Source organism: Bradyrhizobium lablabi, from assembly GCF_018131005.1.
GTDB classification, from domain to species: Bacteria; Pseudomonadota; Alphaproteobacteria; order Rhizobiales; family Xanthobacteraceae; genus Bradyrhizobium; species Bradyrhizobium lablabi_D.
Map to the genome: position 1 here is coordinate 113,134 of NZ_JAFCJK010000008.1, position 56,099 is coordinate 169,232.

Genomic DNA, 56,099 nt, shown 5'->3' on the forward strand with positions numbered 1-56,099 from the left:
GCAGCGAACGCGGCGCTCAATGCAGCAACTTGCGTCCCTGGCGCAGCCCGAAGATTACCTCGTCCTTTGCAAAGCGAAAGCCCCAATCTCCGAGAACGCCGAAGGCACACAAGTGCCTAAGGCGCGGTGAGATTGGGTCGGATCGTCATCGCGCTTTTAGGTCTTTGTTTGAGCATGATCTTTTCGAAGAAACCGCTGCGCGTTTTTGCGGATCACATTTTAGCGTTTGGTCAGCGACGTGGTCCGGCCGCTCTGGCCGATCGTCCTCACCTCGTCCTTGCCGCACTTGAAGGCGCGGGCGAAATTGTCGGCCGCCTGCCGCGCCAGTTCGTTCGCGTCGGGGTTGGCTGCCACATCGACAAAGGCGACGTGACAGACCTGACCGGGCGGCAGCCGCGTGACAGCGAGCATCGCTTTTGTCGAGGGCCGGCCGTCCTTGTCCTGCTCGCTGTTATCCGCAATCAGCCAGCGCTGGATGATCGCGAACGGCCTGCCATCGGCGATGCGCCATTCGACCGTATGAGCGGTCGAACTGAACGGGCCGAACCAGGCCTGCGCGGCAGGCTCCTTCGCCGCCGCCTGCCGGTTCCGGCCGACTGACACGACTTCGCGCAGGTCATCCTCGCTGACGAGCAGCACAAGTCCCGACTTGCCCGGGCAGATCCGCGTGGTGCCGCCATCGAGTTCGCTCGGCTTGCCGATCATGCGGCAATCCTTCGGCGCCGACGACGTGTAGCTGCTGATAACAGGTTGAGCGGCGACCCGAGCGGGATCTGTGCCGAAGAGGGCCGCAATAGCTGTTGCAAATATGATGTATTTCATCGGAAGTTTGCCAACGGGAACCGATTTGATGTTTGACATGTGCAACCTGGGGAAGGTTCAAGGGATACGCTGACATGTGCGCGGAATCGTCCTAGAAGGGCGGCTTCGCAAATTCATCCACATTGGTGTGGCCGAGCCTTAGATCGTTATGCCTTCGATATCACCGAACAAACCCTACCGCGTCGGCCGTTCCCGCACCGGACTTGGTCTTTTCGCCACCAGGCCGATCAAGAAGGGTTCCAGGATCATCCGCTATTTCGGGCCGCTCCTGGATTCCAAGAAGACGGACGAGGACGCGATCGAGAACAAATATCTATTTGAGCTCACCAACCGCTGGACCATCGACGGCTCGGTCCGCGAAAACATCGCCCGCTACATCAATCACGCCTGCAAGCCGAACGCCGAATCCGACGTCAAGCCCCGCAAGCGCAAGGTCTTCATCCGCGCCATCAAGAACATCGAGCCGGGCGAGGAGATCAACTACGATTACGGCACCGACTACTTCAAGGCCTTTCTGAAGCCGATCGGCTGCAAATGCGAAGCTTGCGAGAAGAAGCGCAAGAAAAAGCGCGCGGAGGCGAGGGCGGAGCGGCTGCGGCTGAAGGAAAAGGCCGAGCGGAAGGAGCGACGGAAGGCCGAGAAGCTTGCCAAGGAGAAGGCGAGGGCCAGGGCGATGGCGAAGGCCGAAAAGGTGAAGCAGAACGGCGCCAAAACGAACCGCGCAACGACGAACCGCGTCAGGGCGAATGGCCAGCACCACCTGAATGGCCATTCCCTCGTCAGGGCTGCCGGCAAGAGAGGCACCGCTGCAAAGCGCGGCGACGCGCGGGCGCTGCAGGCCTAGAAAATTATCCCGGAACTATCCGCCCGGCCGGTGCGCCGACATCGGCAAGGGAGACCTGCCGAAATCCAGCGTCGAGCGCTGGATGATCATGCCGCGCTCGTCAATGACGAGGCGGAAGCGGCGGTGCTCGGAGAAGAACGTGAGGCGATGCCGGCCGCGATCGGCGTCGATTCCGCGTTCCGACAGCGTCGTGATCTTGCCGGACCGCAGTTGCGCCTGGAGCAGCGGCACAGCGATGCCGAGTCCTTCAGCGACGACGCTCGCGTCGACCTCGAACGCGCCGTCCCCGAATGCGATCCGCGTCACGACGCCCTCGCGGGATGCCGGGAAGCACGGGGCAGATAGGCGCATTCGGCGAGCGTGGTTGCGTCGAGCTCGCGCATGAAGGCCTCGCGCGCTGCGGCAAGCCTCGCCTTGAGCCGGCAGCGCGGCAGCAGCACGCAGTCGCCACCGTCATCCCTGAAACATTCGACCAGCGCGCTGCCCCCTTCCAGCGCGCGCACCACCTCGCCAAGCGTGATCGCCTCTGGCGGGCGCGCCAGCGAAAACCCGCCGCCCGCGCCGCGCTGGGTGGTGATGAAGCCGCAATCGGCAAGGTCGCGTACCACCTTGGCGAGGTGATTGCGGGAAATGCCGAATTCGGTCGCGATCTCGTTGGTCGCAAACGACCGGCCCGGCTCGCCGGCCAGCCGCATCAAGGCGCGCAGGGCAAAATCGCTGAAAGACGTCAGGCGCATGGGAGCTCCCCGAAAACAGAGCTTGGCGGATCTGCTATAGCAATCTAAATATGCATTTGAAATACCTATTTAAGGAGATGGCCCATGACGGGGGCAGAGCGCCGTGAACAGATCACGGCCGAAATCGCAGCGAAGACCGGGATCACCGAGGCGATGATCGAGCGCCTGGTGCACAGCTTCTACGCGAAGGTCCGCCGCGACGCGATGCTCGCGCCGGTGTTCGAGGCGAAGATCAGTGATTGGGAGCCGCATCTTGCGCAGATGTGCGCCTTCTGGTCGTCGGTCGCGCTGATGACCGGGCGCTATCACGGCACGCCGGTGGTCAAGCATATGCCGCTGCCGGTCGATGCCGCGCACTTCGACCGCTGGCTCGAGCTGTTCGAGGCGACCGCGCGCGATGTTTGCCCGCCGACGGCGGAAGCGCATTTCGTCGAACGAGCCCGCCGTATCGCCGCGAGCCTTGAAATGGGCATCGCCGGCGGGCAGGGCGTCATGCTCGGCATCGGCGAGAGATTCCGACGGGACGCAGCGGGCGCGGTGCAATGACGAACGTCAGTCACGTGCATCTAAAGTTCGCCGCATAAAGTTTGCCGAGCTTTGTCGCAGAAGCCTTCGGTTCCTTGTGATGCACACTCCATGCCGATGCACGCGGACAATGGAAGTATCGATCATCTGGACAACCGCATCATGGATAGCGGCAAGTGCATGAATGATACGGCTCCAGGCACGGATGGAGACAGACCTCTATTGGCCCGAGACGGACCAACCGGACTGCTCTGGCGATGTCCGTTGATTGGGGGAGACCGGAAGTGGCTGGCAGAGCGGTAAACCGACGCGATTGACCCAGAGCGCTCATCGCCCTGTCAGATCTTACTGCGACGCACAACGCCGATACCGTCTTACGACCCGGCCCCAATCTGGACGGCGCTCGAAGTTGGTTCCTGTTGATCCAGATCAATCAATCACGAGACTCAAAGCGCCATGACACGTTGTGTTTGATGATCGTCCCCAGGGAGAGTCTTCTCGCACAAGAGAAGGAGGCTAGACATGAACGGTCAGTACGGAAGGATTTCGCGCCGCACAGCATTCTCACTTCTTGGACTAGCCGCTGCGTTAGGCACTCTCGCCCCAGCCCTGATGCTATCAGCTTCGGAAGCGGAGGCTCAGACGGCAGGGATGGAGCGCCGTCAAGAACGCCGCGCGGGTCGCCACGAACGGCGTGAGGCGAGGCGTACAGGACGCCAAGAGCGGCGTGAAACTCGGCGTGGTGGAGGCGAACCAACAACCACGGGCGCGGCGAAATAGCAGTCGCGGTGCGCCCTACCTGGTATGTAACTTTCGAAATCCGCAAACGCGGTCTGCTGTCGAAGAAAGAGCGCAGCCCCCGTGAAACCCGAACATTTGCGACCGAAGCCGAAGCCAAGACGTTCGCCCGCGTGAAACTGGAAGAGGGACTGGTCGTATCTGCTGGCACGATCAATCCCTACTCGCCCAAGCGACTGATCCTTGCCCACGACGTTGCTAGTTGGGTCGATGAGCAAATCGAGAGCAATGAAGATCGGCGCGGCTAGAAATCGTTCAGAGATCGAACCAGCGCTCGCTTATCGTCGAGTGTTGCCATTTTTGGCATATGCCCTATCGCGGGTCATGCCTGTTGTTGGTTCGTTGCACTGATTTTGAATTTCTACCTTCCGCTGCGAAGCCTTGCGCCAGATCAAAAGGTGATTTTCTGGACCGTCAGAACTTGCGAGCAGGACCATCCGTTTGCGAGGGACTGAAAATGAAGATTGCATTGTTATCGCTGGCCCTAATGGGCCAACCGGCCACGATACCGATCTCTGATAAGGTTCCGGTGCTGAACGTGGAGGCGGCATGCAAAGCAACAGTGGAAGAAGCCAAAGCGCACGGACTTACTGCCGTTGAGAGTTTCTCGGATTGCATGAAAGACGAAAAGGAGGCGCAGCAACAGGTAAGCACTTTATGGGCGACCAGCCCCAGTGATGTTCGCAATCGTTGCGAGGGCACAGCGTCGATAGGTGTTCATAGTTACGTCGAGCTGCTCACGTGTTTGCAGGCCGCGTTTGTCGCAGCCCACCCCGAGGCTGTCCCTCCAAGGAAGGCAAGCAGGGATCGAAATAAGCACTAGGTGGATGGAGCCTGTTATCCACGAAGGTCGAGTCCGGTTGTGGCCCGCGACGATGTCCGCTCAAATGTCCGGTATTGGGGGGTGAAGACTTCGTTCGGCTCTGCTGTGACCGAGGAGTTTTGGTTCTCCAACTATTTCAGCGTTAGCCTCGAGTCTATCGTCGAAAAGTGCAAGGTCTCGATCGCGTTCGCAGCAAGCCTAGGGTCCGACAAGATTTGCCGGCTGTCTTGGTAGATTGGCAAGCCGCCCTGCGGCAGGCCCTTTGACTTCGACCCTTGTCTTATGAGCGTCACTTGAGAGATGTTCCGCCGTCTCGCGCAACAAGTCGATGGTCTGCAGCGTGACCTCCGCCTGCCGGGACGGGATCTGGATTCCGGCCTCCTGGAAGGCTTCCAGGATGGCGATCCTTAGATCAGCGGCCACGTTGCCACCCGCGCGCAGATCGACAAAAGCGTAGAGTTTGAACGTGAGGCCGTCTAACCCAAAATCTTCAAAATCGAAGGACGGTGCAGGCAGTGTCAGGACACTGGGGTGGTCCTCCGCGACCTTGAGAAGAATCGATTTGACCGCCCGCGGATCGGAGCCATTCGCAACCCTGACCGGGATCGCGATGCGACGCTTGTTGTCGCGCAATGTCCAGTTCTTCACCTTCTCCGTGATGAAGTAGGAGTTCGGAATCACAACGCTCGCGCGCTCAAACGTCTCGACCTCGGTCGAACGAACGCTGATCTTGCGAACATAACCTTCCTCGCCTCCGACGACGACCAGGTCACCGATCTTGATGGGGCGCTCAGCCAGAAGGATCAGCCCTGACACGAAGTTGTTGACGATGCTTTGCAGACCAAAACCGATACCGACGGAGAATGCGCCAGCCAGTATCGCGAGACTGGACAGGTCGAAGCCTGCGTAAGAGAAAGCCGCAAGCGTTGCGATGACGACGCCGCCGTATCCCACGCCAACGCGAATCGAATCGCGGAGGCCACCCGAAATACCCGCCGCCTTGAGGACCCGCTCATCGAGCCAGCCCTGGAAAAGTCGCGCGGCGCCATAGGCGAGCCCGAACACGATCACTGACGCAAGGAGCACCGCAATGGATATTTGGGTGTTGCCAACCCGGAAACCGAAGAAGAGCTGCGTGTACCAGTCGTAGACTTCCGGCCAACTGTAACCCCACTGGAGCAAAATGAGGGGCACGGACAATATGATCACAAGAGCCTTGAGGAACAGGCCGATCGGCAGAACCAACTGCTCGTGCCGCCGGTGTTGCTCACCAAGGCTTTCCTTGAGCCAGCGGCCTGTCGCTGCGCGCTCGTCGCCCAAGCCCTGCATCAGTCCATCGACCCACAGCAGCAGCAGGTAGGCAAACGCCATAATGGAGACGGTCACGACCAATTGTTGCGCGAGAAACCGAGCAAGCGCCAAGTACCCGGCAAACGCCGATGCGACGATCGCGACGACTGCAATCCAGACAGGGACCCGCAGCACGGCGAGCAGCCGCGGTGAGAGGGTTCGGTGCTGGTGCTGCCCCTCCAGCGGCGTAAGAAGGATGGCAACGATGATTCCAGCAACAAGCAGGCTCGACGGAAGTGCGACCGCGATCGTCAGCGCAAAGGGGGCCTGCACGACGCGGGTGACCATGTAGAGCAACGTGGTCACACCGTACACGATTGCGAGTGCCAGAAGGAGCCCGCAAATCTGACGTGCCGTGCGATCAGAGACGGGGATCAACCGCCAATGCGGCATCCTCGGTGCGAACGCACTGATGACAAGCACGCTGACCGCGAGAACGGTGATGATTGATTGCGCCGTCGAGTAAAGCAGCCAATCGACGCTTTTAGGCAATTGTTGCGCGTCGGCGACGAGCTCGTAGAGGAAAGCGATCGGCACGACGGCCGGCAATATCCACAGCAAGGCGATGGCGCCGGCGACCGCGGCCCGCCGCCAGAAGGGCTGATCAACCTCCTCGGACGGCCGGCGGCGCAACCGCCAGGTTCCGAAGGCGGCGGCAACAGCGAGCCCGAGCAGGAGCAGTCCGGCTTCGAAAACGACGAGTAACACCTCGTCCTGATCGCCGAGACCGCCCCACCAGCCGGCCATGATGTCGCGAACGCGGGACGTGGCCAATGGGATATAGTCCGGCACTGCCGACCAGGTCGCGTACGAGTAGATGCCAGGGACCGGCTGCAACAGGCGCGTGGCGAAATTCTTTCGACGGATGTCCTGGATGGTATCGATGAGCTTGTCGATGCGCAGGTTCGCGGAGTCGATCTCTTTCTGACCTCCGGTCAACACTCCGAGGTAGTAGGTCCGGTCAGCCCGACTTCGTGCTACGTCGTCCGGCTCGGGTGGTTGACCGGCGGCCGGCGCCGGCCCGAGCAGGCCCAATTGGTCCTTGGCGGCCGCGAGTGCAGGTTCAAGACGTGTGCGGAAGCTCCCAATCTCGCCGCGAACGCCCTGGAGCTTGTCACGGAAGTCATTCAGTTCCGAATAGCGCAAGCGCGGCTTTTGCAGCTCGCTCTCCAGGCGCGAAAGCTCCTGTTGCCAACCCGTGATCCTCTTCTCGATGTCAACGCCGACACTCTTGTTGGCACGTGCAACGATCTCGGCCGTGTTGATCGGAGCGGCAGGCGGTTTTGCCGGCTGCGCGGTGACCTGCGCACCCGAAGGAGAACCGGCCTGGGGAGCCACATCTGGATTGGGCGATGCCGGCGCCTGTGCAGTTTGAGCCTGAGCGCCGGCGACAACCAGCAGGGAGAAGAGGCTCAACGCCCACGCTACGAACCAGAGTCGGCGGATCATCGGCTGCTTTCTCATATCCGATGGTAACTCCTGAATCCTGACGGCAATTCCCTCAGCCGTCTCCGAAAATTTGATGGCCAGACCATGACTCAAATGTGCGATTTCATGGTCAGCCAGAGCCTGCTTCTAAGCTCTGTCAGTCTGTTCCCATGCGCGGCAGGAGCGCTGTCCGATGATAATGCCGGGAACAAAGTTCCTTTCGGAACGTCCGCCCAGGGTGTAGGTTAACGTCTATCACCGCGCGGATAATCCCGGCAGCTATCGGTGACAGAGAGACCAACCGCGCTCCCGCCCACTCTAGCAGGGAAGGAGAGCGCCATGAGGCGTCGCTCACAGCCCCACACGTTCGAAGAGAATATGGACGCGGAGAAGGCCCGCGTCGAAGAAGCGTTTGAAAATATAGAACCCGGACCAGAGCGCGACTTGCTGGAACGGAAGCTCTGCCAGATCGAGACCGCCTCTCACATCCACGAGTGGCTGACATCGCCGGGACTGCAACCGCCAAAGTAAGCGGCTCCGTCGTGAGCGACCTGCTTTATCGAGCTAGTATCGTGGCGCTCTGTCTGTCTCCTATCGCCATCGCTGTCATTGTGATGATTATGTAGTAAGGCCGCCTCAGTTGGCGGCCTCTTTCACGACAGCCTTGGCCCGCGCGGCGCACGGCCTTCCCCGCCTGCCAAATGATCTTCGATGTTATCGGCGATCTCCTCGCAGACCGACGCCAACGCAAGCAATTCGGCTTTCACGAGAGGATCGTCGGCTTGCTCGACACGTTTCCGACACGTGGCCGCTTGATCCCATAGATAGGTAAGCCAATCATGTATGCCGAACACGGTACCGTTGAGCTTGGAGCGGTGACAATCCATGGTGGAGCTTACACTGGAACGCCCGCTCTAGGCTGTCTTGGCGAAAATCGTGAGCACACCGTCGGCGATGTTGATGGCAACAACGTGCGACGAGCTCAAGCCCTTCGCTTTAAGCGCAGATACTGCCGCCGGTGTCGCGTCAATGGACTTCCGAAGTGATTGCAAATCTTCTTCGCTTGTCTGCGCGACGATTGCATCGACCTTTGAGCGGACCGCAGGTTGCAATTGCTCGATGCCGACTACCTGTATGCTCCGAATGACCGTGTCGGATTGAGCAGGCGGCTCCTGTGCACGGGGCTGCGGGGACGCTCCTTGTGCCTGCACGAAAGCGGTCATCCCAAGGGAGAGTGCTGCAATAATGACGGATGCAGTGACGATGCGCATGGTCATTCCTTTTCTCAGTTTGGGAACCAAACGCACTATCCACGAAGTTTGGTTAGCGTTGGATTCTCTCGTGGCCATTCGGTGAAACCAATGCGGCAGCAACAGTTCCCCGGCTCACAATGATGTGCGGGCGGGCGGAAAAGTTTGGCTGATGGGCGAGCGACTTCCGCTGCGGCTTAAGCAGAAGAAAGTAGCAACCGCTCATGTCGGCTATTGAGGGCGAACCGGGCGGAACATCGCGCCAGGCTGGGTCGACCGCTTCTGGGCCAGGAACGGACATCGCGCCGCTCTTGGCCGACCTCTGCTTTGGCGGCGGTGCAGCCGGCGGATGTCGCTGGGTATAGCCGCCTCTGCCGACGAGGAAGGCACGCTGACCCGGCTCAAAGCAATCAGAAGGGAACTGATTGACCCAACTATTGCCGGATCGTCAAACTACCGGCGATGGTATGCTGGTCAGGTTTGCGAGCACCGTTGACGCGGTTCGTGGTGCCGTAATCGGCTCGTTAATCCTGTGGGCCCTTGCACAAAGCATGAGCCGTTGATCTCGTCCCGCCTGCACGACGGTTAGTCAGTGATAACCGGCAGGCCCTTGACCAAATCAATCATGGGTCGCACGTCTTCCCTCAGGATTCCGGCACGTGGGGAATCCAGATCAATTATTAGATATATGACGACACTGACCAGCGCTGCTGTGATGAGGCTAGGCAAGCGAGACCGAAGCGGGTCAAGCCTGTTCGCGTAGCCTGAAAAGCCGCAGGAAACAGCGCAAATCGCAAAGAGCGCGATTATTATTTCTTCCGGAATTTGGTTTCGCAGTTCTGCAAGACGTTTCGCTTGGTTGTCGATCATCTCGTTGAGCGTCTGGATAAAGAGCCCGGTGGGCACCATTTCCTTGTCTTTAACGGAAAGAGTTTCAACGCGCTGCCACAATGCCTCATGGATTTCGTTCGAACGAGCTAAGAGCACCACCCGCGCTTGCTCGGTCGTGGAAAGGGCCGTCCTCATCTCGGCATATTCCCGAAGCAACTTCAGCGTCTCTTTCCGGGTGGGCTCTGGCAGCAAGCGCGCACGTAACGCCGTGGTGCCGATTGCGTTGGCCAAATTGACTGTCGCTTCGCGTCGCGCGTCGAAACGCGTGAGCGCCATCAGAAAGCTAAAACCAACCATCAAGCCGACCATTCCGAGAAGCACTTGCTCCAGCGCGGCGAGATGGTTGCTTACGCCTTTGCCTTCATTCCGCTTGCCAAGTCGCCATCCGATTTCGTGCGCCAAAAAGACAACGGCGACGCCACCAAGAAAAACGAAGAGAAGGGGGAAGCCGTAAAGTTGCCCCATGACCGCTCAACTCCAAGCCATCAGTCGCCACCATGGACGCGGAAATTGATCACGGGCCGCCGCAGCACCGTTGATCTGAATCAATGATCCGTCCGATTGGCGCTCGCGTAATGGCACTGCACTTGAGCGGCTGCCCCCGGAAATAGCGCATGGGTCCGCACCTGATGCTGTGGACGGCTCCTCCACCGGCGCGAGAGTGCCAAGGTGTGGGCGCCGTTTGAGGCTCCTACGATTCGGAGGAGCAAGCTATGCAGTTTATTTCGACAATCGGTCTGGATATCGCAAAGTCGGTCTTCCAAGTGCATGGCGTTGATGCCGCCGGCCAGGTGGTCGTACGCCGTCAACTGAGGCGCCGGCAGGTCGTGGCATTCTTCCAGAAGCTGCCGCCATGCCTGGTGGGGATCGAGGCTTGCGCGTCATCGCACCATTGGTCCCGCGAGCTGCAGGCGTTTGGGCATACGGTGCGATTGATGCCTCCGGCCTAGGTGAAGCCCTACGTGAAACGGCAGAAGAACGATGCTACCGACGCGGAGGCGATTTGCGAGGCGGTCACGCGGCCCAACATGCGGTTCGTGCCGACCAAGACGGTCGAACAACAGAGCTGTCTGATGCTTCATCGGGCACGCCATCTCTTCATCCGTCAGCAGACAGCCGTCATCAACTCGATCCGCGCCCATCTGGCCGAGTTCGGGATCGTTGCCCCGGTCGGGCGCAGGGGCGTCGAGCAACTGCTGGAAGTCGTTGCCGATCCAGCCGACCGCCGGCTCCCCGAGGTGGCCCGTACGTGTCTTGCGGCTCTCGGCAGTCAATTGCGGGCACTGAAGGCCCAAATCCTGGCGTTCGATCGCCGCATCATCGCCTGGCATCGATCAAGGGCGACGAGCAAGCGGCTGGACGCGATCCCCGGCGTCGGGCCGGCGCTGGCCACAGCGCTGGTCGCCAGCGTTGCCGATCCCAGGGCCTTCCGATCGGGACGGGACTTCTCGGCCTGGGTCGGGCTCGTGCCGAAGCAGAACTCGAGCGGGGGCAAGGACAGGCTTGGCAGGATCAGCAAGCAAGGCGACCGCTATTTGCGCAGCCTGTTCACGGCCGGCGCGCTCGCCGTGATCCGCTATGCCAAGATCCATGGCACCGGTCATCGGCCCTGGCTCACTCGATTGTTGGCCCGGCGTCCCACCAAGGTCGCCGCCATCGCGCTCGCCAACAAACTCGCCAGGATGGCTTGGGCGATGATGGCCAAGAACGAACGCTACAAGGAACCCGCCGCTCTCACGGCGTAAACGAGATCACACTGGACATCCGGTGTGGCGTAACGGTTGGGAGGACGAACAGCACGTAATGCAGCGCCGGTCGATCCGGCGATCAGGACAACCCACACGGGCCATGGCATCTTCGAATGCGTGCTTTTGACCGGGACCTGATCCGCGGAGGGCATTATGGCCAGCGGTCACGTGTACCGCGCTAACAGGCCGAACACATGGCTGCTCCGACCAACGCCGCAAGTGAAGATTCTCCTTGCCAACCCGGAGCCGTCCACACATGGCCCGTTGCCGCCGATTCAACAAGTCCGCTGTGAGGTCAGCTCTCTGAGCAAGACCGGACCACTTGTGCTCAATGCGAGCCTTTCTCATTTTGACCCCAAGGCGGACATGCTTGATCTGGATCAATCCGGACGAGCACCATTTCATTTTCCATTCAGTGTCTGTCAAAGGGCCCAAACGGCCTCATAGTTCATCAGGTCTCATTGGGCCCTCGAAAGCAACAAAGATCGAGGAAGCTAACGATGAGTGTGACGAGGAGCATCCGGCTCGGGCTATTAACATCGGTTGCCGTCGCAACTATCTCAGGTCTGCCGGCGGCCGCACAACAGATCACTGGCACGCCGGGTTCGCCCGGTGCCACGACGACGATTGATGGAAAGTATCTTCCGCCGCCGCCGCCGAAGTTCGGTGGCGACATCAACCTTCAAGCCAGCCAATCGAAACCGTATTGGCCGGCCCGCGTGGTGCCGCCCAAGGGGGCACCCAACGTGCTCCTGATCATGACTGACGACCAGGGCTATGGGGTTTCGGGGACGTTTGGCGGCGTCATCCCGACACCTGCGATGGATCGCATTGCGCAGATGGGGCTGCGCTACACTCAGTTCCACTCCACAGCACTTTGCTCACCGACGCGGGCGGCGCTGATCACCGGCCGTAACCACCACTCAGTGGGGTTCGGCATCATTTCGGAGCAAGCGACCGGTTATCCGGGTTACGACAGCATCATCGGACCAGAGAGTGCCACCATTGGTACGGTCCTGAAACAGAACGGCTACGCCACCTCGTGGTTTGGCAAGAACCACAACACGCCAAGCTATCAGTACGGCGTGACGGGACCATTCGATCAATGGCCCATGGGCATGGGCTTCGACTACTTCTACGGCTTCATGGGCGGCGAGACCGACCAGTGGACGCCGTACGTGTTCCGGAACACCACCCAGGTTTTCCCCTGGGTCGGAAAGCCCGGCTACAATCTGACCACGGACATGGCGGACGATGCTATCGCGCACCTACGACAGCTCAATGCGGCTAGTCCGGATCAGCCGTTCTTCGTCTACTACGTGCCCGGTGGCACCCATTCGCCGCATCAGCCGACCAAGGAATGGATCGACAAGTTCAAGGGCAAATTCGACATGGGCTGGAACGCCCTTCGCGAGCAGATTTTTGCCAATCAGAAACGGCTCGGCGTCATCCCAGCGAACACGCAGCTCACACCGTGGCCGGATGACCTAAAGAAATGGGACACTTTGACGGCCGATGAGAAGAAGCTGTTTGCAAGGCAGGCTGAAGTGTTCGCCGGTTATGCCGCCTACACCGACCACGAAATCGGCCGCGTGATCCAGGAAGTGCAGGACGAAGGCAAGCTCGACGATACGTTGATCATCTATATCAGCGGCGACAACGGAACGAGCGCGGAGGGCACGACGGTCGGCACGCCCAACCAATACACCGCCTACAATGGTATTTTGGACCTGCCGGTCGCCGAGCAATTGAAAGCGTACGATGCCTGGGGTTCGGCCGCGACCTATCCGCACATGGCGGTAGCCTGGTCGTGGGCCTTCGACACGCCATTCAAGTGGATGAAGCAGGTGGCGTCGCACCTCGGTGGCACCCGCCAAGGCATGACGATCTGTTGGCCGAACCGTATCAAGGATGCGGGCGGCATCCGCACCCAGTTCCACCACATGATCGACATCGTACCGACCATCCTTGAGGCAACCGGCATTCCCGCGCCGGTGATGGTCAACGGCATCGCGCAAAAGCCGATTGAAGGTGTCAGCATGACCTACACCTTCGACAAGTCGAGCGCCAACGTGCCGTCCGCGCGAACAACGCAGTATTTCGAGATGTTCGCCAACCGCGCCATCTATCATGACGGTTGGATAGCAGCGACAACGCCACCTGCGCCGCCCTGGCTCCTGGGGACTGCCAAGCTGCCCGAGGACGTGGTCAATGGCTACAAGTGGGAACTCTACAACATTGCCGAGGATTACTCGGAGAGCAACGACCTCGCGGCCAAGATGCCGGACAAGCTCCGCGAGTTGCAGCAGTTGTTCATGGTGGAGGCGGCCAAGTACAACGTGTTTCCACTGGACAACTCGGTCCTTCAACGCATCATCGCACCACGGCCCAGTGCTACCGCAGGTCGGAACACCTTCACTTACTCGGGCGAGATATCCGGTCTGCCAGAGAGCGATGCACCAAGCATCCTCAACAGGTCCTACACAATCACCGCAGAAGTGGACGTTCCGGGCGGTGTGGGCTCGACCATTGGGCGCACAGGTTCGCAAGACAGCAGCGAAGGGATGATCGTCACTGAAGGGGGACGCTTCGGTGGCTATGGCCTGTATCTGCTCAAGGGCAAGCCAATATTCGTCTACAACTTCCTTGATCTCGAACGCTTCCGCTGGGAAGGCCAGGACGCGCTCGCGCCGGGGAAGCACACCATCGTGTTCGATTTCAAGTACGATGGACCCGGCTTCGGAAAGGGCGGAACGGGTGTGCTGAAGGTGGACGACAAGGAGGTAGCCACCAGAAAAATCCCGCACACTATTCCGTTCATCATTGCCCTCGAGGAAACCTTCGACGTGGGTGTCGATACCCGCACCGGCGTTGAAGACAAGGACTATCAGGTTCCCTTCCGCTTCACTGGCAAGCTCGACAAGCTCACCTTCAAGCTCGCGCCGGTGCAGCTAACCCGCGATGAGCATAGTGTCATTAGGCACGCCCGCGCCGACGCGGACAACTGATGCCACGGCAATCCGGCCGGGCGTCCTTTCCTCGGGGCCCGGCCGGACTTTGTAGGCAGCAACTTCCGGTTATGGCCCGAAGCGGCGCTCGACGATGTCCGCTCAAATGTCGGGTATTGTGGGTGAAGCAGAAATCTTGTGCTCGACCTGAGCTTGACCGGTTTTGACCCATGATGGCGGACCTTCCGCACTCCCGGTGCGGAGCGCCAGAATAGCAAGGAACGGATCGCGTCCATGCGAAGAACCGCCGCCGTCATCGGCACCGCCATCTTCTTCGTGTTCGTGCCCTGCGTGGTGGCCGGGGTGATCCCGTGGTGGATTTCGCGCTGGGAGTTCAGGTTGTCGTTTCTCGGCGTCGAGCTTACGCGCTTCGTCGGCGCCGCGTTAATTCTTGCCGGCGTGGCCGGGCTCGTGGATTCATTCGCGCGCTTCGCGCTGCAGGGGCTCGGCACGCCGGCGCCGATCGCCCCAACCCAGCATCTCGTCGTAACGGGCCTCTATCGCTATGTGCGCAATCCAATCTACGTGGCGGTCGTCGCCGTCATTTTCGGCCAGGCGGTCCTGTTCGGTGATTGGCGGCTGTTCGCCTACGGCGCAGTCTTCTGGCTCCTCTGCCACCTGTTTGTCGTGGGCTACGAAGAGCCGACGCTAAAAGAGTCATTCGCGGCGAAATACGAAGCGTTCCGCATCAATGTGCCGCGTTGGATCCCGCGCCTCACCGCGTGGCGAGGCGATCAGTAGCGGCCGAAGCGTATGACCTCGGCGCTGATTTTTGATGAGCTTCTCCAGAAGGCTCTTCAGCAAAGTTTGGCTGCAACTGGCCCTTCGCGACATATTGCGCCGCCGCAGGGTCGCTTTGTGAGCAAAGCGGACATCATCGCGTCACGCCACGATGTCTATGGGTACACGGCCTCACTCATGGCTACGCGGCCTGATACGTCTAAGAGCAAAGTGGCGGGCTCGGCCCCGCGCATCGGCCCGGAATGACGAAGGGATGCAGATCGGCTCTACCCCCGATTTGCCCGACGGCGCAAGCCGCCGCGCGAAAATATTTCTGTTTTTCAGAAATGCAAATCGATGTAATAATCCGCCCGTCTCACCCGATTGAGGGGCGCGTCGCGATCGTCACGAGTGTTGCGGTGGGATGCGGTGGACGGGGAATGCGCAAAAGACGAGTGCGCATGAAGCGGACGGCGAAGTCGTGTGGTTCGGACGCCCCAAGGCTGGCGTTGACTTCGCGGGATGTGTCCCGCGGACGACGGTGACAATCAAAGTCTGGTCTCGCCGGGAAGAGCACGAAGGAAACCGTAAAACCATCGCGCAGGGAAAGCCGGGTTGTTTCCGGTTACACCTGTGGTCCTACCCCGGTGCTTCTTGTTGCACCGGGCCCATGGGTGCAATCGGCACCCGGCTTTCCCTGCGCCCTCTGCGAAAGAAGAGGGTAAAACGAGATGCAAAACTCGGACAAATCATGTCGCGAGAATGCGAACTCGTGTCTTCATCGCTGTTTGATAATCATTGCGAGGAGCTCGCGACAAAATTGCAAAGCAATTGTACACTGAAGCGACGAAGCAATCCATCGCTCCGCTGGTGGTGCGATGGATTGCTTCCGCCTTCGCCAAGGCTACGGCGGACAAGTCGCTTCGCTGGCAATGACGGGCGCGGCTTATGCCGTCACGACGTTGTCACTCCTGCGCAGGCCAATATATTGCAGCTCGGCGAACACGCCGGTGGCGATCGCCTGGGCTACGACCACGATCGTGCCAAGCAAATTCGGCGACACCGCTCCGGAAAACAGCAACGCGATGCTGGCGAGCGTCCAGGCGGCATTGCCCGCGATCACGATCATCACCAGCGCCTTCGGCACCGATGGTCGTGTGCCGAGCCAACCGACCAGCGCGGTGTAGGCAATCAGAAACAGACCCGTCTCGCGCAACAGCGCTTCCGGCAGATTGAGGAAGGACGCCATCGCGCCGGCATCGAGGGTCATCACAATGGCCGATACCCCGCTGAATATGGCATCCGCGAGCAGTGCACGGCGCAGGAACTGGGACGAATTGATCATGGCATTTTCTCCTCTCGTGGGCGTCAGTTGAACCAGGCCCGGAGCTGACGCAGCAGGCGGACCGGGCGGAGCGCCTTGCCGACCCGGCTCTCCACCGCCTGCACCTGCGCGAACATGAACAGGCCAGTGTCGTGCACGAGCGGCTGGGGCATGTTGAGGGAGCGTGCCACCAGCCAGGTGGCCAGATTAAGCAGCCACGGAACCAGCACGGCGAAGGCGCGGATGAGGGACAGCATCAGCATGGTCATCTCCTGTGCGTTGGAAGATGATCCGCCGCGCGAGCGAATTCGATTACCTGGCACGTAATGGAATGGGCGAAATCCGCATGGTAGGTTCTGCATCATGAACGCATATGCATCCACGGCGCGGGCAGAGCCCGCAAAATCGGTCCACATTGGCGAGCACCTGCGCGAATGGCGGCAGCGCCGCCATCTCAGCCAGCTCGACCTTGCCGTCGACGCCGAGATCTCGGCGCGGCACTTGAGCTTCGTCGAGACCGGCCGTTCGGCGCCATCGCGTGACATGGTGCTCAAACTGGCGGAGCGACTGGACGTGCCCCTCCGAGAACGCAACGTGCTTCTGGTCGCTGCGGGCTTCGCGCCTGCCTTCCCGCAGCGCTCGCTCGAAGATCCCGCGCTGAAATCGGCGCGCGAGGCGATCAACCTCGTGCTGAAGGCGCATGAGCCCAATCCGGCGCTCGCCTATGACCGGCACTGGAATCTGGTTTCCGCCAACCGGATGGTCGCGCCGTTGCTCGAGGGCGTGCCGCAGCGGCTGCTCGGCCAGCCCTTCAACATCCTGCGGCTTGCCTTCCATCCGGAGGGGCTGGCGCCGCGCACCGTGAATCTGCCGGAATGGGCCGCGCATCTGTTGGAGCGCTTGCATCGGCAATGCGAGGCGACCGCCGATCCGGAGCTGCTGAAGCTCTATCAGGACCTGAAGTCCTATCCGATCCCGGCGCGGTCGGCGCCGATCTCGCCCGACAACAATGTCGCAATCCCGTTCAAGCTTCGCCACAATGGCGAGGTGCTGAGCTTTATCTCGACCACGATGGTGTTCGGCACGCCGGTTGACATCACGCTGCAGGAGCTGGCCCTGGAAACGTTTTTCCCGGCCGATGATCTCACCGCGGAACGGATGCGGCAGATAGCTGCCAGTATCAAATAGCGGCTTGTCTCGGGGCGCTTTTTGCCTACTTTTGGAGCTCAATTCCAGAGGACGCCCCATGAGCAGCACCCTGAAACCGCTTCGCCTCGACATCGTCTCCGACGTCGTCTGCCCCTGGTGCTATATCGGCAAACGGCGGATCGAGAATGCGCTTGCGCTGGTGCCCGACGTTCCGGTCGAAGTTCGCTGGCGGCCGTTCTTTCTCAATGCCTGGGTGCCGCGCGAGGGCATCAGTCGCGAGGAATATCTCACCACGAAGTTCGGTTCGGTCGAGGCCTACAAGGGCATCGCCGGCCGCGTGGTGACGGCGGCCGGAGAGGAGGGGCTGAGCTATCACCCCGAGCTCGTCAAGCGCCAGCCCAACACCATCGACTGCCATCGGCTCATCCACTGGGCCGAAGCCAAGGGCAAGGCGGCCGAAATGAAGCAGCGGCTGATGGAGCTGTACTTCCGCGACGGCGGAGATCTCACTGATGTCAACGTGCTGGTGCAGGCGGCTGAAGATGTCGGGCTCGACGCCGACGACGTGCGCAAGCGCCTTGCCACCGACGAGGACGTCGCCCTGATCTCTGCGCAGGCGCAGGAGGCCTCCGACAAGGGCATTTCCGGCGTGCCGACGTTCGTGTTTGCGCAGAAGTACGCTGTCTCCGGCGCGCAGCCCGCCGAGCAGCTCGCCCGCGCGATCCGTCAGGTCTCGGCCGAGATCAACACGCAGGCGGCAGAGTAGCGGTGTTTGCGAAAGCCCGGCCTCGCGCCGGGCTCTCTGTTGTCCAGATCGATCACAACAAAATTGAGGAATCGCCATGATCTACGAGTTGCGCACCTACACCGTGAAACCGGGGACTGTCGGCGAGATAGTCAAGGCGGCAAGCACGCTGTCGCGCGACATCCGCGGGGACGATTTCGGCAAGCTTGAAGGCTATTGGATCACCGAGATCGGCCCGCTCAACCAGGTCATGCACATGTGGAGCTACAGCGATCTTGCCGAGCGGACGCGGTTGCGAGCCGAGCTCGCCAAGAACCCGCGCTGGAACGGCGAGTACATTCCGGCGATCCGTCCGCTCCTGGTACGCCAGGAGGTCCGCCTGCTCAATGCCATCATTGCGCCGGTCGCGCCGCGCACAACCGGCAACATCTACGAGTTCCGCAATTATCGCGCCAAGCCCCTCGGCGGCGCCAAGCAGTGGCTCGAGCTGTTCACGGCGGTGCTTCCCGAGCGCGAAAAGTACTCCAAGATCGTCGGCCTTTGGCAGACGGAGACGGGGCAGCCGAACGAGGTCTGCCACATCTGGGCTTACCCGAGTCTCAACGCGCGCACGGAAGCGCGTGGCAATGCGCTGAAGGATCCGGCGTGGCTGGAATTCCTCGGCAAGGGCACGGCGGTGCTGGAGGAAATGCACTCGACCATCATGCTGCCGGCGCCGCACTCGCCGCTGAAATAGCCGAGCTCTACGGGGATCTGCCCCGGCAATCGCGAATGAAGTGAACCATGCGGCGCGCTTGCCCCAGCGCGAATTGCCGGGCTGCAAGCGCTGCATGAATTGCTGCGACAACGGGATCGTTGCCGCGCAGCGGGATCAGCACGTCGCCGATCGCAAATCGGCCGCGCCAGATCGGATCAATCATGGGATGGCCCGGCGCTGCTGTGGAATCGGCCGAGGCGATCGCGGGGTCGGCGCAGAGGTGTCGCGTCAGCTCGATCGTCAATTGCACGCCGGGCGAAAACTTCGCAAAACGCTCGTCGATGCCGATCTTGAAGAAGAAGGCGCGGTCGTGGTGGCGCAGCACGATCCCTGCCGCGACCGGCTTTCCCCCCGCATGCAGCGTCACGATTTCGCACCGGCCTGATTCGGCCAGCGCGACTGTCGCTCGGCGGATGAACGCGGCGTCGCCGGCATGCTGACTGAGCGCAGTGCCGCGCTTGCCCTTCCATCCGCCGGCCTCGAGGGCGAGGAAGGCCTCGAGCGCTGTCGCGACCTCGCGTGGGCCGCGGGCGACGTCGAAGCGCACTGTGCCCTGGTCGGCGAGGCGATGGCGCTGGCGGCGCAGCTCCTTCAGCTTCTTGGCGCCGAGCGCATCGCGCAGCAATTCGTCGGCGTCGCGCGTTGCATCCAGCTCGGCGCGCTGATGGGCGTGCAGCACACGCGGACGCAGGCCGTCCCGCCGCAGCGCCGCTTCGATCGCTGTCATCGCCGGGCCCCGCAGCGACATCGTGCGCAGGACCAGTGCATGCGCGCCAGAGGCTCGCGCCTGCCGCAGCATCATGGCCGCGGCATCCTCCGCCGCATCGCGATCGAGCAGCGGCGTGCACAACGTGCCATAGGGCTCAGCGCCGACGAGGGCGGGCAGGGGAATCTTGCAGGCACGCTGCATCGAGACGACAGGCAGCAGGCCGATCAGTTGCCCGGTATCGTTGGTTGCGCTCAGCGCGCGGGCGTCGGTGCGACCGCGGGCCGACGCATTGACCGCCAGCTCCCAGTCGGGCTGGTAATAGCCGTTGGCCTCGACCGCGCGCTCGGCGAGCCGGCCCCATTGGGTGACGGACATATCGGACAGGGGCGGAAGCGTACGCGCGCACCTCTCCCTGGCATCCTCGATCGATGTACGGCGGATCACTGCCTGGTCAGCAATATCGGCCACGTCCCCAATTCCCCGGCACAACGCGTCTCCCAATCGGCTTGGGCTCGTCATGGGCAATGCTATCGGAAAGAAATGGAAATGCCGTTGGCGCCGCGACGCAATTTGAGCGCTCTTGTTAACGGGCCGTTCAGCATGAGGCCGCGGGACGGCGCGAGACGCGGCTAGAGCGGCTCGTAGGTCTCTGTCAGGCAGTTGTCGTCGGCCTCGATATGCCGGCGGTCGGAGATCACGCCATCGCTGATGAAGATGCGGTAGGTCTGGGTGCCGAGCGGCTTGCCGATCACCGATGTCAGTTCGGCGCGGACGCAAGCGGTCCAGCCGAGGCCGCGCGGATCGTGCAATGGCGCCGAGACCCGCACATGAGTCGGCTGCGAACCGGACGCAAAGACCGAATCGAGCTTTGCGCCGACAAGTTGCTTGATGTCCGGCGGCGCCTCGATCGGCGGCTCGGGTGCCTTGACGCGCAGAAACTCCGGCACGGGTGCGTGGCTGTCAGCCAGCCCGCAGCCACTCAACATCGGCGCGCCGCTCAAGAGCAGCGCCGCAATCCATGCTCGTCCCTGTCCCATGGGCGTCATCTAAGCTGTAGCCACCGAGATTGCGCTCCGAAACGTGATGAAATTCGCGGGCCGTCGCGTTTTGTCGATCAACAAAAGCTGATAGACAAGCTATCCTTAGCGCGAACTGATGTTGCGGATTGTTTCTGTCGCCTAAGGGGAGAGGCGTGACATGAAGAAATTCACCGTTGCGGCCGTGGTTGTGTCGCTCATCGCGACCCCAGCGCTTGCGCAGGGACGACGAGGGCCAGGTGAGGACAAGAAGACCGAGAAGAAACCTCAGGTCGATGAAAAGGCCTACAAGGCCGCGCTCGATCGAATTCCGGAGCCCAAGGAAAAATACGACCCCTGGAGCATCGCCAAGCCCGCAGAGCCCGCCAAGAAGCCGAAATAGCTGCGACGCGGCATGCTTCGCCTGCTTGCAGTGCTGCTGCTTCTCGCGCCACCCGCGCTGGCCTGGGAGTATTGGGGCGGTGATCGCGGCGGATTGCGCTTCTCGCAGTTGAGGCAGATCACATCGGACAATGTCGGCACTCTGGTGCGAGCCTGGGAATTCCGCACCGGCGATCTGGACGTGCGCGCGCCAGCACTGATGCAGCGGACCAAATTCCAGGCGACGCCGCTGTTCGTCGAGGACAGCCTGATCTTCTGTTCACCGTTCAACGAGGTCATTGCGCTCGATCCCGGCACCGGCGCGCAAAAATGGCGCTACGATCCCAAGATCAGCACCGCGCAGCGCCCGGCCAATCGTTACGTCTGCCGCGGCGTTGCCTATTGGATCGACGATCGCGCCCCCGAAGACGCCGCGTGCCGGTCGCGCATCTTCACCGGTACCAACGACGTGCGCGTGATCGCGCTCGATGCGCGGACCGGCAAGCCTTGTGCAGACTTCGGGACCGGCGGCGAGATCAAGATCGATCCAGGGATGACGCTGCGATGGCCCGGCGAATTCCAGATCACGTCGGCGCCGGTGATCGCCCGCGGCGTCGTCGTGGTGGGCTCGTCGATCGCCGACAATCAGCGGGTCGATGCCCCCGCCGGCGCGGTGCGCGCCTTCGACGCGCGCACCGGACGGATGCTTTGGAGCTTCGATCCACTGATGCATGACGGGATCAGTGCCGGCCACACCAATGTCTGGGCACCGATGTCGACCGACGACGAGCGTGGACTGGTGTTCCTGCCCACGACATCACCCAGTCCCGACTTCTGGGGCGGCAAGCGGCCGGGCAACAACGAGCATGCCAACTCCGTTGTGGCGCTGCGGATCGAGACCGGCGAACTGGTGTGGTCGTTCCAGACCGTGCATCACGACGTCTGGGACTACGACCTTCCCGCGCAACCCACGCTCGCCCGGATCGACACCGGCGAGGGCATGCGCGATGTCGTAATCCAGCCGACCAAGCAGGGCTTTGTGTTCGTGCTGGACCGCGATACCGGCAAGCCAGTCTGGCCGGTCGAGGAACGCGCGGTGCCGCAGAACGGAGCCGATGGCGAACAGCTTTCGCCAACGCAGCCGTTTCCGACCCACGTGCCATCGCTGATTCCGCCGCGTCGCATCTCCGCCGACGACGCCTTCGAAGCGGTGCCGAGCTTCGGTCGTTCGGCCTGCGACAAGCTGTTCGGCGACTCCCGCAACGAAGGACTCTACACACCGCCATCGACGCAAGGCACGGCGTTCTATCCGATGACCGGCGGAGGCGTGAACTGGGGTAGCGCCGCTTTCGATCCGGTCAACCAGATCCTCTACGCCAATGTCAGCCACGCCGTTCAGATCATCAAGCTGATCCCGCGCGAGGAAGCCAAAGGGCCCGGCCATGATTTCGGTCAACAGGACGGCGCGCCGTTTGCGATGACGCGGACGGTGGCGAGGTCGCCGCTCGGAATCCTCTGCAACAAGCCGCCATGGGGCGAGATGATGGCGGTCGATCTCAAGGCCGGCAAGATTCTCTGGCATTCGACAGTCGGCACCAGCGAGGATTTGGCGCCGCTGGGCATCGCATTCCATTGGGGCACGCCGCTCGTCAACGGCGTCGTGGTGACTGCCGGAGGGGTCGTCTTCACCGGCGCGATGGATGCCTATTTGCGCGCGTTCGATGCGAAGTCTGGACAGGAATTGTGGTTAGGCCGTCTGCCGGTGCCCGGCATTGCGAATCCCATGACCTATCTCTGGAAGGGCGAGCAGTATGTCGCGATCGGGGCAGGTGGCCATTCCGAGGGCGGCACCTCGATCGGCGACAGCATTGTGGCGTTCCGCCTGCCGCGCCCGGGCGAGACACCATCGCTGTGGTCGCGCGCAATCGACCGCCCCGGCGGACGCTTTGCCGGCAAGGTGATCGCGGCCGGTCTTGTGTTGATCGCGCTCGTCGCGCTGCTGTGGCGCTGGCGTCGCCGGCGTCGACCGAACGCTGTGTAGGCGAAGCTCGCGCCGGAGCAAGTGCTTCCGGCAGGTACTGTTAGCCGGGCAGCATCGCGAACGCACTTGAGACCATCGCCACCGACTTGTTGTCCGCGGCGGACAGCAGCGTGACGCGGCCGAAGCTCATGGTGCGGCCAAGCCGGACCACGCGGGCGTCCGCGAGCACGTCCGCCGCCGTGACCGCGCGCATGAAATGCGTCGTCTGGTCGACTGTCGTCATCGGCCGATAGCCCTTGTTGGCGGCAAGATTGGCAAGCACCATCGCGGTGTCGGCGAACGCCATCAGCGCCTGACCGCAGACGATGCCGCCGTTGCGGCAGAGCCGTTCGGAAAACGGCATGCGCAGCACGGCGCCGGGCTGCCAGCCATCGGCGTTGCCCGAAGGAGGCATGAAGTCGAACTGCTCGATCGACAGGTTGAGATCCTGCACCCACGGCGCAAAGACGTCGCCGAGCACGCGCCTTGCCTCGTCAATCCCGAAATCTCCGGCGTGCTGCTGCATGATGTTCCGATCCTCGCTCCTGATATGTTACTTGCCTTTAGCCTCGCGTCACATGCACGCCTGGAGTCTGGCTGTCGTTCCACTTGCCGCCGATTGCCCGCTCGATCTGCGCGGCCAGTTGCAGGAGCAGTCCGTCGTTGGCCTGCCTCGCGATCGCCTGGATGCCGAGCGGCAGCCCGTGTTCGTTGGTTGCAAGCGGCAGCGAGATCGCGGGAATGCCGCAAAGATTGGCGAGCGGCGTGAAAGCGAAGTTGCGCCAGAGATTGCCGAACCAGTCCAGCACCGACGGATTGTCGCTGATCGTCAGATATTCCGTGGTGCCGATCCTCGGGGTCGGCAGCGCCGTGATCGGCGTCAGGATGATGTCCCAGTCCTCGAAGAACGCACCAAAGCCGCGCGACGTGGTGTTGAACACCGCCTGCATGCGCGCGCGATCGGCAAAGCTGGTGTGCCGGCCGTGCTCCCAGATCCGGATGTTGATCGGCTCGATCAGATCCGCCGGTGGCCGCTCCAGGGAGCGTGCCGTCAGCATGTTGCCGATCACGACGGCGAAATTGCTGATGTAGCAGGTGGTCTGCGCCGCGAAAGCCTGCCCATAATCGAGCGATGGCTGGGCATGCTCGACATGGTGGCCGAGGCCTTCGAGGAAGCGCCCGACCTTTTGGAGTTCGGCTGCGATGTGCGGCGTGGCGCGATAGTCGCCCCATTGATGCGACAGCGCGATTTTCAGCCGAGCAGGATCGCGCGTGATGACGGCGGTGTAAGGCTCCGGCGAACTCCAGAACGGCATGAATTCGCCGGGAGAAGGGCCGCGGCACGCATCGACGAAGGCTGCGGTGTCGCGAACCGAGCGCGACTGGCAGCCCTGGATCGAGACCAACCCGGTGAGATCCGACAGGTGCGGCGACAGCGAGAACACGCCGCGCGACACTTTCAAACCGATGTTGCCGTTGACGCCAGCGGGAATGCGGATCGAGCCGCCGCCGTCGGTCGCATGCGCGATCGGGACGACGCCGGCGGCGACCATGGCTGCGCTGCCGGCCGACGAGCCGCAGGTGGTGTAGTCGGTGTTCCAGGGATTACGGGTAACATAGACGGCGGGGTTCTCGGCCGAGCTGCAGACCCCAAACTCGGGCGTTGTGGTGCGGCCGATCAGGTTGAGCCCGGCCTTGCGCATTTTCGCGGTCAGGAAGGTATCCGCCGGCGCGCGATTGCCGCGCATCATCAGCGAGCCCATTTCCTGCAAACGGCCTCGCATGGTCGGGCCGAGATCCTTCATCAGGAATGGCAGCCCGGCGAAGGGCCCGTCGAGATCGGCACCGTCGCTGGCCGGATCGGCAATCACGTCGTCGAAAAGCTCGACCACACCGGAAAGTGCGGTGTCCACCTTTGCCACGCCGGCGGCGGCCTGGGCCGCCAATTCCCTGGGCGTCACGTCGCCGTTCTTGACGCGCGCGGCGAGCGCTGTTCCGTCGTGCTGGGCCCACTCGTCCCAGCTCATCGGCAAGGTCATGAGTCGTTTCCCGTCTTGCTTGGACGCTCACTGTAATTTGAGCAGGCAGCGGGTCAAACACGCGCTGGGGCGGGCGGTCACGGAGCTATTGCATGGCATGCCCGAATGCGGCTCGCCCGGCCTGAACCGACCTGGTTTTGGGGCCGCCATGGCTTCCGCAAGGGGGATTGCGCCGCTCGTGCTTCGCAGATTGGTCAACATCCGGCGGCGTGATCGCGATCTGCCTTCGCGCTCGATGGCCTACAACATGCGGCCCGATCTGGGACTCGCGGAAACAGGTGCCGAAATCCTGCAGGTCGGTCCATCGCTGGATCGAGCACAGGCACTCTTGGCGCTGCCGTTTTTAGGGTGATATACCGCTGACGAAAGCGCAGGGGAACGATCCCATGAGAATTCTAAGCGCGACTGCTGTCGCGATATTGCTGACGGCGCCGGCCTATGCCCAGATGCCTAACATCAACCTGATTCCGGAACTTCCGTCCAAGACCCAGGATCAGAAGGACGAGGACGCCGTCAAGGATAAGGCCTACAAGGAATCGCTGAGCAAGATTCCCGACGCCAAGGGGTCATCAGATCCCTGGGGAGCGGTGCGAAGCGACACGCCCAAGACGGCGGCGCCCGCCAAGCCGAAGACCAAGACGGGCAGCAATACCCAGCGCGGCCAGTAGCGTCGGTTTATCCGCGCCAACACGCGCGCGGCCCGCCCGGACTCGGATTTCGCCAATGCCCGCCTTATATTGGGATGGTCGTGAAGTAGTCCGGAGTTACCGCGATGGTCTTTCGTCCGCGCGATCTCGCCAGTCGGATGGCCGGACGGCGAAAGCAGAATGATGGCTATCTGCGCGAGACCTTCACCTTGCCGCGCGATCAGGCGCGCTTGCGGGCGCGCGATTTCCTCAACCGCTACCCGAAGGCAGCCTATATGAGCGCCGTCGAGAGCTGGCGCGAACTGCCCGGGGGTGACATCGAGTTCACGATGCGGCGGCTTGCCAGCGCGGATTGAGGTGAAAACGACCGCCGGGACGCGGTGCATCCCTTGCTCGGGGAACTTTGTTCTCGGTCGGAGAACTACGGACCGATGGCAGGGGGACCAGCGCGGGATCGGGAGAGGCGTCCGCCGGCGATCTTAATGAAACGTTAACTTGGGGGCCGCGAGGCCACCCCAATAGCTCGCTCTATTTCATCGGCCAGCGTTCGGTGGTGCGCTGCAAGCTTGGCAAACAATGCCTTCTTGGTCGCATTCGTCGCGAGTTTGCTGATCAACTCGCACTCTTCAGCCTCGTTGCGAAGCTTCTCCAAGTGCTTCTGCATGTCCTGCATTGGCTTTCTCCCCTGCACCCGGACGTTAGGACAGGAGGGAACTCGTCAACAATAACCTAGGTGAACATTCCCCAAGCTGCCCAGTATTTCTGCTGAGTGCATCGGCCAAGCGTTCACTTGAAGCGATCCAGGACGTTGATTCGGACAGCTCCAAGATTCGGCGTCAAACGCTCTGGGCCGATTCACCAGACAGCGCGTTCGAAGAGAAAGAGGCTGCCAACGGAGGCGGCCCTAAGCTTCCGTCGCTTTGCGGCGCGGCGGCAAAAGCGCCAGGACGATATGGGGCAACGGGAAGAGCAGGCTACCCCAGATGAACCAGGCGGTCTGGGAGCGCCCTTTCTGTGCCGCGTACTTCGCGGTGTGGCGCCCGCATAAGCCCAGGAGGATGAGGTATAGGATCGCGGCAATGATCACAGGAAACATGGCGGCTCCTATGGTTCTATCGTTGCCTGGAGCAATCATACGACCGGTCCTGCGGACCCGATAGAATCCGATGTCCCCAACGACCACACGTTCCCTTGATCAGCGACCCGCTACCCGTATGAAACCGTTTGGCCGACGCCCACGTAGCTGGAGTGCCGGCCATCGCTTCCATTGGCGACTTGGGCGGCTGGGGCCGTTCGGCCTTACCCAGTCGCGGACGGCCCCATCTCTTGTTCGGCGATTTTGAGCCAGGTCAAAGAATGAACATCCGCTTGGTCGCCCCGGCGGTTCTACTGAGAAAATCAGCCAAGACCTGGTTTTCGCTGGCTTAATGCAAAACGGGCCACTCCAAAAAATAGACTTGGAGGTGAAACGGGTCAGCACCGAATTTCAAACAAGAACATATTGCGAACATGGAACAAACGTGGTACGGAGTTTTCATCAACAACGCATTCCGCCTGATCTCATCGCCCGTTTGTCCAGCTAGCGAATCCCCGCCATAAGGAGCACATCCCAATGTCTGCCACTGCCCTGCGTATCGTCGAAGGATCCTCCATGGACAAGTCCAAGGCCCTCTCAGCCGCGCTCTCCCAGATCGAGCGCCAGTTCGGCAAGGGCTCGGTGATGAAACTCGGCAAGAACGACCGCTCGATGGATGTCGAGACGGTGTCGTCGGGGTCGCTCGGGCTCGACATCGCGCTCGGTGTCGGCGGCCTGCCGAAGGGGCGCATCGTCGAGATCTACGGACCTGAATCGTCCGGCAAGACCACGCTGGCCCTGCATACGGTGGCGGAAGGCCAGAAGAAGGGCGGCATCTGCGCTTTCATCGACGCCGAACACGCGCTCGATCCGGTCTATGCGCGCAAGCTCGGCGTCAATATCGACGAGCTCCTGATCTCGCAGCCCGACACCGGCGAGCAGGCGCTGGAAATCTGCGACACGCTGGTGCGCTCCGGCGCGGTCGACGTGCTGGTGGTCGATTCGGTTGCCGCGCTGGTGCCGAAGGCCGAGCTCGAGGGCGAGATGGGCGATGCGCTGCCGGGCCTGCAGGCGCGCCTGATGAGCCAGGCTCTGCGCAAGCTCACCGCCTCGATCAACAAGTCCAACACCATGGTGATCTTCATCAACCAGATCCGCATGAAGATCGGCGTGATGTATGGGTCGCCGGAAACCACGACCGGCGGCAACGCGCTGAAGTTTTACGCCTCGGTCCGCCTCGATATCCGCCGCATTGGCGCGATCAAGGAGCGCGACGAGGTCGTCGGCAACACCACTCGCGTCAAGGTGGTGAAGAACAAGCTGGCGCCGCCCTTCAAGCAGGTCGAATTCGACATCATGTATGGCGAGGGCGTCTCCAAGATGGGCGAGATCCTCGATCTCGGCGTCAAGGCCGGCATCGTCGAGAAGTCCGGCGCCTGGTTCTCCTATGACAGCCAGCGGCTCGGCCAGGGGCGCGAGAACGCGAAGGCGTTCCTGCGCGCCAACCCCGACATCACCGCCAAGATCGAAATCGCGATCCGCCAGAACTCCGGCCTGATCGCCGAGCAGATCCTCGCCGGCACGCCCGAGCGCGACGTCGACGGCGAAGAGCCGTCGGAAGAGTAAGCTTTCGGCCCAGAGAGCTTTCGCTGAAGCGGGCGCTGAAGACGTTGAGTTGCCGACGTCTTCGGCGTCCGTTTCGTTTTTGTATTTCGTTTGGTGAGTGGGCCCTGATGAAGAGCCTGATCCTGACCAGTTCGTCCGGCTCCTGTCTTCTGAGTTCGGGTTTGGCGGAGGTCGTAATTCTATTTGCCTTCCGGTCTCCTTACTCGGCCGCTTGCGCGTAATCGTCGACCGGTGGACAGGAACACACCAGATTGCGATCGCCGTAGGCGTTGTCGACACGGCCGACCGGGCTCCAGTATTTGTCCGTACGTGAGACGCCGTCGGGGAAACAACCTTCGGCGCGACTATAGGCCCGTGTCCAGTTGTCGTCGGCGATGTCGTGCACCGTGTGCGGCGCGTTGCGCAGCGGCGAGGCCTCGACCTTGAAGCGGCCGGATTCGATCTCGGCGATCTCCTGCCGGATCGCGATCATGGCGTCGCAAAACCGGTCGATCTCGATCTTGGATTCCGATTCGGTCGGTTCGATCATCAGCGTACCCGCGACCGGGAAGCTCATGGTCGGCGCGTGGAAGCCGTAATCGATCAGGCGCTTGGCGATGTCGTCGACGGTGACGCCGGTCGTTGCCTTCAACGGCCGCGGATCGACGATGCATTCATGCGCAACGCGGCCGCGGGCGTTGCGGTACAGCACCGGGAAGTGCGGCTGCAGCCGCGCGGCGATGTAGTTCGCGTTCAGGATCGCGATCTCGGTGGCGCGTGTCAGCCCTTCGCCACCCATCATCAGGATGTAGATGTAGGAGATGGTGAGGATCGACGCCGAGCCGAACGGGGCGGCCGACACCGGACCGACCGCATGCACCGTCGCGCCATCGGTCGCCGGATGGCCGGGCAGGTAGGGCGCAAGATGCGCCTTGACGCCGATCGGGCCCATGCCGGGGCCGCCGCCGCCATGCGGGATGCAGAAGGTCTTGTGCAGATTGAGATGGCTGACATCGGCGCCGTAATCGCCGGGCCGCGAGAGGCCGACCTGCGCATTCATGTTGGCGCCGTCGAGATAGACCTGCCCGCCATGCGCGTGCACGATGTCGCAGATGTCGCGGATATGCTCCTCGAACACGCCATGCGTCGACGGATAGGTGATCATCACGGCGGCGAGGTCTTTCGAGTGCTTCTCGGCCTTGGCGCGGAGATTCTCGACATCGACGTCGCCTCTGGAATCGCAGGCCACCACCACGACGTCCATCCCGACCATCGCGGCGGATGCCGGATTGGTGCCGTGCGCGGAGGAGGGGATCAGGCAGACCTTGCGGTGCGGCTCGCCGCGCGCGACATGATAGCCGCGGATCGCGAGCAGGCCGGCATATTCGCCCTGAGCGCCGGAGTTCGGCTGCAGCGAGATCGCATCATAGCCGGTGATGTCGCACAGCCATTGTTCCAGCCGCTTGAACAGCGTGTGGTAACCCTTGGCCTGCTCGGCGGGCGCGAACGGGTGCAAATTGCCGAACGCCGGCCACGTCAGCGGGATCATTTCCGTGGTGGCGTTGAGCTTCATCGTGCAGGAGCCGAGCGGGATCATCGCGCGGTCGAGCGCGAGGTCGCGATCGCTGAGCTTGCGCATGTAGCGCAGCAATTCCGTCTCGGAGCGGTGCGTGTTGAATACCGGATGGGCGAGGAAGGCGGTGGTCCGCTTCAGTTCGCCCGGCAGCGCCTCGCGCGCGCCGGCCTCGATGTCAGCGTAAGCGAGCGTGCTGCCAAAAGCGCGCCACACCGCCTCGACGATCTCAGGTGTGGTGGTTTCGTCCACCGCAATGCCGAGCGTGCCCTCGCCGATGCGCAGATTGATTCTCTCGCCGAGCGCGCGGGCGACGATCTCGCTCTGCTTGCCGCCGGCGTCGACGGTCACCGTGTCGAAGAACGCCCCGCTTTTCGGTGCAAAGCCGAGCTTGCGCAGGCCCGCGGCCAGCACGGCAGCGCGGCGATGCACGCTGCGCGCGATGTGCGTCAGGCCTTCGGGACCGTGATACACCGCGTACATCGAGGCGATCACCGCGAGCAGCACCTGCGCCGTGCAGATATTGGAGGTCGCCTTTTCGCGGCGGATATGCTGCTCGCGGGTCTGCAGCGCGAGCCGATACGCAGGCAGCCCGCGCGAGTCCACCGACAGTCCGACGATGCGCCCGGGCAGCGAGCGCTTCAGCGCGTCGCGCACCGCCATGTAGGCGGCATGCGGGCCACCATAGCCCATCGGCACGCCAAATCGCTGCGCGGAGCCGACCGCGATGTCGGCGCCGAGCTCGCCGGGTGAGGTGAGCAACGTCAGCGCCAGCAGGTCCGCTGCCACGATCGCGAGCGCGCCCTTCGCGTGCAAGGATTCTATCGCGGGCCTGAGGTCGCGCACCGCGCCCGACGTGCCGGGATATTGCAGCAGCGCGCCAAGCACATCGGCCTTGTCAAGATCGGTGAGGGGATCGCCGACAATCAGGGTCCACCCCAACGGTTCGGCACGGGTGCGCATGACCGCGAGCGTCTGGGGATGAACCTCCTTGTCGACGAAGAATGCTTGCGCTGTCACCTGCGAGTGGCGCTCGGCAAGTGCCATCGCCTCCGCCGCGGCGGTCGCCTCATCGAGCAGTGACGCGTTGGCGACGTCGAGCCCCGTGAGGTCACAGATCATGGTCTGGAAGTTGAACAGCGCCTCCAGCCGGCCCTGGCTGATTTCCGGCTGATACGGCGTGTACGCCGTGTACCAGGCCGGGTTCTCCAGGATGTTGCGCTGGATCACCGCCGGCAGGATGGTGCCGGAATAGCCCTGGCCGATCAGCGAGGTGAAGACCTGGTTCCGCGCGGCAAGCTCGGTCATATGCGCGAGCGCTTCGGTCTCGCTCAGCGCACGCCCGAGGTCGAGCGGCGCCCGCTGGCGGATCGAGGGCGGCAGCGTCTCGCTCATCAGCGTTTGCAGGCTCTGGGCCCCGACCGTCTCCAGCATCGCGTCGATGTCGCGCGGCGAGGGACCGATGTGACGGCGGGCGAAATCGGTGGCGGCTTCGTTGCTCGGCTTGAATGGCGCGTTCATGGGAATTCCTCTTGATCCGCCGTCATACCCCGCGAATGCGGGGTATCCAGTACGCCGGGACGTCAGCGATCGAGCCGAACAGCCGCGCCGTGCTGGACCGCCCGGTCAGGCCGGGCGATGACAGCGAGTGTGTGGTGGCAAATGGATTCATTCTCTCTCACGCGGTGTGTGCGGCGTAGGCGGCCTCATCCATCAGGCCACCGAGCTCGCTTTTGTCGGCGATCTTCAGTTTGAAGAACCACGCCTTGCCGCCCGCATCGGAATTGACCAGCGCGGGCTCGGCGGCGACCGCTTCGTTGACCTCGATCACCTCGCCCGAGATCGGCGCATAGACATCCGAGGCGGCCTTGACGGACTCGACGACGGCTGCGGCTTCCGCCTTCTTCAGGCTGCGACCGACCTTGGGCAGCTCGACGAACACCACATCGCCGAGCTGAGATTGCGCATAATCCGTGATGCCGATGGTTGCGATATCACCCTCGATGCGGAGCCACTCGTGGTCGGATGTGTACAGCGTCGTCATGAGCTTCCTCTAGCGTTTGTAGGTGTTGGGGACGAAGGGCGTGGCGGCGACCTTGAGCGGCAGACGCTGGCCGCGTACTTCGGCGAACACGGTGGTGCCGATGGCCGAAAGCGAGGTGGGTACATATCCCATGGCGACGGGGGCATTGAGGCTCGGGCCGAAACCACCGGAGGTAACCCTGCCGATCTGCCCGCTCGAAGCAGCATCGGCAAACAGGCCGGCGCCTTCGCGCACAGGCGCGCGGCCTTCCGGCCTCAGTCCGACCCGGCGGCGCGCCGCGCCTTGGGCGAACTGCGAGAGGATATTGTCGGCGCCCGGAAAGCCCCCGGCGCGTGCCCCGCCGCCGCGGCGGACTTTTTGCACCGACCATTCCAGCGCGCCTTCGACCGGGGTCGTCGTGGTATCGATGTCGTGGCCATAGAGACAGAGCCCGGCCTCGAGCCGCAGGCTGTCGCGCGCGCCGAGGCCGATCGGCAGCACGTCGCCATTGTCGAGCAATGCCGTCACCAGCGCCTCGGCCTTGTCGGCGGGCACTGAAATCTCGAAACCGTCTTCGCCGGTGTAACCGGAGCGCGAGACAAAGCAGTCGATGTCACCAACGCGGCGCGTACCGGCGTCCATGAATTTCATCGAAATGACATCTGCACAAAGTTTCGCCAGCACCGCTTCCGCCTTCGGTCCCTGCAGCGCGATCAGCGCGCGGTCGGCGAGCGGATCGATTTCGCAGATGCCGGCGAGATGCGCGCGCAGATGCGCCTCGTCCTCGGTCTTGCACGCGGCGTTGACCACCAGGAACAGGTGATCGCCGAAATTCGCGACCATGAGGTCGTCGAGCAGCCCGCCGTCAGCGTTGGTGAATTGCGCGTAGCGCTGCCTGCCCGGCGGGATGCCCAGGATGTCCTGCGGCACCAGTTTTTCCAGCGCCAGCGCCGCATCCGCGGTCTTGCCGGACCTCGGCCGCAGCGCGATCTGGCCCATATGGGAGACGTCGAACAGGCCGGCAGCGATGCGGGTGTGCAGGTGCTCCCTGAGCACACCGGCGGCATACTGAACCGGCATGTCGTAGCCGGCGAAGGGCACCATCTTGGCCCCGCGCGCCAGGTGCAGCGCATGCAGAGGTGTCTGTTTCAGCAGGGAATTGTCGCTCGCCGACATCAAACGGGCCCTCGCGGTTCCCATCGGGGACCATTCCCCTGGGAGACCTGCAGAAAGCCCCATCTGTCGCTGTGCCTGAGAGTATTATCCCGTCGGCGGACGCGGCCGGGCCGAAGGCCCCTGGCGCCTCTTTCCAGATATCAGACCTCACGCGGTCCTTTTGCCTGAGAGTTTCCGGGGCGGTTGCTCCTTCGGCGCCGGCGCGAGCCGGTCTCTCCCGACGTGACGTAACAACAGATAGGAGGGAAACACGACGCCACCAAGTCTGTCAACGCGACTCCAACGCCCATCAACGGCCTTTGTGCTGCTGCAGCAAGCCCATGATCCGCCTGCACAGTTTCTGGACACCGCCGCTGGCCTTGTCTAAAAGCGTTCGGCCGGAAATTGCAGCTATTTGCGCCTGATCCGGCCTCTTTCCGATTGGATGAACATGAGCAGCGTCAACGACATCAGGTCGACATTTCTGAACTTCTTTGCCGAGAACGGCCACGAGATCGTGCCGTCCTCGCCGCTGGTTCCGCGCAACGACCCGACCCTGATGTTCACCAATGCCGGCATGGTGCAGTTCAAGAACGTCTTCACCGGCGTCGAGAAGCGCCCCTATCAGCGCGCCACGACCTCGCAGAAATGCGTACGCGCCGGCGGCAAGCACAACGACCTCGACAATGTCGGCTACACCGCGCGCCATCACACCTTCTTCGAGATGCTCGGCAATTTCTCGTTCGGCGACTATTTCAAGGATCGCGCGATCGAGCTCGCCTGGAAGCTCGTCACCAAGGAATTCGGGCTGCCGAAGGATAAGCTCACGGCGACCGTCTATATCGACGACGACGAGGCGTTCGACCTCTGGAAGAAGATCGCCGGCCTTCCGGAATCGCGCATCATCCGCATCGCGGGCTCCGACAATTTCTGGCAGATGGGTGATACCGGCCCGTGCGGCCCCTGCTCGGAAATCTTCTACGACCACGGCGACAAGATCTGGGGCGGACCTCCCGGCTCGGCCGAACAGGACGGCGACCGCTTCATCGAGATCTGGAATCTGGTGTTCATGCAGTTCGAGCAGCTCGAAGGCGGCGTGCGCAATCCGCTGCCGAGGCCCTCGATCGACACCGGCGCGGGGCTTGAGCGCGTAGCGGCCGTGTTGCAGGGCGTGCATGACAATTACGAAATCGACCTGTTCGTCTCCCTGATCCGCGCGATATCGGATCTCACCGGCGCCGATCCGGAAGGAGCGCAGAAGGCTTCACTGCGCGTCATCGCCGACCATCTGCGCGCATCGTCGTTTCTGATCTCCGACGGCGTGCTGCCCTCGAACGAGGGCCGCGGCTATGTGCTGCGCCGGATCATGCGCCGCGCGATGCGCCATGCACAGCTCCTCGGCGCGCGCGAGCCATTGATGCACCGCCTGGTCTGGGCGCTGGTGCGCGAGATGGGCCAGGCCTATCCCGAATTGGTGCGTGCGGAGAAGCTGATCGAAGAGACGCTGCGGCTGGAAGAGACCCGCTTCCGCAAGACGCTGGAGCGCGGCCTGTCGATCCTCGACGAGAAGAGCGCATCGTTGAAGAAGGGCGACATGTTCGACGGCGACACCGCCTTCACGCTGTACGACACCTATGGCTTTCCGCTCGATCTCACGCAGGACGCGTTGAAATCGCGCGGCATCAGTGTCGACCAGGCGGCCTTCACCGACGCGATGAACCGCCAGCGCGAGAAGGCGCGCGCGGCCTGGGCCGGCTCGGGCGAAGCCGCGACCGAGAGCGTCTGGTTCCCGCTTCGCGAGAAGCTTGGTGCGACCGAATTCCTCGGCTACGAGACCGAGAGCGCGGAGGGCGCGGTTGTGGCGCTGGTCAGGGATGGCGCCGAGGTCGACAGCCTCAAGGCCGGCGAAACCGGTGCGATCGTGCTGAACCAGACGCCGTTCTACGGCGAGTCCGGCGGTCAGGTCGGCGACACCGGCGTGCTGAGCGGCGAGGGCGTCACGTTCCGCGTCACCGACACTCAGAAGAAGGCCGGCGATCTCTTTGTCCATCTCGGCACGGTGGAGCGGGGTACGCTCAAGGTCGGCACGACGCTGCAGCTCGAGGTCGATCACGCCAGGCGTTCGTCGATCCGCGCCAACCACTCGGCGACGCATCTGCTGCACGAGGCGCTGCGACAGGTCCTCGGAGATCACATCGCGCAGCGCGGCTCGCTGGTCGCGCCCGACCGCCTGCGCTTCGACTTCGTACATCCGAAGCCAATCACACCGGAAGAACTCGCCCGCGTCGAGGACATCGCCAACGACGTGGTGCTGGAGAATGACGAGGTCACCACCCGCATCATGGCGGTAGACGATGCGCGCGAGGCCGGCGCCCGCGCGCTGTTCGGCGAGAAATACGGTGACGAGGTCCGCGTGGTCTCGATGGGCAGGAGTGCGCGCGAGCACGGCCAGAACACACTCGGCTGGTCGGTCGAGCTGTGCGGCGGCACTCATGTGCGCCGCACCGGCGACATCGGCCTGATCTCCGTGACCGGCGAAAGCGCGGTGTCCTCGGGTGTGCGCCGCATCGAGGCGCTGACCGGGCGTTATGCGCGCAGGCACGCCAACGACACGATGGCGCTTGCGAAGACCGCGGCGCAGGAACTGCGCACCACGATCGAGGACGTGCCTTCGCGTATCGCCACGCTGATGGAGGAGCGCAAGAAGCTCGAGCGCGACCTGTCGGATGCGCGCAAGAAGCTCGCGATGGGCGGCGGCGGTGCGTCATCCAACGGCGCGGCCGCCGGCGTCCGTGAGGTCGGTAACGTCAAGCTTTTGGCGCGCGCGGTCGAGGGCGTCGAGACCAAGGACCTGAAGAGCCTTGTCGACGACGGCAAGAAGCAGATCGGCTCCGGCGTCGTCGCGATCGTCGGCGTTACCGAGGACGGCAAGGCCGGCATCGTGGTCGGCGTCACCGCTGACCTCACCTCGCGCTTCAACGCGGTCGAGCTGGTGCGCAAGGGCTCCGAGGCCCTCGGCGGTAAGGGCGGCGGCGGTCGACCCGACATGGCGCAGGCCGGCGGACCCGACGGCGCCAAGGCGAGCGCAGCATTGTCGGCGATCGAGCAGGCGATGGCCGGCGCCTGACGGAGGTCAAGGGCGTGGCGACGGTTCCGGGCAAGCGCAGGAGCAGCGACCCGGATTTACGGGACCGTCTCTACGAGTTGCTCGAACACGATCACCTGCCGTATTCGGTCGGCTCGCGCTTCGTTGGGCTGATCATCGCCATCATCGTCATCGATGTGCTGGCGGCAATCCTGGCGTCGGTGCCGGAGATCGACGCGCAATTCGGCTGGCTGTTCACGACAATCGAGATCGCGGCGGTGATCGCGTTCGCGCTGGAATATGCGGCGCGGATCTGGAGCGTGGTCGGTCATTCGCTGCGCGACATGACGCCGCTGCGGGCTCGGCTTGAATACGCCACCTCGACCCTCGGCCTGATCGATCTCCTGGCGTTCCTGCCGTCGGCGATCGCGCTCGTCATCGGCGACAGGACTGCGCTGGTCCTGTTCGGCATGCTGCCGTTCCTCAAGCTCGTCCGCTATTCGCCTGCGATGCGCTCGTTGCTCGCGGCGCTGCATGCCGAGCGGCGGACGCTGTTCGGCTGCATCGTGATCCTGATCGGCGCGGTGCTGCTGTTCGCCTCGCTGCTCTATGCGATCGAGCACAAGGTGCAGCCCGACAGGTTCGGCACCATGCCGCAGGCGATGTGGTGGGCGATCGTGACGCTCGGTACGGTCGGCTATGGCGACGTGGTGCCGGTGACGCCGCTCGGCAAGATCGTGACCGTGTTTGCGATCGTGGTCGGCTTCGCCATGATCGCGCTTCCGGTGGCGATCGTCTCCACTGCCTTTGCCGACGAGGTCCGGCGGCGGGATTTCATCGTGACCTGGGGCATGCTGGCGCGGGTGCCGCTGTTCTCGCAACTCGGTGCGGCCGAGATTGCCGACGTCATGCGTCTGTTGCGCGCACAGACCATCGAATCAGGCGAGGTGCTGGTGCGACGGGGCGACGAGGCCTCATCGATGTACTTCATCACTGCGGGGGAGGTGGAGATCGACCTGCCGAGTCAGCGTGTGCGGCTCTCCGACGGAACTTTCTTCGGCGAGATCGCGCTGCTCAGGCGGACGAAACGCTCGGGTACGGTCACGGCAACGCGGAAGACCAGGCTGCTGGCGCTCGACGCACAGGATTTCCACGCCCTGATCGAACGCCTGCCGGCGCTCGCGGCGCATGTGAAGGCTACCGCCGAAGCGCGTCTTGCCGATACCGGCGGCATCGGCGGCGACGTCGCCGCGGGCGAAATCGCGCTGGCCGCATCGGCCGAGATCGACGGCGGCAGCCGGGATTAGGTTGGCGCCGGGCCGTTAACCCTTGCGCAGGAAAACGTAGTCGGCCGAGTAGGGCACGCTCTTCAGCATGCCGGCCTTGTCGCAGGCGCCGTCAAGCTTGCCGCCCGCGGTGTTGATCCGCTGCACGGTGGTGACACCGCCGAGCGCGCCGTTGCCACGGTGGGAAATCCCAGCGCCGCCGATCCCGTCAGCAACAATGATGCGAGCGCAACGCTTCCGAGAAGAGACATCGTCACGCTCGCCATTGCCCAATGGTGAGGTAGGTTACGCCGCCATTGCCTTTACGAGGTTGTCAGCAACCTTGTCGAGGAAGCCGGTGGTGGAGAGCCAGCGCTGGTCAGCGCCGACGAGCAGGGCAAGATCCTTGGTCATGTAACCGTCCTCGACGGTCGAGACGCAGACCTTCTCCAGGGTCGAAGCAAACTTGGCCAGTTCCACGTTGTTGTCGAGCTTGGCGCGGTGGGAGAGGCCGCGGGTCCAGGCGAAGATCGATGCGATCGAGTTGGTCGAGGTCTCCTTGCCCTTCTGGTGCTCACGGTAGTGGCGGGTCACGGTGCCGTGGGCCGCTTCCGCCTCCACAGTCTTGCCGTCGGGTGTGAGCAGCACCGAGGTCATCAGGCCGAGCGAGCCGTAGCCCTGCGCCACGGTGTCGGACTGCACGTCGCCGTCATAGTTCTTGCAGGCCCAAACATAGCCGCCGGACCATTTCAGCGCCGAGGCCACCATGTCGTCGATCAGGCGGTGCTCGTAGGTCAGCCCCTTGGCGTCGAAATCCTTCTTGAACTCGCGGTCGAAGACGTCCTGGAAGATGTCTTTGAAGCGGCCGTCATAGACCTTGAGGATCGTGTTCTTGGTCGAGAGGTACACCGGATAGTTGCGCATCAGGCCGTAGTTGAACGACGCGCGGGCGAAATCGACGATCGAGTCGTCGAGGTTATACATCTGCATCGCCACGCCGGGGCCGGGCGTCTTGAACACCTCCCGCTCGATGACGTTGCCGTCCTCGCCGACGAATTTCAGCGAGAGTGTGCCCTTGCCTGGAAACTTGATGTCGGTGGCGCGGTACTGGTCACCGAAGGCGTGGCGGCCGATGATGATCGGCTTGGTCCAGCCGGGAACGAGGCGCGGCACGTTCTTGCAGATGATCGGCTCGCGGAAGATGCAGCCGCCCAGGATATTGCGGATGGTGCCGTTCGGCGACTTCCACATCTCCTTCAGTCCGAATTCCTTCACCCGGGCCTCGTCGGGGGTGATGGTGGCGCATTTGACGCCGACGCCGACCTTCTTGATGGCGTTGGCGGCGTCGATGGTCACCTGATCATTGGTGGCATCGCGGTACTCCATCCCCAGGTCGAAATAGAGCAGTTCGACATCCAGGAACGGGTTGATCAGCTTATCCTTGATGTACTGCCAGATGATCCGGGTCATCTCGTCGCCGTCGAGTTCGACGACGGGGTTGGCGACCTTGATTTTTGCCATGACGGGGAGGCCCTCTTGGGAATAGCGCGCTTTTGACGCCGGAGGTTGGATATCCCCGCGCTATAGCACCGCCCGCGAGCGGGCGGAAGCGGACCGGTTGTGCAGTTTGGGCCGATTGTTTGGCGTTTTGCCGAAATCACCGTCCTCAGCGGGCGTCCCCATCATGGAACAGCCACGGAAACGCTCATCAGCCATCATGCGTATATTGCTGGCCGAGGACCCACCCGGTGAGAATACCGGCGGGCCCACTGGTATAGACCGGATGAAGGCCCACGCCGGCGCGAAGAATGTGCCATTCATGCTCGCCGACCCAGGGAATACCGGGATCGCCCTTTTGATACTGCTTGAGCAGCGTCCGGGCGACCAGTTCGGCGTTGGCATAGATCTGGCCGTTGGCCCAGCGAGGTCGAGGCAGGCCCGTCATGCGGCAATAAAGCGCCGAGCAGACATAGGCGGAAGCCTCCTCCGCGTTGGCGTCAAGGCCGGTCCGCAGCAGATCGTAGGCCGCATGCAGGCTCTCATGCACGATGTGCGCCTCATCCAGGCGTCCCGCCGCCGACGTGACTTCCAGCGTGTTGGCCGCAACCGCCGTGCCATCCGCCCGGGTGCGCGCGACGTCGTTATATTGCGCGGCGACGCCCGCCGCGAGATCCGTCGGACGTCCGACGTGGACCCGCCCCAGGCGGATCGCTCGAGCGACGTGGTGGAATGTTTGCGGCGCTATCGTCACATGGCTGCCGCGGATCGGGAAGCGGAAGCGAATGCGCGCGACCGTCGGGCCGTTCAGCACCTGCAGCACCCTACCTTGAAGTGACATCGGATTACCTTTGCTGTTGTCGTCTTCTCAGAGACTTGTCGGTATTCGCAGCCTGCGGGTTCAAAGCGCCGCCCGCCGCCTGAGGTGCTGCCCTGTCGCGTGAACGCAATGGCCGGCCCGATGCGGCTTTACAGCCTCGCTTTGACTGTGGTTGGTACCCGATCCGAAGGCGGCATGCCCGCGCGCGCCGGGAAGGACGGCGCGCAAGCGAGATTCCGATCAAGGATTCACAATCGCCGTTAACCCTCTTGTCTCCTTGGAGAAAATGGTCAGCAGCACAACCGGTCACAGCCACGTGCGAAGCCGTTGAATCAACTTCTTCGGAGCTCGATTCAAGATCCTGAGAAGTTGAATCAGAAAGCGAAGTGACATGTCCGGCACCGACAAGACCAAGGCAGGGCGGGACCTTGCCGGTCCCGTCGTCATCCTGGTTGAGCCGCAGCTCGGCGAGAACATCGGCATGGCCGCGCGCGCAATGGGTAACTTCGCGCTCAGCCGGTTGCGCCTGGTGAAGCCCCGCGACGGCTGGCCGAATATCGCCGCCCAGCGCGCGGCTGCCGGCGCCGATCACATCATCGGCTCCGCCGAGCTGTTCGACACAGTCGAGCAGGCGATCGCCGATCTCACGCTGGTGTTTGCGACCACCGCGCGCGCTCACGATCAGGCCAAGCCGGTTGTCGGGCCGGAGGCGGCGGCTGGCGAGATCGTCGGCCATGTCGCCGATGGCGGCGCAGCCGGCATCCTGTTCGGCCGGGAACGCTCGGGCCTGACCAACGAGGAAGTCGCGCTTGCCAACCGCATCATCACCTTCCCGGTCAATCCGGGTTTCGCCTCGCTCAATCTGGCGCAGGCGGTGCTGTTGATGGGTTACGAATGGTTCAAGCTTTCGACCGCGGGCGCGCTGCCCTTCGCCATGCCGGAACGGTCGGAGCTGGCGTCCCAGCACCAGATTCAGGCGTTCTTCGACAACCTTGTAGCTGAACTCGACAAGGTCGAGTTCCTGCGCCCGCCGGAGAAGCGCGACACCATGCTGGTGAACCTGCGCAACATCTTCACCCGGATGGAGCCGACCAAGCAGGACATGCATACCCTGCACGGGGTGGTGATGGCGATCGCCGAGGGGCGCAAGGGGCCGGCCAAAGGCGGCGTGCTCGACGGCGCCCAGGCGACCCGCCTGCGGGCGCTGCTCGCCGAGCAGGGGCAGGGCGGCGCGACTGCCGACAACAGCAGCACCGTTCGCGGGCTGGCGCGGCTGCTCCGGCGCAATCCGACCGATGCCGAGCGGATCCTGTGGCAGGCGCTGACGAAGGATCGTCGCTTCGCCGGATTGTTCAAGCGCCAGACCCCGGTCGGCCGTCACATCCCCGATTTCGTCTCCTTCGTGCAGCGGATCGCGATCGAACTGGTCAATCCGGTCGAGACCGACGCCATCGCCGCCGACCGGGCCGCGCGGCGGGCCTGGCTCGAGGCGCGCGACTACAAGGTCATCGACATGAAGGTCGCCGATGTCGAGCACGACCTCGCCGGCGAGCTTGCGCGACTGGAAGCCAGTCTTTTGGCGCGATGACAGCATGACGAGGCTGGAGCCGGGCGCGCGGATCTCCATCCGTCGTCCCTGCGAAGGCAGGGCTCATGGTCACTGCAAGGAGCTCGCGACAAATTGCAAGGCAATTTTGCGCTGAAGCGATGAAGCAATCCATCCGCTGCAAGTGGTGCGGTGGATTGCTTCCGCCTTCGCCAGGGCTACGGCGGACGCGCCGCTTCGCCGCAATGACGAGGTCGGATTTTCGGATTCAACTGTCAAACAACGATGATGATGTAAGATCGCATTCTCGCGACGTGAAACGCCCGAGGTTTGCTGCAATCTTTGCCGCTCGGAAGACGGAGGGCGCAGGGAAAGCCGGGTGCCGATTGCACCCATGGGCCCGGTGCAACAAAAAGCACCGGGGTAGGACCACAGGTGTAACCGGAAACAACCCGGCTTTCCCCGCGCGATGGTTTTACGGTGTCCTTCGTACTCTTCCCGGTGAGACCAGCTTTGTTGTCACCGTCATCCGCAAAGCAGCTTGCCGCTCGCGAACTTGACACCTGCATCGGGGCGTCAGAACCACACGACTTCGCCGTCCGCATCATGCGCACTCGTCAGTTGCGCACTCAGCGTCCACCGCATCTCAACCCAACACTCGTGACGATCGCGAAGCGCCCCTCAATCGGGTGAGACGCGTGGATTATAGGGTCGATTTGCACTTCTGAAAAACAGAAATATTTTATCGCACAGTGCTGGACATCGGCGTGGAGACGTGAAGCAAAAGTGAGTTGCCCGTCGCGTTGTCCTGCCGCACCGAAGAACGCCTGCCCGGATTTGGCTTCGACGAATTGAAAACCGGGGGCATTCGCTTCAAGCGCTGCAGTCCCAATGCGTGATCTATTCAATCACCGTGGACTCGCCCACCCTGGGCTTGTCATGGTTTGCTTCGAACAACGCTGCGAAGATTATGATCGGCAAGTAAAACAAGAGCATGGCAAATCCTCCATGCACAACAACCCTTGCTCATCTGGCGTCGTTCCTAAAATAAGCGACCAAATTGCTTGGAACGCTTTCATTGCTTATCCGACTACCACGGATTTCCCGGGCGTTTTTCGCGTTGCGTTGCATCCCTGCCGGATTTGTGGCGATGGGCTAATCGCGGAGGGGCCTGTCTCATTCGAACACTCTCGCCGGCATGTGCACGGCGCACACTCACGCCGCCACAGCGCATTTGGCCTAACGACGCCGCTCAGTGACCGTTTCGAACCTTCACAAAATCCCGCCCGCAGGCAAGACTCCGCACAAGAATGCAATGCCAAAAGAACCAGCAGGGCGGTAGACTAGGCAATGCGCCACGATCAGAGCAGCGGGGCAGGCGAAATTAGGAGCTCGAGCGCGGTACGCGCCGCTCCTGCAGAGGCCGGATCAGGACGTGGTGTATCGCGATCTGAAGCGTTTCACCGATCGCCCGATCGCGCCGGGTAAGATTCAGAGCGACCTTTGCCGCGCATCTCACTTGGCGTCGTCATCAACTCGGAAGTGCCCTCTAAGCCAATCAGGCCAACTTCGGGAGATTCTACCATGAACGGTGCACAGGCTCTCTTCAAGGCCCTTACGGATGCCGGTGTCACAACCTGCTTCGCAAATCCGGGTACGTCCGAGATGCAGTTGGTCTACGAGATCGGCCTCACGGCCAATGTTCGCCCAATTCTGTGTTTGCAGGAGGATGTCGTTACCGGAGCGGCAGATGGATACGCGCGTATGAAGGGTTCGCCCGCAGTCACGCTTCTCCATGTCGGCAGTGGGTTCGCCAACGGGATTGCCATGCTGCACAACGCGGGCCGCGCCAATACACCCGTTATCAACGTCGTCGGCGCCAACGCTTCTTATCACCAGCCGAATTACCCGGAACACGAATTGATCAATGGACGGGTGATCGATCTTGCGCGCGTCGTATCCCACTGGACTCGCGAAGCACGAAGTGCTTCCGAGCTTGGAGAGTTGGGCGCAGAAGCGACGGTGCTCGCCAAGGCGGGGAAGATCTGCACGATCGTGGCACCCACCAATTTCCATTGGGAGGAAGCGGCACCACCACCGATCCCTGCCGCTTTGCATCGGCCGATGGCGTCGCCGGACGCGATCACCCACGCGGCCAATATGCTCGCGAACGGCAAGAAGACGGGACTGGTTCTGGGCAATCTCGCCCTTCGCGGAGACCCGCTGGAAATCGCCGGCCGCATTGCCGCAAAGACGAATGCCGAGCTCCTTTCGGAAACATTTCCCTCCTTCTCGCTTGCGCGCGGTGAGGGGCGCCCGATCGTCGAGATAATCCCGTATTTTCTCGAAACCGGATTGGAGTTTCTAAAGGACTTCGAGCAATTGATCTTTGTTGGTGCCCTTTCCCCCGTTGTGACATTCGCCTACAGGAACAAGCCGACCCTCAAGAGTGAGCCGCGATGTGCCCTCTTCACGATGGCATCGGCTGATCAGGACTTACTAGCGGCACTGGAATCCCTCGCGAAGGCGACCGGCTCGACCGCTGCCGAGACCATGCGCCGGACACGTCGGTCGACCGCAGTTCCAACCGGAGAATTGACCGCGGAGGCCATCGGTCAAACGCTCTGCGCGCTAATGCCGGAAAATGCGATCCTGGTCGACGAAGCTGCCACCAACGGTTCGAAAATATTCGCCGCGACAGAAGGTGCGCGCTCCCACGATTTTCTTAGTCCGGTCAACGGCGGCGCCATCGGCGGAGGGCTCCCGATGGCGCTTGGAGCAGCAATCGCCTGCCCCGATCGCAAGATCATTCTTGTTCAGGCTGACGGTAGCGGCATGTACACTGTCCAAGCCCTGTGGTCGATGGCGCGCGAGAAAGCCGACATTGTCGCCATCATATTGAAGAACGACGCTTACGCGGTGCTCGGCCTGGAAATGGCTCGCGTTCGCGAGGGCGAGCTAAACGCCAAGATGGAATCGATGTTGGATCTCAAGAATCCGGCGCTCGACTGGGTCAACATCGCGTTGGGCCTCGGAGTTTCCGCATCGCGAGCAAAAACGGCCGCGGACTTTTACGGAGTTTTTGCCTCCGCGCTCGAGACGAAGGGACCAACGTTGATCGAATGCCAGGTCGCGATTCCTAACGAGCTTGCCGCGTTCGCTGAATTCATCAATAAAAGTCGATGAGTGGATGAGCGGGGCGAGGGCAGATAAGCGGATGAGTCGGCAGGAGTTCGACGCCGAGCTCCTTCAATCCTGAGATTGCCCGATCACTTCCGGTCTGTCGCGAAAAACAGACATCTTCGATGTAGGCCGATATGTCTCGCTGGGGCCTGCAACCAGAATTTGCGGCTGTCTGCCATCGGCGAACCTTCGACAACAGCCTGTGCGACTTGCATCGCCGCGTTGGCTCAGCGCGCCACGGAGTCATATCAGACTTCTCGATATCGTGTTGGAACGTGATTGTTCGGGACGCGCCAATCTGGCTAATCCGCGCGGATGCTGCCTCCAACAAGGAAAGCTCGAACGAATGGTCTCACGATTCGAAGGGAAGGTTGTCATCGTGACAGGTGCGGGCAGCGGAATAGGTGCCGCGACCGTACGCCGTTTTCACGCTGAGGGCGCAAGCGTCGTATTGTGCGGACGCAGGGAAGCAAAGCTGGTCCAGGTCGGTGCCAGCCTGGGAACCAACCGCTACATCATTCAACCAGCCGACGTCACGATCGTCGAACATGTCGAGAGGCTTGTCGCCGAGGCTACACGTCGTTTTGGTCGAATCGACGTCCTCGTCAACAACGCAGGGGCAGGAACAGTTGGGGAATTCCAGGGTTTGTCATCAGAACAATGGCATAACATGTTCGCAGTCAATGTTGACGGCGTATTCAATCTGACACGAGCCGCTCTACCTCGATTGATCGAAACGAAGGGCGCGATTGTAAACGTGTCGTCTGTTTCCGGACTCGGCGGCGATCGGGGACTGAGTTTCTATAACGCTACGAAGGGCGCAGTCTCCAATTTAACGCGAAGCCTGGCAATTGAGCTTGCCGTAAAGGGGGTACGCGTCAATGCAGTTTGTCCCAGCGTTACCTTCACCGACATGAACATGCCGATTTTCGAACGAGTCCCCGAATTGCTTGACCGGCTGGTTGAGCGCATTCCGATGGCACGTGGTGCTCAGCCCGAGGAGATCGCGAGCGTTATTGCGTTTCTGGCGAGCGCTGATGCGAGCTTCGTCAACGGCGTGAACCTTCCGGTCGATGGCGGGGTCAGCGCATCCAGTGGTCAAGCTAATTTCATGTAATGCATAGGCAACCCATCCCTTATCGAGACGATCGAGCAGCGGCTCGATCGCGATCGACGCACAGATGGTTGGAATCGATCGGTGCTCGCTGTTCGAATCCGTCGCGGCGGACGGCCTGCGGCAGAAGGCGCGGGGAAAGCGGGGTGCTGATCGCGCCCGTGGACCCGGAGCCATAACAGGCCCGGGGGCAGGGCCACGGGTGTACCGGAGATAACTTCGGTGTTCGCCGCGACCCGGTCATTCGCCGTTGTTATTCGATGTGCAGGCGCTATCGTGCGCAAGCGGTCAAGCCGCGACATTCATCCAGTTATTGCAATGTGGGAGAGTCGCATGAAATTCATAACCACTTGGACTGTGCCTCAAGGCAGTTTCAATGCAGCCGTCGCACGCTTCCTGGAAACCGGTGGCGCACCGCCCGACGGCGTCAAGATGTTGGGGCGTTGGCATGGCATGAACGGACAGGGATTTGCGATCTCTGAGTCAACTGATCCAAAGGCCATGTATCGTTGGGTTGCGCATTGGGCCGACCTGCTTCCGCTGACCGTCACGCCCTGCCTGGAGGACGGGGACGCGGGCGAGGTGATGGCGTCGCTACCCAGGCGATAGGCAGTAAGCCAATTACAGCCACTGTCGCCGGCGTCAACGGCGGCGGTGGCATGTCTTGGCGGGTAAAGGCCGACGACGCCGATGGTTGATTAGCTTTCCGCTCTGGCGGAGACGCGCGGCCGGTTGCGGCCGTGCGAGGAGCCGCAAGCTTTGTAACCCGACGACCGATTTCAACTGGAGAAACGCGGACCTCGTCAGAGATCCGGGTTGCGCCATTAGCCGAAGTAGCCCGCTTCTCGACCACGTCGTATACTGCACGAGTTCTCCATAGGCGTTTTCGCAGGATGTCAGAGGTGTCAGATACCTCCTTTGGTAGCGCGCTGGATCCGATGGAGCGGATCTCGGAGACCTTGTTCGGCCTGATCATGGCGCTCACCTTCATCTGCTCGCTCGGTGCAGCGACCGGGGCGAGCATCAATATTCCAACGATGCTGATCGGTGCGCTCGGCTGCAATCTGGCTTGGGGTATCGTTGACGGCGGTCTTTATCTGCTGGGTTGCATCAACGACCGGGGAGACAAGATTTTGACACTCCGCGCGGTACGGCAGGCGCCGGATCCCGAAACGGCGCGGCGCGTCATAGCCGACGCACTGCCACCGGAATTGGCGGCGTTCTTGCCCGCGGAGCAGCTGGAATTGATGCGGCAAAAGCTGCGACAGTTGCCTGAGCCGTCGCCAGGTCCAAGGCTGACGAAGAGCGATTGGACCGGAGCGCTGGGTCTTTGCTTATTGAGCTTCCTTTCGACCTTCCCGGTGGTAATCCCGTTCCTGTTCCTGAGCGACGCCAGATTGGCGCTGCGCGTCTCCTATGCCGTCGCTATCGTGATGCTGTTCTGCTGTGGTTACGTGTTCGGAATTCATAGCGGGTTGCGGCCTTGGGCGGCGGGCCTTTCGATGGTGGCCGTTGGTGGTTCGCTGGTTGGCGTCGCGGTAGCTCTTGGAGGATGATCGATAGTGCGGCAGCGAGGGGTTACAAGGGTTCGGCCCGCAAGCGGTGCCTCGATCGCTGCGTCGGTGGGCTTGTGGCTTGCGACCATGACCGGCGGTCTGGCGCAAGTTGAAGCCCCCAGTCCGGCCGGTGCGATCGGCCTTGGCAATCGCGGATGGTCGGCGGCCGAGACCAGTCACACCGGGTCTGCGAACGAGCTCGAATTCAGCGCCCGCGCAGGGTTTGCATCCGACTACATTTATCGCGGGACAACGCTGTCCGATCATGGGCCCGCTGCCGGCGCCGCCTTCGAAACGAGATTTGGAGCGCTATACGCCGGCGGCACCGTCGCCACCGTTAGGCTGCCGACCGAACCAGCCGCCGAATTCACCTTCGCAGCAGGTATTCGCCCGAAAATTGCAACGATCGATCTTGATCTTGGCGTGACCTATTTCGCTTATCCCGGTGAAAGGCTTCCTGGCGAGACGAACGGCATCAATTATTGGGAGACGGTCATCCGCGGCGATCGACGCATCGGCGAACAGGTCCGCGTTGCCGGCGGCTACGCTTATTCGCCTGATGTCTCGAACACCGGCGCCTGGAGTCAATATGTGGCGGCCGGCGTTGGCTTCGACGTGCCTGACCGGTTGCTGCCGCAGAACCTGGCCGTATCATTCACGACCGCTGCCGGCTATTCCTGGTTTGGTAATCAGACCCCGCAGCTCGGAGGCTTCCCGCTACCTGCCTATCTCAATTGGCAGGCGGGCGTGACCTTCACCTACAAGGCCTTCAACCTCGATCTGCGCTACTACGACACCAATCTGTCGAGGGAAAGCTGCTTTGTTTTTACGGGCGATCCAAATGCGCGGCCAGGTGGCCGCGTTAATCTCGTCACCAACCCGGATGGCCTGGTTTCGAACTGGTGCGGCGCGACGTTCGTTGCCAAGGCCTGGTTCGCGTTCAACTAGCTCCATAGCGTTTTCGAGCGAAGTGGATAGCTGAATTTTCTCTACGCGGTCTGATATTGCGCCATAGCAATCACCGCTCGGGTGAGCGTGCTGTTGGGCTGTCGCAGCTCATCCAAAATCGTGAAGTGATTGGCGCTGGCGATCGGTATCAGGTCGCCCGGGACGTGCCCTTGCGACCGGTAGGCATGGTAGTCCCGGCTGCTCGCGATCATGGCCGGCAACTCGGCGGTGCCGTAGGCGATACCCAGCGGCTTGTTGACGATCGGCCGCCGCATAGGCGAGAGCTTCTCGATTTCGTCCTCGGTCAGCTTCACCTTGTCGTTGACATGCGGGGAGTCGCGCAGCGCACCAAGATCGAACACGCCCGAGATCGACAGCCCTGCCGCCACCTTGGGGTGATCGAGCATGAATGAGGTCAGGTGGCCGCCCGCGGACCAGCCGGTGACGATGATTGGTCCCTGGATGCCGTGCTCGCCGGCCTTGGCATTGAGCCAGTCGAATGCGCTTTTCAGCTCGTTGGTGATCTGCGTCAGGGTCGCCTCCGGCGCCAGCGTGTAGCCGCATAGAGCTGCCGACCAACCACGGGCCAATGGACCCTCGGAGAGACAGGCGAAGATTTCCTTGCTGCCGCGCTGCCAATAGCCGCCGTGGATGTGAACGAAGCATGGCGCCTTCGGATCATTGGCAGGATACAGGTCCCACTTGTTGCGCTCTCCGTTTCCATATGCCAAGTCGAGGTGGTTCGGGCGCTGCCCGCGTAGCGTCTTTGAAGCTGCGGCCCAATCTTCGGTTTTCTTGCGTGCGTTCGCGGGACCCACATGCTCGACATTGTTGTATGCAAGATTGCGAGCCTCCAGCGACATCGTAATCCAGTTCATACCGGCAGTAGGGCATTCCGTCGCGCCAAGGGCGGTTGGTGCCGCCGTGCTAGCGGCAGTCGCCAACACGAAAGCGCGACGATCAAGCTCGGTCATATGACCCTCCCTGATTTCTCATGAAGCCTGGCGGCGACTGATCAGTTTGGCCCTGTACGATCTCGTGCTCCCGATCAATCGAGGGCGCCGCTCAGATATTTTAGCAGAGAGTCCGAAGGAAAACCGCTGGGCGGAGATCATGCTGAAGCAAGGGCCTACGCACGAGGACAATTCAGCCTCACCTCATCGCGCTCGGAGCGCGGCGCCGGCGAATTGCACCGAGCGGAAGCGCCCTGGCTGTCGCGACGGCCGGATGTGCAGTTTGCGCCGGCCAAGTCGCGAATGCTCATCAATCATCGCGTGTGGGCAAGGGGCGGGAACTAGTCGATGATCAACTGCATTGTCGCAGATGTACGTCATGACGGAGTGCGACTATGAGAAAAAGCAAGCTTTTACTGTCCCTCGGACTGCTCGCCGCTGCGGCAATTGTGGTGCCCCAGCAGGCTGACGCTCGCGGAGGTGTTCGAGCAGGTGGGGGCGCCCGTGTCGCCCACGTTGGGGGAGGACCCGGCTGGCACGGAGGCGGAGGGGTGCGTCCTGGCTGGCATGGTGGCGGTGCGCGATGGGCGGGCGGCGGTCGTTACTATCGTGGCGGCGGGTATTATGGCGGCGGCGGATGGGGATGGCCCGCTGCCGCGGCGGCCGGCGTGGCCGCCGGCGCAGCGCTGGGTGCGGCCGCTGCCTACGGCTCTTGCTATCAAACGCAGCAAGTCTGGAATGGCTACACCTATGTCCCGCAGACGGTCCGCGTCTGCTGACGTCGAACCGGATCTACAGGGCTGGTGACGCCGCCTTATGACGCGGCACAGCCGTGTGACGCCCGACTGATCCCCCTGAATGACTGCAAGTCATCAGGGGGATGGGCCCTCGTTGCCCCTGGGCACGAAATTCGCTCCACCGGAAAGGACACCGGTAAAGTTGCGAAGGGTGGTGCGCTGGCATTCTCGATCTCCGGGGCGTAGAATTGCCGGAGATTTGACGGGAGCCGGATGTCTATCTTCGCAAGTAAATGTGGTTTCGCAATCCTGTTGGCGGCGCTCTGCCTTGGCGGGCAGGAGGCCTGCGGCCAGGCGGCGCCCGTGCGATATTGGATTGCGGGCGGGGCTTTCGGTTACGGCGGCAGCTCGGTCGCCGGCCAGAGCCTGAACACCTACGGCGACTTTCCGGGTTTCGATACCAAAGCCGGCGGCCTGTCCGATATGCGCGCCAGTTTTCCGACCGGCTGGTTTGTCGGCGGTGAGGGCGGCGGCGTCGGCTTGAACGGCATCAATCAGGCTGGAGCGTTCGGCTCGCTCAATTACCAGGGTGTGCAGTTCGGCTATAACTTCAAGGGGGCCGGCGGGTCGCCCGTCACGTTCTACGCCGGTTTCGACACCTTGAAATACAATGCCCCCGGCATCGGCGGCCCGCTCGCGCCTTTCAGCGTCAACTCCGACAGCACGGCCGGCTATCGCGCGCACGCAGGCTTCGAATTTCAGCCGGCGCCCAATGTCAGCCTGTCGTTCGGGGCCGGCTTCACCCAGCTGCAATCCGGGCGCGTCGACAGCGACATCAATTCGCCCTTGCTGCCCGGCGAATCTCCGATCTTCATCGGCGGTCGCCGCTAGAGCATAGCCACTTCTCCTCATCTTGAAACTGATGACCGAAGACGATCCGATCGACGAGATCTCTGAAATCGAGGCGCGACTCGAAGAGCTCGCCGAGGTCTCCGAGCGATGCCGAAAGATCATCCTGGTGTCCAAGGCGGCCATCGCCGGCGGCGCGGCGATGCTGCTCGTGATGGTGCTTGGCCTGTTCGGCGCCAATCAGGCGGTCGCCATCGGATCGATCGCCGTGGTGCTCGGCGGAATCGTGTCGCTTGGATCTAACATTAGTACGTTGCGACAGACGAAGGCCGCCATGAGCGCCGCCGAAACGCTCCGCTCGGATCTGATCAGCAGGCTGGACCTCCGGATGGTTGAGGACAGCCCCATGAAACTGATGTGACGTGCCTGATTCGTGCAGGCACGAAAATGGTCTCGAGCCTGCCGATCGGGCGAAATCGGACGCCGCCGAGAACGCGACGTCCTTTGCGTTACATGGCGACGAGTTGCTCGGCCGCGCCGCCGGCCCGCTTCGTCTTCTTTGCTTTCGCCGGTGCGAACAGGGTGCCCGCGGCAAGGCCCGCGGTGTCGGCGACGCGGGGATCGCGCGACACCATGGCGGCGACGATCGCGCCGTCAATCAGAAGGGCGAGCTGATGCGCCAGCATCTCCGGCTCGGCCGCGCCCATTTCGGCGGCTAGCTTCTCGATATGCGCCAGCACCACCTTCTTGTGGCGTAGCGCGATGCCGCGGAACTGCTTCTGGTCCTTGTCGTGCTCGGCGACTGCATTGATGAACGGGCAGCCGTAGAACCGTTCCTCGGCAAACCAGCTTTTCAGGGTCGGGAAGATCCGCGCGAGCTTGCTCTGCGCGTCGCCGCCGCCGGCCTCGATGGCGCCGATGAACCATTCGCGCCACTGCTTGCCTTCGCTCTCCAGCACGGCGTGGACGAGGTTGGTCTTCGAGCCGAACAATTTGTAAAGCGTGGTCTTCGCGGTTCCGGCCTCGTCGATGATCGCATCGATGCCGGTCGCGTTGATGCCGTTCTTGCAGAACAGCCGCGTGGCGGCGTTCAGCAAGCGTCCGCGCGCGGATTCGTCGTCGCCGGCAGCGAACGATGCGGCGGATTTCTTCCTCGTGGCCGATCTTCCCATGCGCGGCAGTAAATCGGACCGCGGCGCAATCATCAAGCCGCATCTTCATGCGCTGAAAGTAATCGCGCGTGCGCGGCAACTGCATCGGCTTTGAGCAGGGACGCCCCGATCAATCCGCAGGCACGCGAAGCTAAGCACCTGCAGGATTTCGCCTTTTGATTTGGCCTCGGTCTGGCACGCTTCATGCAGGAAACAGAACGTTCGGTATCCTACCGATTTCCTCGGCTCTCAGGGAGAAAACTGATGACGGCTGTCGCGCAAAAGACGGTGCTGACGGGGTGCCTTGCGCCCATCGACAGGAGCGGGCTGGAACAGCTCATCGCCAACGGCAAGGCCAACCCGAAGGTCGTCAAGACCTTGAAGTGCAAGACAGTGGCCGAGGGCAGGTTTCGCCACGCCAACTATATCCGCAACCTCGCGCCCTACATTGTCGACGAGCCGCCGGGGCTGCTCGGCGACGACACCGCGCCCAATCCGTCGGAAGCCTCGCTCGCCGCGCTCGGCTCCTGCCTTGCCGTCGGCCTGCACGCCAACGCGGTGCATCGCGGCTGGATCGTCAACAAGCTCGAACTGGAACTCGAGGGCGACCTCAACATCACCGCGGTGTGGGGCACGGGCGACGTCAGCGAGAAACCGGTCGGCTTCACCGACGTCCGCGTCAAGGTCGACATGGAATGCGAGGGGATCCCGCAGGACGAGGTCAGCGCGCTGGTGGCGCATGTGAAGAAGTGGTCGCCGGTCGCCAACACTTTCACCCGTCCCGTCAATCTCGAGGTCGGCGTCTAGCGCTCCTCATGGTGAGGAGCGCGGAACGCGCGTCTCGAACCATGAGGCCCGGTGCGGCCTACATCCTTCGAGACGCTCGCCCCGCGGGCTCCTCAGGATGAGGAGTGAAAGCGCCGATGACGCAGAGTGACACACCAAAACCTTTTAAAGGTGCGGAGACGATCGATGGGTTCACTGGCTTTATCGCGGGTCGCAGCTTCGGATCAACCCGCACCTTCACTGGTTGACGAGGTTGCAAGAGTTTCCCGCCAGGAGCTCGCGCCGCTGGCGGCCGCGATCGATGCCGGCTCGGTCTATCCGGGCGAGCTGCTGCGCCGTCTCGGCGAGATCGGCGCCTGGGGCAGCCACGTCCCGCAGGAGGGGCCTGCCGATCTGCGCTGCGCCATCCAGGCGATGGCGGCGATCGGCGAGGTCTGCGGCGCCACCGCCTTCATGGCCTGGTGCCAGAACACGCTGGTCTGGTATGTCGCGAACTCGACCAACCTGAAACTCGCGGCGCGGTTCGGCAATGGTTTCGCGAGCGGGCGGCTGCTTGGCGGCACGGGCCTTTCAAACCCGATGAAGAGCTTCTTCGGGATCGAGAAGCTGAAGCTGAAGGGCAGGAAGGTGGAGGGCGGCTACATCGTCCGCGGCGCGCTGCCCTGGGTCTCAAACCTCGGCCCCGGCCACTATTTCGGCACGATCTTCGAGCGCGAGGACGAGGGCGGCATTGTGATGTTCCTCGCCGACTGCTCCGATCCAGCGATTACGTTGCAGCCGTGCAAGCCGTTCCTCGCAATGGACGGCACCGGCACCTATGGCGTTCAGTTCCGCGACGTCTTCGTGCCGGATGAACTGATCCTCGCCGAGCAGGCCGCTCCCTTCGTCAAGAAGATCCGCGCCGGCTTCATCCTGCTGCAGGTCGGGATGGGTCTCGGCCTGATCCGTGACTGCATCAGCATCATGGACGAGGTCCACGCGCCGCTTGGCCATGTCAACCGCTATCTGCCGCAGCAGCCGCTGCAGTTCCGCGAACTGCATGCCGAATTCGAAAAGGAAGCGATGGCGCTGGCGCGCGATCCTTACAACACCGACGACAGCTATTGGCGCCGCGTCGTCGCGCTGCGCCTGCGCATCGGCGATGCCAGCGTCGCGGCGGCGCATGCCGCGATGCTCCATTGCGGCGCGCGCGGCTACCTGAAGAGCCATCGCGCGCAGCGGCGGCTGCGCGAGGCCTATTTCGTCGCCATCGTCACGCCCGCCACCAAGCAGCTTCGCAAGATGTTGGCCGACGGGTGAGGGAGTTTCGAGAACCACCAGACTGCAACCACAAACAGGAGAGGCTGCCATGACGGACGTTCTGATTACTGCCGGCGAACTGGCCGAACTCATCAAGAAGGAGCCGTGTGTCATCATCGACACGCGGAATCCGGATGCCTATGCGGCGGGACACCTGCCCAATGCCGTCAATGTGCATGACATCTTCACCTATCTCGCGACCTCGACGCCGGAAGGCATGCACGAGCTGAAGACCAAGTTCGCCGACGCGTTCGGCGCCGCCGGTCTGTCCGGCAAGGAAACCGCCGTGATCTACGAGCAGTCGATGAACTCCGGCTTCGGCCAGTCATGCCGCGGCTATTACCTGCTCACCATGCTGGGCTATCCCAAGGTGAAGGTGCTGCATGGCGGCTACGATGCCTGGAAGGCGGCGGACCTTGCGACAACGACCGACGTGCCGCTGCCGGGAAAGGCCTCGTTCTCGATCGTCCCCGAGGCAGCGGACATCCTGATCGACGCCAAGACCATGCTGGCTGCGCTCGACAAGCCCGGCATCTCGATCCTCGACGTACGCGACGTCGATGAATGGATCGGCGACAGCTCCTCGCCCTACGGCAAGGATTTCTGCCCGCGCAAGGGGCGTATTCCCGGCGCCGTCTGGCTGGAGTGGTACCGCATGATGAAGCCGACCGCCGAAGGTCCGCGCTTCAAGTCGAAGGATGAAATCTTGGCTGAGTGCGCAACTGTCGGCATCTCGCAGACGACGCCGGTTTATCTGTATTGCTTCAAGGGAGCGCGCGCCTCGAACACCTTCCTGGCGCTGAAGAACGCCGGGGTGAAGGACGTGCGGATGTATTTCGGCTCCTGGAACGAGTGGTCGCGCGATCCGTCGCTGCCGATCGACGAAGGTCTACCAACGGCTGCCCGCGTAACAGGCAAAGCGGCATAGAACGTGCATGCACAAGATCGTCCGGCGGCCAAAAAAGCGGCCGGGCGGTAACCTGACGACCGAGCCGCGGTGGGGCGGGGGCGCTCGCCGCGGCTCGGTGTGACAAAGAGGCGCAGCATGTCCACCTTCGACGATCCGTTCGACGCCGACCGCGAACTTACGAGATCGGGCTGCATCTGCGGCGGCCATCGCTCGGCCGACGAGCATGACCACGCCGAGCGCGCGCTGCGCTGCGAGCCGGTTTTGCCCGCCGAGGGCGAGGAGAAACGCTACGAGGCGGTCGTTGCGTCGGCCGTGATGCGGGCGGTGTTTCCGAGCGACATCGCGCGCCGCGCCTTCCTCAAGTCGGTCGGCGCTGGAGCCGCGTTCGCCGCGCTGTCGCAGTTCTTCCCGCTCAAGACCGCGACCGAGGCGTTTGCCGAGGCCGGTCCGCCGGAGAAGAAGGACCTCAAGGTCGGCTTCATCCCGATCACCTGCGCAACCCCGATCATCATGGCCGCGCCGCTCGGCTTCTATGCCAAGCAGGGGCTGAATGTCGATGTGGTGAAGACGGCGGGCTGGGCGGTGATCCGCGACAAGACCATCAACAAGGAATACGACGCGTCCCACATGCTGGCGCCGATGCCGATCGCGATCTCGCTCGGGCTTGGCGCCAACGCGATTCCCTTCGCGGTGCCCGCGATCGAGAACATCAATGGGCAGGGCATCACGCTTGCGATGAAGCACAAGGACAGGCGCGATCCGAAAGACTGGAAGGGCATGAAGCTAGCCATTCCCTTTGACTATTCCATGCACAATTATCTGCTGCGCTATTATCTCGCCGAGCACGGTCTCGATCCCGACACCGACGTGCAGCTCCGCTCGGTGCCGCCACCTGAAATGGTCGCCAATCTGCGTGCCGACAACATCGACGGCTTTCTCGCGCCCGACAATGTCTGTCAGCGCGCGGTCTATGACGGCGTTGGCTTCCTGCACATCCTCTCCAAGGAGATCTGGGATGGCCATCCCTGCTGCAGCTTTGCCGCCAGCAAGGAGTTCATCACGACCTCGCCGAACTCGTTCGCCGCGCTGACGCGTGCGATCGTGGATGCGACGAGCTACGCGTCGAAGGCAGAGAACCGCAAGCAGATCGCGGAGGCGATTGCGCCGGCAAACTACATCAACGCGCCGGTGACCGTGCTGGAACAGGTCCTGACCGGCACCTATGCCGACGGGCTCGG

General features: G+C 62.5%; 53 protein-coding genes, 3 pseudogenes and 1 riboswitch (1 of these 57 running past the window's edge). Of the genes and pseudogenes, 33 read left to right on the forward strand and 23 right to left on the reverse strand.

Features of this window, described 5'->3' with window-relative positions; genetic code table 11:
- Positions 1-219: 219 nt before the first annotated feature.
- Positions 220-822 carry a hypothetical protein gene (locus JQ553_RS24125; protein WP_212502522.1) on the reverse strand — a complete coding sequence of 201 codons (603 nt, stop codon included), beginning with the start codon at positions 820-822 and terminating at the stop codon, positions 220-222.
- 148 nt (positions 823-970) lie between these two features.
- Between JQ553_RS24125 and JQ553_RS24130 the strand changes: the two genes are divergently transcribed.
- Positions 971-1,666 carry an SET domain-containing protein gene (locus JQ553_RS24130; protein ID WP_212502523.1) on the forward strand — a complete coding sequence of 232 codons (696 nt, stop codon included), beginning with the start codon at positions 971-973 and terminating at the stop codon, positions 1,664-1,666.
- 15 nt (positions 1,667-1,681) lie between these two features.
- On the opposite strand, the gene JQ553_RS24135 is transcribed toward JQ553_RS24130, so the two are convergent.
- Together JQ553_RS24135 and JQ553_RS24140 are read right to left on the reverse strand one after the other, a co-directional pair.
- Positions 1,682-1,972 (reverse strand): DUF6522 family protein, encoded by a 291-nt coding sequence (locus tag JQ553_RS24135; RefSeq protein ID WP_212502524.1) that lies wholly within the window; start codon positions 1,970-1,972, stop codon positions 1,682-1,684.
- On the reverse strand, positions 1,969-2,403 hold the full coding sequence (locus JQ553_RS24140) for an Rrf2 family transcriptional regulator (protein ID WP_212502525.1): 435 nt from the start codon (positions 2,401-2,403) through the stop codon (positions 1,969-1,971). Before JQ553_RS24140 ends, JQ553_RS24135 begins: the two co-directional genes overlap by 4 nt.
- An 84-nt stretch (positions 2,404-2,487) precedes the next feature.
- Here JQ553_RS24140 and JQ553_RS24145 point away from each other — a divergent pair, with 84 nt between their 5' ends.
- Positions 2,488-2,949 (forward strand): group III truncated hemoglobin, encoded by a 462-nt coding sequence (locus JQ553_RS24145; protein ID WP_212502526.1) that lies wholly within the window; start codon positions 2,488-2,490, stop codon positions 2,947-2,949.
- A gap of 63 nt (positions 2,950-3,012) precedes the next feature.
- On the opposite strand, the pseudogene JQ553_RS35340 reads toward JQ553_RS24145, so the two are convergent.
- Positions 3,013-3,111: pseudogene (locus JQ553_RS35340) on the reverse strand (IS5/IS1182 family transposase); the annotation flags it as partial.
- Positions 3,112-3,716: 605 nt separating this feature from the next.
- On the opposite strand from JQ553_RS35340, the gene JQ553_RS24150 reads away from it, so the two are divergent.
- Complete coding sequence (locus JQ553_RS24150) at positions 3,717-3,974, forward strand: hypothetical protein (RefSeq protein ID WP_212502527.1); 258 nt, start codon at positions 3,717-3,719, stop codon at positions 3,972-3,974.
- A 209-nt stretch (positions 3,975-4,183) separates the two neighbouring features.
- The gene (locus JQ553_RS24155; RefSeq protein ID WP_212502528.1) at positions 4,184-4,549 is read left to right on the forward strand and encodes a hypothetical protein; all 366 of its coding nucleotides are present in this window, start codon (positions 4,184-4,186) and stop codon (positions 4,547-4,549) included.
- A gap of 198 nt (positions 4,550-4,747) precedes the next feature.
- On the opposite strand, the gene JQ553_RS24160 is transcribed toward JQ553_RS24155, so the two are convergent.
- On the reverse strand, positions 4,748-7,363 hold the full coding sequence (locus tag JQ553_RS24160) for a mechanosensitive ion channel family protein (RefSeq protein ID WP_212502529.1): 2,616 nt from the start codon (positions 7,361-7,363) through the stop codon (positions 4,748-4,750).
- 303 nt (positions 7,364-7,666) lie between these two features.
- On the opposite strand from JQ553_RS24160, the gene JQ553_RS24165 reads away from it, so the two are divergent.
- Positions 7,667-7,858 carry a hypothetical protein gene (locus JQ553_RS24165; protein WP_212502713.1) on the forward strand — a complete coding sequence of 64 codons (192 nt, stop codon included), beginning with the start codon at positions 7,667-7,669 and terminating at the stop codon, positions 7,856-7,858.
- A gap of 383 nt (positions 7,859-8,241) precedes the next feature.
- Here the strand turns inward: JQ553_RS24165 and JQ553_RS24170 are convergent, their stop codons facing one another.
- On the reverse strand, positions 8,242-8,604 hold the full coding sequence (locus tag JQ553_RS24170; RefSeq protein WP_212502530.1) for a hypothetical protein: 363 nt from the start codon (positions 8,602-8,604) through the stop codon (positions 8,242-8,244).
- Positions 8,605-9,162: 558 nt separating this feature from the next.
- Complete coding sequence (locus JQ553_RS24175) at positions 9,163-9,933, reverse strand: hypothetical protein (RefSeq protein ID WP_212502531.1); 771 nt, start codon at positions 9,931-9,933, stop codon at positions 9,163-9,165.
- 248 nt (positions 9,934-10,181) lie between these two features.
- Here JQ553_RS24175 and JQ553_RS24180 point away from each other — a divergent pair.
- The 3 genes and pseudogenes from JQ553_RS24180 (at position 10,182) to JQ553_RS24190 (ending at position 14,965) form a co-directional block, all read left to right on the forward strand.
- Positions 10,182-11,213: pseudogene (locus JQ553_RS24180) on the forward strand (IS110 family transposase).
- Positions 11,214-11,716: 503 nt separating this feature from the next.
- Positions 11,717-14,224: an arylsulfatase gene (locus JQ553_RS24185; protein WP_212502532.1), complete on the forward strand. Its 2,508-nt coding sequence runs from the start codon at positions 11,717-11,719 to the stop codon at positions 14,222-14,224.
- A 234-nt stretch (positions 14,225-14,458) separates the two neighbouring features.
- Positions 14,459-14,965 carry an isoprenylcysteine carboxylmethyltransferase family protein gene (locus JQ553_RS24190; RefSeq protein ID WP_212502533.1) on the forward strand — a complete coding sequence of 169 codons (507 nt, stop codon included), beginning with the start codon at positions 14,459-14,461 and terminating at the stop codon, positions 14,963-14,965.
- Between the two features lie 925 nt (positions 14,966-15,890).
- Here JQ553_RS24190 and JQ553_RS24195 read toward each other — a convergent pair.
- Both JQ553_RS24195 and JQ553_RS24200 read right to left on the reverse strand, forming a co-directional pair.
- On the reverse strand, positions 15,891-16,289 hold the full coding sequence (locus JQ553_RS24195) for a hypothetical protein (protein ID WP_212502534.1): 399 nt from the start codon (positions 16,287-16,289) through the stop codon (positions 15,891-15,893).
- A gap of 23 nt (positions 16,290-16,312) precedes the next feature.
- Positions 16,313-16,537 carry a hypothetical protein gene (locus JQ553_RS24200; protein ID WP_212502535.1) on the reverse strand — a complete coding sequence of 75 codons (225 nt, stop codon included), beginning with the start codon at positions 16,535-16,537 and terminating at the stop codon, positions 16,313-16,315.
- A gap of 94 nt (positions 16,538-16,631) precedes the next feature.
- On the opposite strand from JQ553_RS24200, the gene JQ553_RS24205 reads away from it, so the two are divergent.
- The 3 genes from JQ553_RS24205 to JQ553_RS24215 all read left to right on the forward strand — a co-directional run bounded on the left by JQ553_RS24205 (position 16,632) and on the right by JQ553_RS24215 (position 18,898).
- Positions 16,632-17,456, forward strand: a complete 825-nt coding sequence (locus JQ553_RS24205; protein ID WP_212502536.1) for a helix-turn-helix domain-containing protein — start codon at positions 16,632-16,634, stop codon at positions 17,454-17,456.
- Positions 17,457-17,514: 58 nt separating this feature from the next.
- Complete coding sequence (locus JQ553_RS24210) at positions 17,515-18,183, forward strand: DsbA family oxidoreductase (RefSeq protein ID WP_212502537.1); 669 nt, start codon at positions 17,515-17,517, stop codon at positions 18,181-18,183.
- A gap of 76 nt (positions 18,184-18,259) precedes the next feature.
- Positions 18,260-18,898, forward strand: coding sequence for an NIPSNAP family protein (locus tag JQ553_RS24215; RefSeq protein WP_212502538.1), 639 nt, complete (start codon positions 18,260-18,262; stop codon positions 18,896-18,898).
- 7 nt (positions 18,899-18,905) lie between these two features.
- Here JQ553_RS24215 and JQ553_RS24220 read toward each other — a convergent pair whose 3' ends face one another.
- Both JQ553_RS24220 and JQ553_RS24225 read right to left on the reverse strand, forming a co-directional pair.
- Positions 18,906-20,096, reverse strand: a complete 1,191-nt coding sequence (locus tag JQ553_RS24220; protein ID WP_312015192.1) for a GNAT family N-acetyltransferase — start codon at positions 20,094-20,096, stop codon at positions 18,906-18,908.
- A gap of 161 nt (positions 20,097-20,257) precedes the next feature.
- Positions 20,258-20,665 carry a hypothetical protein gene (locus JQ553_RS24225; RefSeq protein ID WP_212502540.1) on the reverse strand — a complete coding sequence of 136 codons (408 nt, stop codon included), beginning with the start codon at positions 20,663-20,665 and terminating at the stop codon, positions 20,258-20,260.
- 160 nt (positions 20,666-20,825) lie between these two features.
- Between JQ553_RS24225 and JQ553_RS24230 the strand changes: the two genes are divergently transcribed.
- The gene (locus tag JQ553_RS24230) at positions 20,826-21,047 is read left to right on the forward strand and encodes a hypothetical protein (protein ID WP_212502541.1); all 222 of its coding nucleotides are present in this window, start codon (positions 20,826-20,828) and stop codon (positions 21,045-21,047) included.
- A 12-nt stretch (positions 21,048-21,059) separates the two neighbouring features.
- On the forward strand, positions 21,060-23,066 hold the full coding sequence (locus tag JQ553_RS24235; RefSeq protein ID WP_212502542.1) for a pyrroloquinoline quinone-dependent dehydrogenase: 2,007 nt from the start codon (positions 21,060-21,062) through the stop codon (positions 23,064-23,066).
- 40 nt (positions 23,067-23,106) lie between these two features.
- On the opposite strand, the gene JQ553_RS24240 is transcribed toward JQ553_RS24235, so the two are convergent.
- Entirely contained in the window at positions 23,107-23,571 is a 465-nt protein-coding gene (locus JQ553_RS24240) for a PaaI family thioesterase (RefSeq protein ID WP_212502543.1), read from the reverse strand.
- A gap of 37 nt (positions 23,572-23,608) precedes the next feature.
- Positions 23,609-25,084, reverse strand: coding sequence for an amidase (locus JQ553_RS24245; protein WP_212502544.1), 1,476 nt, complete (start codon positions 25,082-25,084; stop codon positions 23,609-23,611).
- Between the two features lie 97 nt (positions 25,085-25,181).
- On the opposite strand from JQ553_RS24245, the gene JQ553_RS24250 reads away from it, so the two are divergent.
- The 3 genes from JQ553_RS24250 (at position 25,182) to JQ553_RS24260 (ending at position 26,087) form a co-directional block, all read left to right on the forward strand.
- Entirely contained in the window at positions 25,182-25,436 is a 255-nt protein-coding gene (locus JQ553_RS24250; protein WP_212502545.1) for a hypothetical protein, read from the forward strand.
- A gap of 34 nt (positions 25,437-25,470) precedes the next feature.
- Positions 25,471-25,752 (forward strand): hypothetical protein, encoded by a 282-nt coding sequence (locus tag JQ553_RS24255; protein ID WP_212502546.1) that lies wholly within the window; start codon positions 25,471-25,473, stop codon positions 25,750-25,752.
- 104 nt (positions 25,753-25,856) lie between these two features.
- Positions 25,857-26,087: a hypothetical protein gene (locus tag JQ553_RS24260; protein WP_212502547.1), complete on the forward strand. Its 231-nt coding sequence runs from the start codon at positions 25,857-25,859 to the stop codon at positions 26,085-26,087.
- Between the two features lie 134 nt (positions 26,088-26,221).
- On the opposite strand, the gene JQ553_RS24265 is transcribed toward JQ553_RS24260, so the two are convergent.
- Both JQ553_RS24265 and JQ553_RS24270 read right to left on the reverse strand, forming a co-directional pair.
- The gene (locus JQ553_RS24265; protein WP_212502548.1) at positions 26,222-26,404 is read right to left on the reverse strand and encodes a hypothetical protein; all 183 of its coding nucleotides are present in this window, start codon (positions 26,402-26,404) and stop codon (positions 26,222-26,224) included.
- Positions 26,405-26,635: 231 nt separating this feature from the next.
- Complete coding sequence (locus JQ553_RS24270) at positions 26,636-26,827, reverse strand: hypothetical protein (protein ID WP_212502549.1); 192 nt, start codon at positions 26,825-26,827, stop codon at positions 26,636-26,638.
- Between the two features lie 516 nt (positions 26,828-27,343).
- Here JQ553_RS24270 and recA point away from each other — a divergent pair.
- Complete coding sequence (gene recA, locus JQ553_RS24275; RefSeq protein ID WP_212502550.1) at positions 27,344-28,432, forward strand: recombinase RecA; 1,089 nt, start codon at positions 27,344-27,346, stop codon at positions 28,430-28,432.
- Between the two features lie 199 nt (positions 28,433-28,631).
- On the opposite strand, the gene gcvP is transcribed toward recA, so the two are convergent.
- From gcvP to gcvT, 3 genes are all read right to left on the reverse strand, one after another.
- Positions 28,632-31,505: an aminomethyl-transferring glycine dehydrogenase gene (gcvP, locus tag JQ553_RS24280; protein WP_212502551.1), complete on the reverse strand. Its 2,874-nt coding sequence runs from the start codon at positions 31,503-31,505 to the stop codon at positions 28,632-28,634.
- Positions 31,506-31,662: 157 nt separating this feature from the next.
- Complete coding sequence (gene gcvH / locus JQ553_RS24285) at positions 31,663-32,028, reverse strand: glycine cleavage system protein GcvH (protein WP_212502552.1); 366 nt, start codon at positions 32,026-32,028, stop codon at positions 31,663-31,665.
- A 9-nt stretch (positions 32,029-32,037) separates the two neighbouring features.
- Positions 32,038-33,183, reverse strand: coding sequence for a glycine cleavage system aminomethyltransferase GcvT (gene gcvT / locus JQ553_RS24290; RefSeq protein WP_212502701.1), 1,146 nt, complete (start codon positions 33,181-33,183; stop codon positions 32,038-32,040).
- A gap of 142 nt (positions 33,184-33,325) precedes the next feature.
- Positions 33,326-33,414, reverse strand: a riboswitch (glycine riboswitch).
- A 199-nt stretch (positions 33,415-33,613) separates the two neighbouring features.
- Here gcvT and alaS point away from each other — a divergent pair.
- Together alaS and JQ553_RS24300 are read left to right on the forward strand one after the other, a co-directional pair.
- Entirely contained in the window at positions 33,614-36,289 is a 2,676-nt protein-coding gene (gene alaS / locus JQ553_RS24295) for an alanine--tRNA ligase (protein ID WP_212502553.1), read from the forward strand.
- A 14-nt stretch (positions 36,290-36,303) separates the two neighbouring features.
- Positions 36,304-37,554, forward strand: a complete 1,251-nt coding sequence (locus JQ553_RS24300) for a cyclic nucleotide-gated ion channel (RefSeq protein WP_212502554.1) — start codon at positions 36,304-36,306, stop codon at positions 37,552-37,554.
- 15 nt (positions 37,555-37,569) lie between these two features.
- Here JQ553_RS24300 and JQ553_RS34625 read toward each other — a convergent pair.
- From JQ553_RS34625 to JQ553_RS24315, 3 genes and pseudogenes are all read right to left on the reverse strand, one after another.
- Positions 37,570-37,722: pseudogene (locus tag JQ553_RS34625) on the reverse strand (DUF3455 domain-containing protein); the annotation flags it as partial.
- Between the two features lie 96 nt (positions 37,723-37,818).
- Positions 37,819-39,033 carry an NADP-dependent isocitrate dehydrogenase gene (locus tag JQ553_RS24310; protein ID WP_212502556.1) on the reverse strand — a complete coding sequence of 405 codons (1,215 nt, stop codon included), beginning with the start codon at positions 39,031-39,033 and terminating at the stop codon, positions 37,819-37,821.
- Positions 39,034-39,220: 187 nt separating this feature from the next.
- Positions 39,221-39,832, reverse strand: a complete 612-nt coding sequence (locus tag JQ553_RS24315) for a hypothetical protein (RefSeq protein WP_312015193.1) — start codon at positions 39,830-39,832, stop codon at positions 39,221-39,223.
- Between the two features lie 388 nt (positions 39,833-40,220).
- Here JQ553_RS24315 and JQ553_RS24320 point away from each other — a divergent pair, with 388 nt between their 5' ends.
- From JQ553_RS24320 to JQ553_RS24345, 6 genes are all read left to right on the forward strand, one after another.
- A complete protein-coding gene (locus JQ553_RS24320; RefSeq protein WP_212502558.1) occupies positions 40,221-41,417 on the forward strand; it encodes a TrmJ/YjtD family RNA methyltransferase in 1,197 nt (398 codons plus the stop codon).
- A gap of 1,542 nt (positions 41,418-42,959) precedes the next feature.
- On the forward strand, positions 42,960-44,561 hold the full coding sequence (locus tag JQ553_RS24325; RefSeq protein WP_212502559.1) for an acetolactate synthase large subunit: 1,602 nt from the start codon (positions 42,960-42,962) through the stop codon (positions 44,559-44,561).
- Between the two features lie 343 nt (positions 44,562-44,904).
- Positions 44,905-45,675: an SDR family NAD(P)-dependent oxidoreductase gene (locus JQ553_RS24330; protein ID WP_212502560.1), complete on the forward strand. Its 771-nt coding sequence runs from the start codon at positions 44,905-44,907 to the stop codon at positions 45,673-45,675.
- Between the two features lie 330 nt (positions 45,676-46,005).
- Entirely contained in the window at positions 46,006-46,281 is a 276-nt protein-coding gene (locus tag JQ553_RS24335) for a DUF3303 domain-containing protein (RefSeq protein ID WP_212502561.1), read from the forward strand.
- Positions 46,282-46,574: 293 nt separating this feature from the next.
- Complete coding sequence (locus JQ553_RS34965; RefSeq protein ID WP_212502562.1) at positions 46,575-47,228, forward strand: VIT1/CCC1 transporter family protein; 654 nt, start codon at positions 46,575-46,577, stop codon at positions 47,226-47,228.
- A gap of 87 nt (positions 47,229-47,315) precedes the next feature.
- Entirely contained in the window at positions 47,316-48,176 is an 861-nt protein-coding gene (locus tag JQ553_RS24345) for a TorF family putative porin (RefSeq protein WP_212502563.1), read from the forward strand.
- A 41-nt stretch (positions 48,177-48,217) separates the two neighbouring features.
- On the opposite strand, the gene JQ553_RS24350 is transcribed toward JQ553_RS24345, so the two are convergent.
- Positions 48,218-49,150 carry an alpha/beta hydrolase gene (locus JQ553_RS24350; RefSeq protein WP_249144547.1) on the reverse strand — a complete coding sequence of 311 codons (933 nt, stop codon included), beginning with the start codon at positions 49,148-49,150 and terminating at the stop codon, positions 48,218-48,220.
- A gap of 530 nt (positions 49,151-49,680) precedes the next feature.
- On the opposite strand from JQ553_RS24350, the gene JQ553_RS34635 reads away from it, so the two are divergent.
- The 3 genes from JQ553_RS34635 (at position 49,681) to JQ553_RS24365 (ending at position 51,136) form a co-directional block, all read left to right on the forward strand.
- The gene (locus JQ553_RS34635) at positions 49,681-49,908 is read left to right on the forward strand and encodes a hypothetical protein (RefSeq protein ID WP_249144580.1); all 228 of its coding nucleotides are present in this window, start codon (positions 49,681-49,683) and stop codon (positions 49,906-49,908) included.
- A 231-nt stretch (positions 49,909-50,139) separates the two neighbouring features.
- Positions 50,140-50,757 (forward strand): hypothetical protein, encoded by a 618-nt coding sequence (locus JQ553_RS24360; RefSeq protein ID WP_212502565.1) that lies wholly within the window; start codon positions 50,140-50,142, stop codon positions 50,755-50,757.
- A 31-nt stretch (positions 50,758-50,788) separates the two neighbouring features.
- On the forward strand, positions 50,789-51,136 hold the full coding sequence (locus JQ553_RS24365) for a hypothetical protein (protein WP_212502566.1): 348 nt from the start codon (positions 50,789-50,791) through the stop codon (positions 51,134-51,136).
- An 88-nt stretch (positions 51,137-51,224) separates the two neighbouring features.
- Here JQ553_RS24365 and JQ553_RS24370 read toward each other — a convergent pair whose 3' ends face one another.
- Positions 51,225-51,812: a TetR/AcrR family transcriptional regulator gene (locus tag JQ553_RS24370; protein WP_312015194.1), complete on the reverse strand. Its 588-nt coding sequence runs from the start codon at positions 51,810-51,812 to the stop codon at positions 51,225-51,227.
- On the opposite strand from JQ553_RS24370, the gene JQ553_RS24375 reads away from it, so the two are divergent.
- The 5 genes from JQ553_RS24375 to JQ553_RS24395 all read left to right on the forward strand — a co-directional run.
- Positions 51,796-51,981: a hypothetical protein gene (locus JQ553_RS24375; RefSeq protein ID WP_212502714.1), complete on the forward strand. Its 186-nt coding sequence runs from the start codon at positions 51,796-51,798 to the stop codon at positions 51,979-51,981. The genes JQ553_RS24370 and JQ553_RS24375 overlap by 17 nt on opposite strands.
- Positions 51,982-52,130: 149 nt before the next feature.
- Positions 52,131-52,673: an OsmC family protein gene (locus JQ553_RS24380; RefSeq protein ID WP_212502568.1), complete on the forward strand. Its 543-nt coding sequence runs from the start codon at positions 52,131-52,133 to the stop codon at positions 52,671-52,673.
- A 165-nt stretch (positions 52,674-52,838) separates the two neighbouring features.
- A complete protein-coding gene (locus tag JQ553_RS24385; protein ID WP_212502569.1) occupies positions 52,839-53,951 on the forward strand; it encodes an acyl-CoA dehydrogenase family protein in 1,113 nt (370 codons plus the stop codon).
- 49 nt (positions 53,952-54,000) lie between these two features.
- Complete coding sequence (locus tag JQ553_RS24390; protein ID WP_212502570.1) at positions 54,001-54,879, forward strand: sulfurtransferase; 879 nt, start codon at positions 54,001-54,003, stop codon at positions 54,877-54,879.
- A gap of 117 nt (positions 54,880-54,996) precedes the next feature.
- On the forward strand, positions 54,997-56,099 hold the 5' portion of the coding sequence (locus tag JQ553_RS24395) for a CmpA/NrtA family ABC transporter substrate-binding protein (protein ID WP_212502571.1). It continues 292 nt past the right edge of the window; the window shows 1,103 of its 1,395 coding nt (coding positions 1-1,103); its start codon is at positions 54,997-54,999; the stop codon falls past the right edge of the window.

Bases quoted from the DNA above. Each gene is read 5' to 3' on its own strand.
- JQ553_RS24125 (WP_212502522.1), bottom strand. From the start codon at position 822: ATGAAATACATCATATTTGCAACAGCTATTGCGGCCCTCTTCGGCACA.
- JQ553_RS24130 (WP_212502523.1), top strand. From the start codon at position 971: ATGCCTTCGATATCACCGAACAAACCCTACCGCGTCGGCCGTTCCCGC.
- JQ553_RS24140 (WP_212502525.1), bottom strand. From the start codon at position 2,403: ATGCGCCTGACGTCTTTCAGCGATTTTGCCCTGCGCGCCTTGATGCGG.
- JQ553_RS24145 (WP_212502526.1), top strand. From the start codon at position 2,488: ATGACGGGGGCAGAGCGCCGTGAACAGATCACGGCCGAAATCGCAGCG.
- JQ553_RS24155 (WP_212502528.1), top strand. From the start codon at position 4,184: ATGAAGATTGCATTGTTATCGCTGGCCCTAATGGGCCAACCGGCCACG.
- JQ553_RS24160 (WP_212502529.1), bottom strand. From the start codon at position 7,363: ATGAGAAAGCAGCCGATGATCCGCCGACTCTGGTTCGTAGCGTGGGCG.
- JQ553_RS24165 (WP_212502713.1), top strand. From the start codon at position 7,667: ATGAGGCGTCGCTCACAGCCCCACACGTTCGAAGAGAATATGGACGCG.
- JQ553_RS24170 (WP_212502530.1), bottom strand. From the start codon at position 8,604: ATGACCATGCGCATCGTCACTGCATCCGTCATTATTGCAGCACTCTCC.
- JQ553_RS24175 (WP_212502531.1), bottom strand. From the start codon at position 9,933: ATGGGGCAACTTTACGGCTTCCCCCTTCTCTTCGTTTTTCTTGGTGGC.
- JQ553_RS24185 (WP_212502532.1), top strand. From the start codon at position 11,717: ATGAGTGTGACGAGGAGCATCCGGCTCGGGCTATTAACATCGGTTGCC.
- JQ553_RS24190 (WP_212502533.1), top strand. From the start codon at position 14,459: ATGCGAAGAACCGCCGCCGTCATCGGCACCGCCATCTTCTTCGTGTTC.
- JQ553_RS24195 (WP_212502534.1), bottom strand. From the start codon at position 16,289: ATGATCAATTCGTCCCAGTTCCTGCGCCGTGCACTGCTCGCGGATGCC.
- JQ553_RS24200 (WP_212502535.1), bottom strand. From the start codon at position 16,537: ATGACCATGCTGATGCTGTCCCTCATCCGCGCCTTCGCCGTGCTGGTT.
- JQ553_RS24205 (WP_212502536.1), top strand. From the start codon at position 16,632: ATGAACGCATATGCATCCACGGCGCGGGCAGAGCCCGCAAAATCGGTC.
- JQ553_RS24210 (WP_212502537.1), top strand. From the start codon at position 17,515: ATGAGCAGCACCCTGAAACCGCTTCGCCTCGACATCGTCTCCGACGTC.
- JQ553_RS24215 (WP_212502538.1), top strand. From the start codon at position 18,260: ATGATCTACGAGTTGCGCACCTACACCGTGAAACCGGGGACTGTCGGC.
- JQ553_RS24225 (WP_212502540.1), bottom strand. From the start codon at position 20,665: ATGGGACAGGGACGAGCATGGATTGCGGCGCTGCTCTTGAGCGGCGCG.
- JQ553_RS24230 (WP_212502541.1), top strand. From the start codon at position 20,826: ATGAAGAAATTCACCGTTGCGGCCGTGGTTGTGTCGCTCATCGCGACC.
- JQ553_RS24235 (WP_212502542.1), top strand. From the start codon at position 21,060: ATGCTTCGCCTGCTTGCAGTGCTGCTGCTTCTCGCGCCACCCGCGCTG.
- JQ553_RS24240 (WP_212502543.1), bottom strand. From the start codon at position 23,571: ATGCAGCAGCACGCCGGAGATTTCGGGATTGACGAGGCAAGGCGCGTG.
- JQ553_RS24245 (WP_212502544.1), bottom strand. From the start codon at position 25,084: ATGACCTTGCCGATGAGCTGGGACGAGTGGGCCCAGCACGACGGAACA.
- JQ553_RS24250 (WP_212502545.1), top strand. From the start codon at position 25,182: ATGCCCGAATGCGGCTCGCCCGGCCTGAACCGACCTGGTTTTGGGGCC.
- JQ553_RS24255 (WP_212502546.1), top strand. From the start codon at position 25,471: ATGAGAATTCTAAGCGCGACTGCTGTCGCGATATTGCTGACGGCGCCG.
- JQ553_RS24260 (WP_212502547.1), top strand. From the start codon at position 25,857: ATGGTCTTTCGTCCGCGCGATCTCGCCAGTCGGATGGCCGGACGGCGA.
- JQ553_RS24265 (WP_212502548.1), bottom strand. From the start codon at position 26,404: ATGCAGGACATGCAGAAGCACTTGGAGAAGCTTCGCAACGAGGCTGAA.
- JQ553_RS24270 (WP_212502549.1), bottom strand. From the start codon at position 26,827: ATGTTTCCTGTGATCATTGCCGCGATCCTATACCTCATCCTCCTGGGC.
- recA (WP_212502550.1), top strand. From the start codon at position 27,344: ATGTCTGCCACTGCCCTGCGTATCGTCGAAGGATCCTCCATGGACAAG.
- gcvP (WP_212502551.1), bottom strand. From the start codon at position 31,505: ATGAACGCGCCATTCAAGCCGAGCAACGAAGCCGCCACCGATTTCGCC.
- gcvH (WP_212502552.1), bottom strand. From the start codon at position 32,028: ATGACGACGCTGTACACATCCGACCACGAGTGGCTCCGCATCGAGGGT.
- gcvT (WP_212502701.1), bottom strand. From the start codon at position 33,183: ATGTCGGCGAGCGACAATTCCCTGCTGAAACAGACACCTCTGCATGCG.
- alaS (WP_212502553.1), top strand. From the start codon at position 33,614: ATGAGCAGCGTCAACGACATCAGGTCGACATTTCTGAACTTCTTTGCC.
- JQ553_RS24310 (WP_212502556.1), bottom strand. From the start codon at position 39,033: ATGGCAAAAATCAAGGTCGCCAACCCCGTCGTCGAACTCGACGGCGAC.
- JQ553_RS24320 (WP_212502558.1), top strand. From the start codon at position 40,221: ATGTCCGGCACCGACAAGACCAAGGCAGGGCGGGACCTTGCCGGTCCC.
- JQ553_RS24325 (WP_212502559.1), top strand. From the start codon at position 42,960: ATGAACGGTGCACAGGCTCTCTTCAAGGCCCTTACGGATGCCGGTGTC.
- JQ553_RS24330 (WP_212502560.1), top strand. From the start codon at position 44,905: ATGGTCTCACGATTCGAAGGGAAGGTTGTCATCGTGACAGGTGCGGGC.
- JQ553_RS24335 (WP_212502561.1), top strand. From the start codon at position 46,006: ATGAAATTCATAACCACTTGGACTGTGCCTCAAGGCAGTTTCAATGCA.
- JQ553_RS24345 (WP_212502563.1), top strand. From the start codon at position 47,316: ATGACCGGCGGTCTGGCGCAAGTTGAAGCCCCCAGTCCGGCCGGTGCG.
- JQ553_RS24350 (WP_249144547.1), bottom strand. From the start codon at position 49,150: ATGACCGAGCTTGATCGTCGCGCTTTCGTGTTGGCGACTGCCGCTAGC.
- JQ553_RS24360 (WP_212502565.1), top strand. From the start codon at position 50,140: ATGTCTATCTTCGCAAGTAAATGTGGTTTCGCAATCCTGTTGGCGGCG.
- JQ553_RS24365 (WP_212502566.1), top strand. From the start codon at position 50,789: ATGACCGAAGACGATCCGATCGACGAGATCTCTGAAATCGAGGCGCGA.
- JQ553_RS24380 (WP_212502568.1), top strand. From the start codon at position 52,131: ATGACGGCTGTCGCGCAAAAGACGGTGCTGACGGGGTGCCTTGCGCCC.
- JQ553_RS24385 (WP_212502569.1), top strand. From the start codon at position 52,839: ATGGGTTCACTGGCTTTATCGCGGGTCGCAGCTTCGGATCAACCCGCA.
- JQ553_RS24390 (WP_212502570.1), top strand. From the start codon at position 54,001: ATGACGGACGTTCTGATTACTGCCGGCGAACTGGCCGAACTCATCAAG.